This is a genomic window from Ruegeria sp. CL5 (genome assembly GCF_056536485.1).
Genome location: NZ_JBQFPS010000004.1, coordinates 111,676 through 168,382, shown reverse-complemented (window position 1 = coordinate 168,382; position 56,707 = coordinate 111,676). Strand labels below are relative to the sequence as shown.

Here is a 56,707-nt window from a genome sequence, read left to right as displayed (position 1 = left end):
GTTTTTCACGCAAGGAACGGGAGAAGTCTTAGAAGATGAGGCGCGCGAAACTCTTCTGATCACCCGCGATGTCTCCGAAAAACTATTCCGGTTTGCGTTTGATTTGGCCAAAAACCGGAAAGCATCCGGACGCGGGCCAGGACGGGTTACTTGCGTCGATAAAGCCAATGTATTCAGGGCCTTTGCGTTCTTCAGATCAATGTTTGACGCCGAAGCTGCCAACCATCCGGATTTGCAGGCAGACCATGCATACGTCGATGCTACCGCCCTCTGGATGGTTCAAAAGCCTTGGGAATTTGATGTCTTGGTGACCGAGAACATGTTCGGAGACATTCTCTCCGACCTTGGCGCGGGTCTCATGGGTGGTCTAGGACTGGCGCCATCAGCGGATATCGGGTTGAATCACGCTGTATTCCAACCCTGCCATGGTTCCGCTCCTGACATTGCGGGACAGGGTATTGCCAACCCTTTTGCGATGATCCTGTCCGCAGCAATGATGCTTGAATGGTTGGGGCTGACCCATGATCACCCAGACCTGTCCAACGACGGCGAACGATTGCGCGAAGCCGTGGAAAAGGTGACGACAAGCGGCAACAACCTGACGCGTGACCTTGGTGGCACCGCTGGAACGCAGGCCGCAGCCTCATCAGTAATGGAAGCATTGCAGGCATGAATACACAACAAGCCATCAGGGTCGCGTGTGTGGGAGCGGGGTATTTCAGTAGGTTCCACTACGAAAGCTGGTCCCGAATGCCCGGAGCGGTTCCGATTGCATCTTGCAACCGTGATATCAACAAGGCGAAGGAAACAGGACTGGCCGCTTACGATGATCTGTCAAAAATGCTGGAAGTGGAAAAACCAGATCTCTTGGACATCATCCTTCCACCTGTGGCGCAGGCCGATGCCATCCGAACGGCACTGCGCTCTGGAATAAAGTGGCTGATCTGCCAAAAACCTTTCTGCATGTCATTAGAAGAAGCTAAGAAGATCGTCTCCGAGGCTGAAGCAGTAGGCGCAACCATTGTCGTGCATGAGAATTTTCGCTTCCAGCCCTGGTATCGTGCGATCAAGGTAGCGATGACCGAGGGTCGAATTGGAACACCTCTACAAGCGACTTTCCGGCTTCGGCCTGGCGACGGACAGGGACCGCACGCCTACCTTGACCGGCAGCCGTACTTTCAGGACATGCCACGTTTTCTGGTGCATGAAACAGCGGTTCACTGGGTAGACACATTCCGATTTTTGTTCGATGCGCCCAGTGCAGTTTATGCGGACTTGCGCCAAGTTAACCCCGTTATCTCGGGCGAGGATGCAGGTTACATCCTGTTTGACCACCCCAACGGTTTGAAAGCTCTGTTCGATGGCAACAGATGCCTTGACCACAGTGCCGAAAACCTGCGCCAAACCATGGGCGAAGCTCTCATCGAAGGAACAGAAGGATCACTGGTTCTTTACGGCGACGGCTCAGTAGAACTCCGCGGTTTTGGAAAACAGGAGCGACAGCAGATTCTACCTCCAAGCGATCATGATGGATTTGGAGGAGACTGCGTCCACGCCTTGCAAAGTCACGTCATTTCGGGCCTTCTACGAGGCACGCCGTTAGAAAACACGGCCCGAGATTATTTGGATGTGATCCGCATCGAAGAGAATATCTATCTCTCGGCTGCGGAAGGACGAAAAATCAACCTGGAGACGCCGTGAAGGATCAGGACGCAAAAACTCTTTCCAATACACAACGCGCTGTAAGAGATTTGCGGCGGATGATCCTGTCCGGCGAACTTGCGGCCGGAACTGACCATCTGGAATCGGAACTCGCCGAAACCCTTGGTATGTCCCGCACCCCGATACGGGAAGCCGCGCTGATGCTGGAAAGTAAGGGGTTGCTGGAAATGCGACCCCGGAAGGGCGTTCGGATACTGCCTGTTTCATCAGATGATATGCGTGAAATCTACGACATATTGACGGAACTCGAGAGCCTCGCAGCACAGCGCGCTGCCGAAGCGGGTTATTCAGAAGATGAACTGGCGGACCTTGCTGGATCAATTGCAAAGATGGACCAAGCCATCGAAGCCGAAGACCTAGAAGCCTGGGCCGAGGCCGACGAGTGGTTTCATCAGGAACTCGTTCGGTTGGGCGGCAACAAACGAGTCGAAGCGATTGTCGCCATGATGAGCGACCAGGTGCGCCGCGCTCGCGCAACGACGTTGTTCATCAGGCCCGTGCCCGTCAAATCCAATGAAGATCATCGGGTTGTTTTCCAAGCGATTAGTGAAGGTCGACCGGATGTTGCCCGTGAACGTCATCGAGAACACAGGCTGCAAGCACAGGCTATGCTTTGCGGGATACTCGAAAAGCATCGGCTCAACAGCCTCTGATCTTCTCGTATCCGGTCGTTAGTCAACTAGAGTAACTGCCTGTTTTCGGCATTGAAGGCGCTCCGAGTTCTTGTCTACCACGGCAACCCGCAGTTGCCTCCGGCTGCGCTGATTTTCTTTTTTTAGTCGCTCAAACAATCACTACATCGATTGGGGTTGAAATGGTACGACTTCGTATTAATTTAGTACGATATCGTACTACTGGAGACTCAAGATGCCAAATCGAAGACGTTTTCTCAAGATTCTAGGCGGAGGCACAATTCTGACGGCAACGGGCGCGGTTGCGTTCCTCGCTACACGCACGCCGCATGACGCGCTGGCTCCGTGGACGCCAAAACCGTATGACGACCCACGCAAAGCTGCTTTGTCCTACGCAATTCTCGCCCCCAATCCACACAACTTGCAACCTTGGCTCGTTGAGTTGGTTGGGCAAGACAAGGTGCGCATCCATCGTGATCCTGATCGCGAGCTTCCAGAAACCGATCCTTACCACCGCCAGCTTTTTATTGGCCTCGGCGCATTTGTTGAGACTATGATCCTGGCGGCAGGTGCACAGGGATTTGATACCGAGGTCAAACTACTGCCAAATGGAGATGACGGACCTATCGCAGAAGCAGTGTTTGTTCCTGGCGGAGCGCCCGATCCACTCTCAGATCAAATCCTCAACCGACATTCCAACAAGGAACCGTACACTGAACAGCGCCTCTCAGCCGACCAAGTGTCTACGCTTGCCAACTATGCATCTTTGATTGCTGATGAGGATCTAGTGGGCCGTGTTCGAGACCTCACAAAACGCGCTTTCGAAATCGAAATGCGAACACCCCAGACCCTAAAAGAATCCGTCGACCTCATGCGGATCGGGAAAACAGAAATCAACGCCAACCCGGATGGGATTGAGTTACGCGATCCCATGCTGGAAACGCTGCGACTTACCGGCTTATTGGACAATGAGACCCTTATAAATGTTGACCACCCAGGCACTCAGTCTCACATGCGAGGCTACTTCGCTATGCTAGACGCGACGCCTCAATACGCAGTCCTCACGACAGCTACAAATACGCGAAGTGATCAACTCGAAGCCGGACGTCAATTGATGCGTTTCTATCTGAAGACAACCGAAATGGGGCTAGGCGTGCATCCGGTCAGTCAGGCCCTTCAGGAATATCCCGAGATGGCCGATGAATACGCTATTGCGCATGAGCTTCTTGCGTCACCGGGCCACACGGTGCAAATGTTGCTGCGTTTGGGGTATGGACCTGAGCCAATTGCCACACCCCGCTGGCCGCTGGAGACACGAATTCTGAATGAAGCCTGAAGATGAGACCAACGAAGTTTACCGGTTCTTCACCGAGGTCGGGATCATAAATCAACTGATCTCGACCAAGCTGGGAACGTTCTTACCTGGTCGAATGACGGCAACTCAATTTGGAATTTTAGGCCACCTGGTCCGGCGCCCCGAGGGAGAAACGCCACTACAGCTATCGAACGCATTTCAAGTGCCCAAGACGTCGATGACGCACATGCTCGCGAGCCTTGAAAATCTTACCCTGATTACCCTTGAAGCCAACCCCAATGACAAGCGTTCGAAAATCGCCAGGTCCACTCCGCAAGGCGCGGAGTTTTTGAAAGCTTGTACGAAGCGGATGTCGGAAGCCCTGGCTCCAGTATTGTCCGAACTCGGGTCAGGTCCGTTTCATGAGTCTTTGCCTAATCTGGCGCTCATTCGCGAAACTTTGGACAGTGAGCGCGACTAGCGGAAGCCAGCGTCGACCCAAGCAAATAGAAAAGCTCTCAGAACATCACGCAATCCGCGCCCGGCGGCAGCGGCGGCGATCCTTCTGGCAAGGTGGGCGTGTAGTCAAATGTCACAATCTTCGCGCCGCCATCGAATGCCACGAACAGTTGGTTGGATCCCGGCCTAATGGCGATGCCTTCTGGGTCGGTTCCGAACTCCAACAAGCTTTGCTGGGCGAGAAACTGGCCATCTGCCGTGAACTCATACAGGCTGTTTGACCCTTCCCAGTCGTCAACTATTAGCATGTGGCCGGTACGCGGATCAATCGCGATGCCCTGCGCCTCGCTCAAGGGCGGAGAGAGCTTCATGGTATCCAATCTCGCCGCCAGAGTGCCCTCGGTGGTGAACCAGGACAACCGTTCAGGGTCATCCTCGACAGTCACGATCTGTCCCGCGGCGTTGATTGCAATTCCTTCCGTATCCGCGAACCCACCTTCCAATTCGAAAGGCGCTCCCAGGGGTGATCCATCCTTGGTGACACGCTGAAGACTGCGGAGACCATCCCCCAGCAACAAGTGATCCCCTTCAACAGCAATTGCTTTGATCCGAAAGAGATCGCTGGATATTCGGCGCAACTCATCCCCTTGCAATGTAACGAGAATTGCTTCGGGCCCTTCGTTGGCAATCCACAAGCCACAAAACGTTGGTTCGTAGTCAAGGCTTGCGGGTTGGTTGAGCTCGTAGCGCCCAGTTTCGCGAAGCTCCAATGCCGTGGCCGGAGAAGCCCCAGCGCAGATCAGTAAGGCTATGGTTCTTGCAAACACTCCGGATGTTCCCGGAAAGGTATGTTGTTTTAAAAAACTATACCTAGATTATTGCGCCCCTTCAGTGAGAAAGAACAGCTCAATGGGTTGAGCAAGGCCACGTATTTCGTGATCCCCACAGCTAAAGAACATGTTCGGTGCAGCACTTGCAACGGCTGACGTCGCCAACACTCTCTGACCAATTGATTTTGTTAAGCTTTCAACTCGGCTTGCGACGTTCACCGCACCGCCCAGAACTGTAAAATCAAGCCTGCCGGGGCTGCCGATGTTACCGTAGCTGACCTGCCCAACGTTGATCCCAATTCCAATATCCAAGGGCGGTTTTTGGAACTCGTCTCGTCTAGTGTTGAGAGCTTTCAAACCACTCAGCACACTCTGCGCTGCAAGAGCCGCCATTCTGCAACGGTCGGCATGGTTTTTTTGAGCTTCAATAGTGAAGATCGACAGAATGCCATCACCCATGAACTTGAGGACGTCTCCACCGTTGTCTTCCACGGCGTTGACCAACAGATCAAAATAGTCGCTGAGCGTGTCGAAGACTTCTTCTTCCGTAGAGGTTTCGGAAAGTGCCGTAAAGCCTCGCAGATCAGAGAACATAACCACGGCATCCAGAGTTGTTCGCTCACCGCGCTTTATGTTGCCGCTCCAGACTGCCTCAGAAGGGCCATCTCCTAAATAGGTTCGAAGTAGACCTTTAGACGATTTTCGCATCGTCACAGGTTCCAAAGCGGAAGAAAGGGCCGGTAAGACCGCTTCAATCAGCCTTAAATGTTCCGGCGAGAATCCATCCGGCGCCTGTGTAACGAACGTACAACCATGCAGCGATCCATCACCGTAATAAAGCAATGTAGCGTAGTAGTCGGTGCCGCCTTGCTCTGCAAACTCCAAATAGGATGAATGCTCTGTTTCTGAGTCCAGTTGCTGGAGACTTTTGTGAAGCGGCTTTCTATTCGCCAGAATATACTCAAATGAGCTCCCAACATAACCATCGGTCAATGTCGTCTCATGGGTGACATCGTAGCTGTCGGTGCCGTTGGGAGTCCAAACCACACCCCAAGCAATAAGCAATGGATTGGCAAAGCGTTGGCCAATGTTTACTCGCCAAAGCGGAACTCCGGCTTCGACCAAGGAGGAACAAAACTGTGACACCACTTTTACAGGATCGCCAGAGCGACGACCTTCTGTGATCATCCATTCGGTTAGTCGAGTGACTTCTTCCATGGACCCAAGTTAGTCGCATGAAAACGATGAGCAAAGACTATTGGATTGGCAACGTCGCTTGCTTCTTTTGAGTCGCCTGATCTGGCTGGTTCAAAGAAGATTGGAGCGCTGCGCCCAGGCGACCTTCAGTAGAAACCAATCTCGCTGACATCTACGCTGGCCTCATGATCGCGCCCGAAGGCTACAACTCCAACTGAGGTAATTTCGTCAGCAACGGGAATAGCGCGCAATATGGCACCAGAAGCCTTGAAACCTGACAAAGGCAAGTGAACTTCGGTCCATTCGTCAGAAGTTGCGAAAGCGGCCTGATAGTATTGCCACGGAAGCACCGTGCCGCGTGTTCTGAGGTGAACGAAATACTGCTCACCGTTCCCCCGTACCAATAGCCTGACGCCTGATACACCCTCATCTGGTCGATCAGACAACTTGCGCCGGAACTGGATGAAGCCGCCGTTGTTTTCCGTACTGACGGTTCCGGTCAGCCGCGCGAATGCAACATCACCTTCCGAACGAAACTGCACTTGTCCTGAGGAAACTCCTCCCATGACGGTGTCGGCAACGTAGTCCCAACGCGTCTCTGGAGACTTGGAGAAGTCTTCGGTTAATTTTTCATCAGCCTGAGCCATTGTGCATCCGATGATAACAAGACCAGAAACAAGCCCAATGAAGTTGGCACCCATATTGTTCCTTCTCAGTTCAGTATCGCAATGGAAAGGTTCAGCGCCGTGGCAAATGCAACCCATACACAGTACAGCAGGAAAGAAAGTGCGGAGACGGGGTCTGAATTCCTAACCTGAGTGATGAACATCACGATGACAGCCAACAACGCGACAATGACCAAAAGGGCAACCCACGGCAGTTGCAGTACGAAAAAGGTCGGGGACCACAAAAGGTTCAGCCCCATCTGTGCCCACCACAGCTTCATGGCGGTCGCACTTCGGTCTGTTTCTAACTGGCGCCAACCCGCCATAGCGATCAAGACATAAAGCACCGTCCAAACCGGCCCAAAAATCCAATTTGGTGGATTGAAAGCAGGTTTAGAAAGCTGCGCATACCAATCCCCGGGCGCGGTCAATATCCCAATCAGGATGCCGCCTCCCAACACGAGCGCAAGAAATGCTATGCGGACCATCCAATTCGACATTGTGGGATAGCTTTCAGCAATCCTTGGTCGTCACGTTGACAAGCGCTTCGGAAGAGAAGGTCGCAGTACTGATCTCATCGGCATCGGTATATGACACCGTGGCACCTTCGATCTCCGACCCCGTTACAGTGATTTCGCGTTGCCCAATGGTGTCGTCTACATCGATGGTAAAAGCTAACCTGTCCCCGGCTGCGAGGGAGGCGATTTCAAGTTCAATTGTATCTTGCCCATCCACGACCGCTGGAATTTGACGCAGAGCATCCGCACCCTCAACAAATTCGAGAGGTTGGAAGACCTCTACACCCGCGCCTTTTTCGGTAACGTCGAAAATCAGACGCCCGGCAGATTGCGACAAGTCAATTTTGAGAGTCGAGGCTTGTACTTCGCAAGCTCCGACATTTGTCAAAACAAAACGGTCCTTGGGTGCGCCTTCTATAAAGCGAATTTGTACACCAGCTTGAAGCGAAGTAGCTGCAAATAATCCAAGGGTTGCCGCAAGAATACTCTTCGAGAACATATTTATCTCCTAACTAAACGGTTCTTGATAAATACGCGTCGGCGGGTTTCTTGGATCAGACTAATACACTTTGACTATAGTGGTTTAGCAGACAGGAGCTTTCGAAGTTCAATGACTCCGCAGTCAGAACGGCGAAGTCAAAACATGCCATTGCCATTCTCGCTGTTTGCTGGAACTTCCTGAAGAACGTCCCAGTGTTCGACAACCTTCCCGTCGACATCTAGGCGAAAAATATCGATCCCTGCGTACTCTAGACCATCGGGCCAGATTTGATGGCAATGCAGAATAACGTGATCGTCTTCAGCAAAGGCACGTTTGATGTCCACACGCTTTCCCGGGTATTCGGCGGCCATGCGCTCGAAGTACTCGACAAAGGCTTGCTTGCCGTCGCCAACATGCGGGTTGTGCTGCGTATAGGTATCACCAACAAAGGTTGCTATGGCCTCGGCAGGTCGACACTCGTTGAACATCATTTCGTAGAAAGCTATGACGTTTTTCTTGTTTGTTCCGAGGTCCGGCATGCTGATCTCCTAATCGACGTTTGTGCCGCCCAAAAACGTTGGTCCGCGTAATTCTTGGAAGCAACCTGGCAAAGATCTCAATCACTAATCGGCAAGAGGTTACGCGCGTGATTTTGCGTTCCGACTATTTCGAGGGTTTGTCCCTTACTCGACTTCTTCGAAGTCTATATGAATATGATTTCCATCAGGATCGGCAACATGGATTTGGACCATTCGAGCGCCCGGGACGTCAGTTTTGCGGTACTTGATCTGACTCGAGCTCAGTTTTTCTTCGAATGCGCTCAAGCCCGTGGCTGAGAGCGAAAAATGCTCGAGCTTGAGCTTCACTTCGGAGCCGACATTTGGCGTTCCCTCATGACCCACAAGGTGGACCACGGCGTCATCACCCGCGTATAACCAAGCTCCGGGGAACGGAAAATCAGGGCGGGGCCCAGGTATCAAACCCAGGACCTCTTCATACCAAGCAACCATCTCAGGCAACCTGGTCGTCACGATGTTCACATGATCCAGCCGCTCAATTCTCATCTAAAACCCCTCAAGCACGAGCTTTCCTTTGGCCTTGCCGCTTTCGAGGATAGCATGCGCTTTCATTAAGTTTGCAGCATTGATTGTACCAAGTGTATCGGTTGCTGTGGATCTGATCTTTCCGTCATCTATCAACCCGGCGACCTGATTCAGGATTTCGCTTTGACGGTTCATATCTCCAGTCCCAAAAAGCGACCGAGTGTACATGAACTCCCAATGCAATGAGATCGATTTGGGTTTGAACGGCGCGATGTCGAAGGTCTCAGGGTCATCGATCAACCCAAAGCGACCTTGAGGTGTCATCACCTCTCCAGCTTGGGAAGCATAAAGCTGGGAATGGTTTGTCGAATAAATGAAATCCACGCTGTCGATACCGAGAGCCTCGAGTTGTGAGCCAAAAGGTTCCGCATGGTTGATGACATGGTGTGCGCCAAGCTCTCGAACCCAGTCTTGTGTCTCGGGTCGGGACGCAGTGGCAATCACCGTCAAGTCAGTAAGAGCCCGCGCCAATTGAATGGTGATTGACCCGACACCGCCTGCGCCACCAATAACCAGCAACGTATTGGTCCCGCCGGAAACGGCATCTTGAACTCGCAAGCGGTCGAACAGCATCTCAAAGGCAGTAAGTGTCGTTAGCGGCATCGCCGCGGCTGCTTTTGCAGGTATGGATTTTGGCGCTGACCCTACGATACGTTCATCTACCAGATGAAACTCGGCATTGGTTCCCGGTCGGTTTATTGCCCCGGCATACCAAACTGTATCTCCCGGACTGAAAGTCTCAACCGTTTCGCCAACTGCTTCGACGATCCCTACTGCGTCCCACCCCAGAATATCAGGTGCTGGACCTACAGGAGCACGTTTTTGACGAATTTTCGTATCGACTGGGTTCACTGACACGGCCTGCACCTTCACCAACAAGTCGTGCCCTTTCGGCGTAGGTTTGTCGGCCTCGAAGTCGATTAAGGCGTCCGCCCGATCAATCGACCCTGTCTCAGGGTATCCCACGGCTTTCATAACGTGCTCCTTTGTCCGGTTCTCTATCAACCGATGACTGTCATCTCATTCAACGTGAATTCTGCAACGGCGCCCTCTGTTGCTTCCAGATAAGCCGCAAGGTGCTGAGCACCCATGTGGGTTTGCCAAAGCTCTCGGCTTTCCCAGTTTTCGTAGAACACGAAATGAGCCGGGTTGTCGTTGTCCTGGTGCAGGTCGTAGTTAATGCAACCCTCTTCGGATCGGGTTATGTCGATGAGCTTGGTCAGCTCGGCCTTTACGAGGTCAATCTTGTCGGGGTTGGCTTTGATGTTGGCGACGATTGTCAGCTTGGCCATTGGAATAGGTCCCTTGTGTTCTAGAGCGATGTGCCAGGTTTACGCCGCAGTCCTTTCGGGATAAACAGGGCGAGATCGAACATATAATCCGGAAATTCCGTTTAATGCTTTTAGACAATCTTCGCTTGTTTCTCACTATAGCCGAGAAAGGAAGCCTTGTGGCCGCGGCGCGGGAGACAGGGATGTCGAGCACGACAGTGTCCGAGCGGCTCGCGTCTCTCGAGGCACATTACGGAGTGGTTTTATTCAACCGAACCACCCGTTCCATCAGCCTGACTGAAGAAGGCCGGGTACTAGCCGACGGTGCAAAAAGCGTACTCGGTGAGGTTGCGGACTTGGACACACTTGTTCGGCATGGTGCCGAAACTCTATCTGGTCCAATTCGCATAAGCGCGCCTATCGATTTGGGGCGGAGCTTTGTCTCCGAAGTTATTGCCGAATTCACCGAAGAGAACCCAGCCGTCTCAATCGAACTGTCCCTCTCAGACGGCTACGTCGACCTCGTAGGCCAGGGTTTTGACCTCGCAGTTCGCTTCGGCAACATCACGGACAGCTCGCTCAGGTTGCGAAATCTAGGAAGCTACCTACGCTTCGTATGTGCGTCCCCAAGTTACCTGGCCTCATTCGGAACGCCCGAAAAACCAGAAGATCTGTTAAACCACAACTGCTTGGTCATGAGGTTTGGCGACATGATCGACAACGTTTGGGAGTTTGGATCAGGACCAAATGCCCAGCGGGTATCGGTAAAAGGAAACCGAATAGTCAATGATGGTTCACTCATCCGCGATTGGGCGATTGCAGGCCATGGGGTCGTACTGAAGTCCGAGCTGGATGTCGGCGACGATGTTCGATCTGGCAGACTTATTTCTGTCTTGCGCGATTTCCTTCCACCGCCGAAACCTTTGCAAATGATGTTTCCGCCGAGCCGAGCCCAACCACGTCGCATAACGGCCTTAGCTGAGCATTTGCGTCGCAAATTTGGTGTGAGTTAAAGCCGCAGGGGAAGTCACTAATCTGACAGCAGCTGTGTTTGCTCAATGAATTTCAAAGTCGCCTGTGCCAGCTCTGTGCCAGTATCTTCTTGAATGAAATGCCCCGCTTTAGGCACAACGGCATGGTTTTGACCAACTGCCCCAGGGATCGACTTTTGGAACAGTTTGTCTTCCCCCGCCATGACCCTGTCATCTTCTCCAAAAACAGTCAGAAACGGGGTGTTTAGGGTCTTGAGGGTTTCCCATGCGGCTCGGTTGGCTTCAGAAGCTGGATTATCAGCTGTATCGGGCACCAACATTGGAAACTCTCGAGCGCCTGTCAGGTAGCGCGCATCCGGAAACGGTGCGTTATAGGCTGCGACCTCTTCATCGGAAATCTTCGATGTTGTACCGCCGAATACAATACGGCCCGAATTAAATTCAGGCACGGATTGTGAATATTCCCGCCATGAAAGAAATGCTTCCCCCAAAGGCACGTCACCGGTGGGCAAGGCCGTGTTCGCCACAACTACACGAGAGAAACGCTCGGGCATACTCGCGACCAGCCGCAAGCCTATTAGACCGCCCCAGTCCTGGCAAACCAATGTGATGCCCGTTAGGTCAACTTTCCGCAACCACTCGGACATCCAGTCTACATGGCGTTGGTAGGTGTAATCGAACCGCTCGGTTGGCTTGTCCGACCGTCCAAACCCAATCAAATCAGGAGCCAGAACTCGATGGCCCGCATCTTTGAATAACGGAATCATGTGCCGATACAGGAAGCACCAGGTTGGCTCTCCATGCATCAACAATACGGGCGGTGCCTGTTCCGGTCCCTCGTCCAAATAGTGCATTCGGAGACGACCGCCTTCGGTATCATCCACATCAAGATAATTCGGGCCGAATGCGAAATCTGGCAACCCGTCAAACCGATGGTCAGGTGTTCGAAGGAACTTCATTGTGAACTCTCCAATATGCCGAAGGTATTGGCCAAGCAACAGTGATCGATAAAACAAAGACGGTCCAGTACCAGCGTATGTCGACGTCAGGTTTGCATTTGTTCGCCGCCCTTCTTCTGTTGCTCGCAGCGAAGGTCTATTTGTATAGATCTCGGATCTTCTGCTCCAACAAAAGGATTGGTCTCAAAGACCTCATCTTGCCAGTTCTCCTGAGCTGAAGCAGAGTTCATCAATGCGGATCGCCAAGAAGCGCATCAGAAGAAGAGCGCAAGTCCGCTCATTGAGACAACCAAGAAAAGTAGAGTCATGATTCCACCTGAGCGAACGAAATCGGCCACCCGGTAGCCTGCCGGGCCCATGATCAACGCGTTCACTTGGTGTGTTGGGATCAAAAATGAGTTGGACGTTGATATTGCCACCGTGAGAGCAAACACAGCCGGATTGCCACCCGCGGATACGGCAATAGAAACTGCTAGTGGCACCAGCAGGACAGTTGCGCCTACATTGGACATGACCAGCGTGAACGCCGTTGCCAAAACGGCGATCCCTGCTTGCAAAGACCAGATCGGCCACCCCTTCAGAAGGGCCAACACATGCGCTGCAATCCAATCCGCAGTGCCGGTGTTCTGAACCGCCTGACCTAGCGGGATCAGTGAAGCGAGTAGAAAAACAGTACTCCAACTTATCGACTCGTAGGCTTCGTCAATCGAGAGCACACGGCTCAACACCATCCCAATAGCGCCGATCAACAGGCACAATGACAAGCGCAGATCAGAGAATAGAATTAAGCTCAACGCTATTAGGAAGAAGGCGAGCGCCCATCCGACCTTGTGTGGCCGTAACTCTTCCTGGGGAAAATCTGAAGTTACGACGACAAAATCCCTGTCCGACTTCAGTCGTGTCAGACGGTTCCACTGCACATGAACCACACACGTATCACCGGCCTGCAAAGGGACTTGCCCGATATGCGTGGCTGAATGATCCTCGGTCTCAACGTGGCTTAGTGTTTCTTCGCCACGCTGAATGGCCAACAAAGACAAACCATGCGTTTGACGAAGACGCAAATCAATCGGAGTCTGGCCGATCATTGAAGAACCGGGAGGAATAACAACCTCGGCCACTCCCGATTGCGTCGCAGCGAAATCATCCGCAAAGACATCTAGTTGGGGCAGGATCTCCAAGCCGTAGGGCTCAGCGAATTGATGCTCAACCACCCGACGCAGGCCAAGCACTGCGAGCCGCGCCGGGGCTTCGATCTTGGTATCAGCCATCGGCGCGATGACCTTGTGGCCGCGATAGGATGTGCCAAGAATGTACATGTTATGGGCGACCATTAGATCTGCAAGCGTTTGCCCTATGATGATCGAGCCTTCAGGAACACGTATCTCGAACATATCGGCCCTAAGTCCGTATGTGTTTTCGACATAGGCCTGCATGGACCGAGCCGAGCTTGCGTCTTCTCCACGCTCCCGCTGCGCCGGAAGGACCCAACGACCAAAGAGCACAAAGTAAAGCACCCCTGTCAGCACGAGCATCACACCGATAGGCGTGACTGAAAACAACCCAAATGTCTCCATTTGTTGGTCAGCCGGAAGGGATGAGTTTGCTGAAACAATCAGGTCATTCAACAGGATCAGGGGCGATGACCCGACCAATGTAATCGTACCACCCAGTATCGCGCAAAACCCCATAGGCATCAGCAATCTACTCATCGGGATTTCTGTACGTGCTGAGATGCGGCTGACAACAGGCAGAAAAAGCGCAGCAGCTCCGACGTTCTGCATGAAGGAGCTGATGACGCCAACCGTTGTTGAAATGATTGGGATAATCCGGGCCTCAGTCGTGCCACCATTCTTGAGGATCAAGGCCGCAACCTTTGACATAAGTCCGGTCTTATCAAGCCCAGCCCCAATTACCATAACTGCGATGATGGACATCACAGCGTTCGAGGAAAAACCTTCAAAGAGCCTGGAGACATCGGCAAGATTACCTAGCCCCGGTAGATAGCTCAGTGCGCCAAGCAGCACCATTACAAGAATTGCTGCGACATCGATCCGTATAATCTCGGTAACAAAAAGTAAGACCGTAAAAGACAATAGACTCAATACGGCTATCATTTCGTACGTCAGTGCTGGTAATTCCATATCGCGCTCCCAACCTGACGTTACCTGACAACCTGCAAATACGAAGGACCAACTCTGCGCGGCAGATAAGGCCAAAATCCATCAGACCGCCTCAAGCGGCTCGGTTTCTTGTATATGGTATCTGCTGAATTCTGGAATCAGCCAACTCAAAGAGACGCTGATGACAAACCCATAGGCTTCACTTAGACACCGCAATCCGAAACGAACTTTCAGTATTGCAAGATTATAAACATATTAGTTTGCCGTGTCGTCTTCATTCATATTCAGTCAGTTTTGCTTGCCGAGTCGGGAAGGTTTTATGAAATCCGCAACTAACTGATTGTAGGTGCGCGCATAACGCTGCATACCTAACACTGATTTTATTCAGAAAATCTGGGGGCCTTCGCCCATAATTTTGCGCAGCATTTGCCCATAAGTTTGCACGGTTCACTATACGCGCTCAAACTTCGATTGTCGTAGCGCAATTCGATCAACTTTAACGCATCAAAACTCAATCAAACGTGCATTCTGAATGGTATAATTCAACCCAAAACCGAACAACACAACTCAATTGCGAGGTCGCGGCAGATCCCGTTCAATGTAGCGTGGCTCGGTCGGCCTTGCATGTACACTCACCGTGGCTCAACCAAACAACGGTTCAAAGTTGCATAGACATTTCGTGCCAGGTCATTCCTCCATGATCAGAGGTTGATGGACGAAGATAGTTGTACCCAAATCTCTGATAAAGCGGGACGTGATGCTCTTTGCACATAAGGTAGATCGCGGATTTACCCATTTTCCTCATGCGGCCGACGAATTCAGTCATCAATGCCCGCGATAGGCCTTTTCCTTGATGCTCCGGATCCACGACGACAGACATAATAACGACATTTGGCGCGTCGGGGTCATGCCCAGCAAGTTCTTTGAATTCCTCGTCAGACATTTCGACGTTGTATGCACATCCGCAATTCACAAAGCCGACGATCTCGCCTTCGACCTCAAAAACAAGGAAACCATCGGAATAGACCTCGATTCTCTTTGCTATCTTTTCGAGGGTAGCCGCTTCGTCGCCTTCATAGGCATCAGTCTCGATCTCAAAGCATCGAATTGCATCAGAGGGTTGGGCGTTTCGAATTCGGCTCATGCATTTACACTATGAACGATAGGTCAAGTTGTATAGCCGCCGTCGGTTTTGCTCGCACCATTGTTCAATCTGCGCTCGGCGCAGACTTTCTCTGCACATACCCCTCGCGGCAGCATTGCGGACAATGTTGCCCTAGGCGCGAACACATGCTTTTCATTACACAACGACGCCGCGCACCCTTGACCGTAATCACTTGCACATTTAGTCAAGTTTGATCTGCCCGCTGGGACGACCCGGCCAAGCAAGGGCGTTTTTTCAGGACGACCTGGCAAATTAGAGGTCGAACATGACAACTAAAACCAAACAAGCCAGGAAACTGATCGAGGGTAGACCTGCCCTAATCGTAATCGACATTCAAAAGAGCACGTTTATTGATGACAGCGAAGTACGCTCCATCGACAACATGCCGGGCTACAAAGAACGCATGATCGCTGCGCGTGATTTGGTTGATGCCGCACATGATTACAATGTTCCAGTCATTTTCATCCAAGAAGTCCATCGTCCCGATAGGATAGACTTCGGCCGTGAACTGGATGGTGACGAAGACATACACTGTCTCGAAGGTGATCCAAGAACGGAAGTTGCAAAAGATGAGATGGGATATCGCGAAGGTGACTACATCGTACCGAAGCGACGGTATTCTGCATTTTTTGGCACCGATTTCGAAATCCTGCTGCGCGGTTTAAAAGTAGACACACTTTTATTGTGCGGCGGTTTGACGGATGTTTGTGTGCACTGCACATTTGTCGATGGCCACCAATCAGACTACTTCTGCCGCGTTGTAGAGGACTGCGTTGGCGGGTCATCTGTCCAAGCCCATGAAGCTGCTCTCAAAGCAATGGAATATCTACAAACTGGCGCTGTTCAGAGCCGAGAAGTAGTAATCAGTGCGATTACGTCGCTCTAAGTTGCAATCGAAACGTTTGTGCCCGTTGGGGTGCACAGTTTTTTGGGTGCGAAAACGGGCAGAGGTTTTTGTCGCTTGAACGCCTTGGACTTGCCCATTTGATGCAGAAGGTATCGACACTTTCAATACAAACCTTTGAGTTTGCGACTAAAGCCCTTGAAAACCTCTATTGCATCGCAATCCAGCCGTCAGCGCGAATAATGCGAACAGGACTAGAGATATTGAAGCTAACGCTCAGACAGACGCTGATGCCCTGACTTCTGCCCAGCAGATTTCCAAACTGACTTCAGAGGCAGATCAGCTATCGCTCCAATCTGTTACTGCCAACGGATTAAAGAGCTAGCTGATCTGCGCAAGAGAACGCCGAAAAAGCCGTAGGCTCATTAGTAACAAAGCGACTCCTAACAACGTCATCCAAACGAATTCCGGCCAGACAGTCTCAATACCAGCGCCTTTGAAAACAATAGCCTGACTTGCTGACATGTAATGGCGTGACGGCAGAACCAAAGTACCCGCCTGCAACCACGCCGGTTGCCCTTCAATTGGGGTCTCTCCACCTGAAAGCATTAGCATTGGCAGCACAATCAACATGACCAGAAGCGCGAACTGCGCCATTGAGCGTGCAATGGTTGCCAGAAACACCCCAAGCGCCGTCGCAGTAAAAAGAAACAACGCCGTGCCAACCAAAAACAACATCTTGGATCCAGCGATACTAATACCCAGAGAACCCTGCATCACAAAGGTTAGTGAAAGACCAGCCGCGACCAAAACCACTGCTGCATTCGCCCAAATTTTGGCAAAGGCAATGTCAAATGGAGCAAGAGGCATGGCAAGGAGATGTTCAATAGTCCCGTGCTCTCGTTCTCTAATCATTGCCGCTCCGGTCAAAATAGTTGTGAGCCACATGATCTGGCCAATCAGAGCAACGATACCAGCAAAACGTACAGTATCTCTATTTGGGTTGAAGGCGCTTCTTAGAATGACACTGATTGAGGGAGCATCTACTAGATCGATACCAATTGCATAGCGATGTATTTCAGCGCTCAAGATACTGGTGATGTAGTTTGCACCAATACCGGCCTGTTCCATAGCGGTTGCGTCAATAAGAACTTGAATCTCCGGACTGCGCCCTGCGCGCAGGTCCTTCTCGAATCCGGGGGGCACAGCCACAACGAAAATAAAGCGCCCAGCGTCCATGTAGGCAGCTCCTTTTCCGGGTTCGATTTGGACGACCGGTTGGAACTCTGGTGGGAAAAACGCTGTGGCAAGTGCTCGAGAAAGTGGCGAGTCGTCTTCATCCGCAAACGCTATCGAGGCATTGTTTACAGAACTTGCCACTCCCGTTGCTTCCATGATCGGGGCCAGCGTGAAAGACCAAACCAACAATGCCATCATCACCCAATCACGGCGCAGGCTCATCACTTCCTTCAAGCCTAGCCAGAATATGCAGTAGAAGCGTTGCATTCACTTCTCCTGCGCTCGAAGACATAGGGCTGCGATCAGTGTCAGAACTGGTCCGAAGCAGGCGAGAGCCAGAATGTCTGGCGCAAGGGCCTCCCAACCCAAACCTTTAGTGAAGGCACCGACGTTTAGGTGTAGGAAATATGAGGAAGGCCAAAGTGAGCCCACCACTTGTGCGCCTCCTTCAAGCGTTGAAACAGGTTGCAACAGGCCTGAGAACTGGATTGTTGGGACAACTGAGGCGATGGCAGTTGCAAATGTCGCGGCCACCTGACTGGATGTCATTGTAGCGATCAACAGCCCGTAGGATGTCGTTGCCCAAACGTAAAGAAGGGCACCAACAGCCAAAGGGAAAGGATTTCCTTTTAGCGGCACCCCGAAAAGAAAAACGGTCATTCCGGCCAAAAGCAGAAAATTTGCGTAGGCGATCAAAATGCACGGAATTTGTTTGCCGACTAGAAATTCAAGCCGCGTGGTTGGTGTCACGTAGAAATTGACAACTGACCCCAGTTCTCGTTCCCTTGCTACGCTTACGGCAGTCAAAACAGCTGGCAACATAATCAGTAAGATAGCAGGCATTGCCGGAGCCATCGCGGCGATACTTTCAAAGCTCTGATTGTAGCGAAACCGAGGTTCGATCCTGGCGATATCTATCTGGCTTTTGCCATTGTTAAGGGCATATTCCGCGAAAAATGATTGGTGCAATCCGGAAACATAACCTTCAACCGTCTCACCCTTAAATGGGATAGCACCGTCTACAGTTGCAAGTATCTGGGTTGGTTCACCCGTACTCATCTTTCGGTCAAAGTCAGGTGGTAACTCAACAACCAGAGAGACCTCACCTGACACTAAACGGTCGCGCCCTTCGCTGGCGCTTTGCAGCGGCGATGTGGCTTTAAAGTAGGACGATCCGGCGAATTCAGCCGCATAAGCACGACTCTCCGGCCCCTGAGAAAGGTCAAGTACCGCGAATTCAAGCTCATCGATATCCAGCGTAATTCCAAAGCAAAAAACCAACATTAGAATAGCAGAACCCAGAAACGCGAAAGCCAGACGCACCGGGTCACGAGCTACTTCAACGGTCTCGCGCCGCGCATAAGCCAATACACGAGAAAACGCTCCTCCCCCGGCGTGGGATCTGGCCCTGAAACCGACCTCTGGCGCGACAACAGAGACTGGTTTTTCTGCTGCTTCCAATATCGAAATGAAGGCGTCTTCAAGGTTTTCCGCCCCTTCAACGGCGATCAGTTCAGCCGGAGTACCTTCCGCTAGAACTCTACCAGCATGCATAAACGAAACGCGATCACAGCGTTCCGCCTCACCCATGAAATGAGTGGACACAAAGATCGTTACCGACTCATTTCGCGACAGCTCAATCAACAAGTCCCAGAAGGAATCGCGCGCCTCTGGATCCACACCGGATGTTGGTTCGTCGAGTATTAGCACCCGCGGACGGTGGATCACTGCTACGGCTAGCGACAGTCGCTGTTTGATCCCTAGAGGCAGTGCCGTCGCCAACGTATGCCGGTGCTCTTCGAGCCCAAAGCGCTCAGTGAGTTCCGAAACACGTTGTTCTCGGTCGGCAATTGCAAATATCCGCGCATGCAATTGTAGGTTCTGGTGGACCGACAACTCGCCATACAAGGAAAAGGCCTGACTCATGTAGCCTATTTCACGCCTCATTTTTCGGTCATATGCATCGACAGGGTTGCCAAACAGCAGTGCTTCACCTGAGCTGGATGGTAACAAGCCAGTCAACATCTTCATTGTCGTGGACTTGCCGCAACCGTTTGATCCTAGAAACCCGAATATCTCTCCGCGATTGATTGTGAAGTCGACGTTGTCTACGGCCGTGAAATCACCAAAGCGTCGTGTCAGTCCACGCGCAACTATCACTGGGCTTGCTTCGATCTTCCCATTCGTTTTGTTTTTCCCCGCCGGTTCGACAGGCAACTCCCGTGCTCTCAGACGCCGATATGCAATTTCGAGGTCGTCATCACTCCCTTTCAATTCGGCGGGCTTCCCATGAAAGATGACTTGACCCGCGTCCATCGCGACAATCCGGTCAAAACCGTCGGCTTCTTCCATGTACGCCGTTGAAACCAATACCGACAGTTCGGGGCTTTTTGCTCGGATTGCATCAATCAAAGCCCAGAACTGCCGACGCGACAACGGGTCGACCCCGGTCGTTGGCTCGTCCAAAACCAAAAGTTTGGGGTCATGGATTAACGCACAGCAAAGACCTAGTTTTTGCTTCATCCCACCCGAGAGCTTGCCCATCAGACGGCCTTCAAACTGCGCAAGCCCTGTCGCAGCCAATAGCGCTGCGATACGGTCATCCCGCTCTGAATGCCCTTGAGCAAAGAGACCTGAGAAGAACTCAAGGTTCTCGCGTACAGACAGCTCCGGATACAGGTTTCGACCCAGCCCTTGCGGCATGAACGCGATGGCTGGGCAAATGCTGTGTCGATGACCAGAATCGCCAATCGGGCCGCCTAAAACGTCGATATTGCCGGATTGCAGTTTCTTTGCGCCGGTGATCAAACCAAGCAGTGTAGACTTTCCCACCCCATCCGGCCCGATAAAGCCAACAAGCTGGCCGCCTGGCAGTTCTAACGAAACAGAATCCAATGCGACATGCTTGCGATAACGGTGCGTAACACCTGAAATGTGAATATCGCAAGCGTCATCCTCTACTCTCATTCGAACAGCTCTTCTGGGATGCGTTGTTCAAGCGCCTCAGGCCAAGCAGCGGCTGGGTTCAGCCGGATCACCGCGATACCGCGCAGACCGGTTTTGACGTGCTCAAGCCGACTTTCAACCAAGTCTATTGGGATACGGACGCGAACGCGAAAAACCAGTTGCTCTCGCTCATCCAGGGTCTCGACCTGTTTGGGGGTGAATTGTGCCTCGGGAGAAACAAAGCTCACGTATGCAGGTATCGCATATTCCGGCAATGCGTCGAGCACGATGCGAGCCTCAGCTCCAATGGGCAAAAGTCCGGCTTCACGCGCCGGAAGAAAAACTTCCATGTAAACATTCTCAAGGCCAAGAATAGTCAGGATTGGTTCGCCTGCGCCAACGACCTCTCCGGGTTCTGCAAGCCGGTAAAGCACGCGGCCGGGCAAAGGTGCCACTAAAGCGCTGTCTTCAATCTGTGCTTCGATCCTGCGTACTTCCGCCTCAGCGGCAGCAATACGGCTTTCTGCGGTTGCAACTCGGGCTTTGGCGGCGCCCAATACTGCTGTAGCAACCTTATGAGTGGTATCGCGATCTTCAAAAATAGTTTTAGAGATATTTTGACCTGCCAGCAACGCCGTGGCACGATCAAGCTCTTGCTCGGCCCTGCGCTGTTCGCTTTCGCGTTGCACAACGAGCGCTTCTGCTTCGGCCCTTGTCTGATTTGCCAAGGCTACTTCGGCTTTAGCCCGGTCCAGGGCCGCAGATAGCTCGTCTATGTCCATTTCAGCCAGGATTTGACCGGCTGCAACCATACTGCCCTCTGTTGCCGTTACCGTCGCAACCCGACCTGCATTAGTTGGTGCTATTTCGACTTGTTCCGCTTCAACCCGCCCGTTCCCTTTCACAAATCCGACCGGTAATTCATTGCCATCCTCGGCAACAACGACATACAGCAACGCACCAGCAATTACTAAACCAGCCAAAATAAGAAAAACCGATAGGTTTTTGGTCATAGCGTTTCACCTGAAACAGGGTTTCTGGCGCAGAGTTTAGTGTCTCAAAAGACTCAAAGCCTTGTTTTGGATCAAAACCGATCCGGGCACCTCAGTTCCAAGCAATTGTTTGTATGAACACTGGTTTGGGTGTTGCAGGCTCTTTCGCGGTGGGTTGGAAGAAGTAGACGTGAAGCGCTTTTGTTATCAGTTTGGTATTGAAACGGGTTGTCTTTATGGCCGCCCCGGCTTGGCCTACACTGACAGGACCTCAGAAATCGAGATTTCGAGAAAGGTTCTGCCATGATACGCTTCTATAGAAACTGGACGTGCGAAGGTCATGTTTTTCGAGGCAGTTTTCTGGCTATCGACGCGACGGTTTTGGCATGAGAGATACGATCAGCCCCTCTTCGGAACTCGCCGCTATAGTGGCACGATGGATCAACGCCTACGGTCGGGGCGATGGGGAGACGGTGGCACATCTATTTTCTGACGACGCTGCCCTGTCATACTTTGGCTCAGCACACGGCGAGGCTTGGAAAGGCGATGCGCTGCGTCGCGGTATGGAGCAATACATCGGTGAGGTTCCACGGTTCAAGTGGCACCCAAAAGACCTGAGAGGATTTGAATGCGGATCACTCGGTTGGGTCGAATGGGAAGCAAGCATTGAGGGTATTGAAACAGGACAGATCGCGCACCTGCGTTCTACGGTCATTCTGAAACTCGACAAAGGGTCCTGGAAGATTGTGCACGTTCACAATTCCCTACCGGTCAACAACGTAGAGGGATTTGGGTATGAGGCCAGAGGCTTTGAGGAACTGCTTGATGCCGCCCTCTCTACACCCCACGAACTCGGCCAAAGTGGTATAGCGACCATCATGTTCACCGATATCGCGGACAGCACAAAAATCGCTGAGGCTATAGGCGATACGCTTTGGAGCGACGCCCTTGGAAGACATCTGCGACTTGTCGAAACGCAGATCGTCGGGAGTGGTGGACGTACGGTGAAATCACTGGGAGACGGGGTGATGTCGTCTTTTGCTTCTGCAAGGGCAGCATTGCTGGCAGCTCAAAATATTCAACAGGCGAACGCGGCGGAAACAAACGAGCCAAAGTTGCGGGTTCGCATCGGCTTGCATACCGGCGAAGTGATAACTTCTGATGCTGATCACTTCGGGACTGTTGTCAACAAAGCAGCACGTATAGCCGCCCTGGCAGCACCAAGTGACATCCGCGTCTCGGATGCCACACGGATCATGGTGGGCGGATCACAGGAGTTTCAGTTTGCCGAGCAAATGACTGTTCCGCTTAAAGGTCTCGAAGGAGAGCATACAATTTTCAAACTCAACTGGCTTGAGACAACTTGAGACCGTAAGCATGAAAACAGAAATCCCAGTGCAACGAATAATGTACTCGAGTGAAGTCCCAATCTAGACACCCAAAGCTTATGTTAACACGCAATTTGATAGCCTAATCGGGAAGCCGGGTTGTAAAATGGAGCGGCGCCAACATGACTTCTGAAAGCAAAATTACTTATCTTTCTGACAAAGACTTGGAAGGTTTAGGTATCCAACCTTCGGAAGTTGCTGACGCGATTGAATCTGCGCTGATAGCCAAGGCAAGTAAGCAGCTTCATACGTCCCCCAAGACAGCCATTTTGCCCGGGGATGGACGGTACGCAATGTCGACCTTGGCAGTAGGAGATGATGGGTTCATCGTGACCAAACAGGTAACGGTGTGTCCGAACAATCCGGCAAAGGGGCTCCCTGCAATTAACGGCGCTATCATGGTAATGGACGGGCAAACCGGGGTTCTCCGGGCAGTCTTAGGGGCAAATTGGGTAACGGCTGTTAGAACAGCGGCGCTGTCAGTCGTCGCCGCGCGTCGACTTGCTGATCCAAATGCTGAGACAGTGGCTTTTGTTGGGGCCGGCGTGCAAGCTCACTCCCATTTAGTTGCGTTTTCCGAGGTTTTCCCATTGAAAAGCATTCGTGTGTTCGGACGTGGCAAAGCGAATGTCGACAAGCTTTGTCGCCGGGCTCGGGATATGGGCCTCGAGGCCCAAACAGCCACCAGTGCCAAGGACGCCTTGCGGGATGCCGATCTGGTAGTGACATCAATAACTTTGGACTATTCCATCGAACCTTTTCTGGATGCCCGATGGCTAAAGCCGACTGCCTTCGCCGCCATTACAGATGCCTGCATTCCGTGGCTTCCAAAGGGTATGACCGCTTTCAAAACCGTTATTGTTGACGACCGAAAACAGGAATCTGAAAGCGACAAACCAATGCTGCCATATCAGCGAGTAACTGGAGATTTGACGGAAATTGTCTCGGGAGCAGTCGATACCACTTTAAGCGAGAAACCGGCTGCATTCGCTTTCAGAGGGATTTCTTTGGGAGATTACGCCACAGCGGTACTCGCAGTTCGACGGGCGGCCGAGGCACGAGCTCGGCAAGAATAGGATTCTTTCGGCTTTGGGCTCAGCGCTGCCATTTTCTGCGATGAGCATGATTGACCGCTCGCAGCCCCGAACGGTCTTTCAAAGTTGGAAATTAACACCTCAGCCACCGTGGCTCGCTCCGACCGATTTTATGCTAAAGTAAGCAGGCACCAATTGGAGATTTTTAGCTCGGAGCAACGGAGATGGAACGCAAATTAGCGGCCATTCTGGCCACCGATATAGTCGGTTTCGCAGGATTGGTATCACGCGATGAAAGCGGAACATTAGCTAAGTTGGTTCGACTAGAACGTGAAATCATCGGCATGCAGGTGGAAGCAAACCGGGGTCGTGTTTTTAAGTCTACTGGCGATGGGTTTTTGGCTGAGTTCTCGAGTGTCTTTGAGGCGGTCAATTGTGCAATCAACATTCAACGAGCGTGCGCGCGCGAAGCACGCCAATCGAACAGTGACGACCCACTCATTTTACGCGTCGGAGTTTCGCTCGGTGATGTCGTTGTACACGGCGACGATATTCTCGGAGACGGCGTAAATACTGCCGCACGGCTTGAGGCAATAGCGGAACCAGGTGGAATCGCGGTTTCAGGAGAAGTAATGGCGCAAATAGCGGGCAAGATAGATCTTCCGCTGGCGGATTGCGGTCACAAAAGACTCAAGAGCACTGATACTCCAATACATGTCTACATGACCGTTTCAGAACCCGGCGAAGAAGGGGGTTTTCTGGATTTTGATGAAGATGAATTGGCCAAAACCTTAGTGACAGGTGGCTGCATCTGTGGGTTGGTCCGGTATGAAATAAACGCACCCGCCATAAGCACAGGGTATTGCCATTGTAGTTGTTGCAGAAAATTTTCTGGTTCAGCAGTTAATGCATGGGCGGCCTTTCCCGCTTCTGCTGTTCGATTTCTCACCGAGGAACCTCGATACTTCGCAACTACGCCAATAGCAAATCGTGGCTTTTGTGCCAAATGCGGCGCAAGCCTAACTTATAAGCTCGTTAAGCCAAGAGAAACGGCCTATCTGGTCCTGCATACATCGAGCCTCGACCAACCAGAAAACTTTTCTCCTTCGGTCCACTCTGGAATAGAAAGCAAAATGCCATGGTTTGATATTTTGGATGACTTACCTCGCACAAGGTCTTCGGACTCTAAAGTTTTGCAAGAAGCATGGTCAAGTGTCGGTCTACCAGACCCTGAAACTTGGGGACCTTTGGCTAAGCCGCCTGAGGTTTTTTAGTGATCGAGCGATTTCTGCTTTATCCGCAAAGAGAACACTCCTAGCGTTTGAAAAATGACAACATCGAGCCCAATGCGGGCGCCCATCCGACGGCAGTGCGGCTGCACAAAGACTGAACGCTCGGAGACCAGATCGGTCGGTCGTTTTCCCCAGACTTCCAGTGTCCCCGGCTCACGATCTACTGATCGGTTCGATTTCCATTGAAGCCATGTCGCAGCGTTCAACATTTCTAACATGCGAGAGCACCTCCATCTCGAAACTTTCCTTGAAGGTAATGGTAGCTATGTACGCAGAGCAATCGTTCAAGCCGAGCGCCGCGAAGGTTCGATTGCCGTTCGCCGCTATTCACTTCTACGACTGTTCGCAGACAACATTGTGCATTCTTCCAGCGGCAAAAAATACGTTTCCACATGTTGCATGCTTGCTATGACTGGCCGCTGGTCTACAACTGGTGTCGTCAATCAGGAATGCATGCGGCTGCTAGCATTTTATAGTAGGCGTCATAGATTTCTGGTTTTGCGATAGATATACGAGCGCGCATATGCCGGAACATTGAAACGCTAAAATCGGGTTCCCGCGACATGTGAATACGTGCGAGTTCTCTAGCTCGGCTCTCATTGCCGAGAGCCATTTCCGCCACAAGTTCGTTCAGGCGAAAAACAGTCACAGTATTATGAAATGCACGCATTTTTTGGGCGGTTTCTCTTAGATCGCGCCAGTTCCCTTCCGCGATTTGCGACAGGCTGATACCCATGTGGACACGGTAGTTTAGTGGGTCATTCGGGTTAAGTCGGAGCGCCTCCCTGGCGTGTGCCTGTGCCGTTTGTGCTTGGCCCATCAGGCCATGCAGTACGCAACTGGATCCCCAGGCTGAAACGCAATTTGGGCTTCTCTCGACGACTTGATCCACAAGTGACAAACCGTACTCTGTATCCTCCGACAGAAACGCGAGTACGTAACCGGCATATGCTTGCGCCTCTAGGTCAAGATGTGATGCCGCCAGAGCCTCATGTGCCAGCTGAATTGCGTAATCAAATCGGGCCTCGTTTGGACGCGTATCCGGGTTCCATAGCAAAGTGCGGATCCAGCCTCGAAGAGCGCTTGCCAATGGGTACTCACTTGAGAGTGAAAGAGCTTTTGACAAATGGTCGTCTGCTTCAGTGAAATTGAACCTGTAGATCAAGGACTGCGCACGTAGGAAGTGATCATAGGCTCCAAGGGTGTCAGGGCGCTTGTGAGCAGCACGGTCTATTTCAGCTTGTCGGATACCTGGCGCAATCGAAGCAACGACAGCCTCGGTAATCTGGTCCTGAAGCTCAAAAACATCATCGAGCTTGCCATCGTATCGATCCGCCCAAACATGAGACCCGGTTTCCGCATCAATTAGCTGGCCCGTGACACGCAACCGGTCACCAGCGCCGCGAACGGACCCTTCCAATATATAGCGGACACCAAGCTCTCTGCCGATACGACGCACATCAACCGAAAGCCCTTTGTAAGAAAAAGAAGAGTTTCGGGCGACCACGAATATCCAGGGCACTCTGGATAAGCTGGTGATGATGTCTTCGGTAATACCTTCCGCAAAGTAATCCTGTTCAGCGTCAGGCGACAGATTGTCAAAAGCCAACACCGCCACTGAGGGCCTGTCAGGACGGGATTGAGTTAACGGGGATTCAGTAGCAAATGCTGTTTGTACCAAGTAAGCAGTTACAGGGCGTGTGATGTTCTTCAGATATTGCGGCCCCAATTCGGTGAACGATACATCCACCTTACCCACAAGGTCTTCGTAAACCCGACCTGAAACGATGATCCCTCCGGGAGGAGCAAGACCTTCCAGCCGGGCCGCGATGTTGACGCCGTCACCAAGAACATCACCGTCGTCATCAAAAACATCGCCCGCGTGAATTCCCATACGGAATTGCATTTCTGGACTTTGCCCGCGCGCCCCGTTCCGCTCAGCCATCTGACGTTGCATCGTTTCCGCACATGCCAGCGCATCTACAACCGAGGAAAACTCTGCAAGAAAACCGTCACCTGTTCTTTTGAATAGGCGTCCGCCATTCAGGCCGACATGCGGCTCCAGTGCCCTAAAGTGGCCCCTATATGTGTGCAGTGCGGCTTCCTCGTTAGCACTGACAAGCGCGCTATAGCCAACAACATCAGCCACGAGAATGGCAGCCAAGTACCGCTCCAAACAAAATCCTCCCGCGTATCCATTGTGAAGGAGTGTCAAAGGGATATTAGGGGTTTCGCGCATAAATCGCGATCATTATTCAATGAACATCCGTGACCGAATAACGACACGCAAGCTTTTTGCTTTTGGGTAAATTAGGCAGAAGCGGACCTCGAAAACCGAACTTTGTAATTTCGACTTTGCACCGCAGCACAGACACTGGAGCAAGGTGCCGCGTATGACTGCCTTGAGGGCAAAACGAGCTTCTAGCCGCGAATGCAAGGTTTTGGCTTGGCACTTTGAAAGGCCTTCCTACTCGGGTGCCATCAAAATTCTAGGTTCAGCGCCGCATGCTTGCTATCGTTTCATTAAGGGTCCATTGGCGGAAATCAGAATGACGACACGGGCGTCTTCAAGGAAGGCATTCGAGTACAGAACACGTCTCACCGACAATCGGATTTGGGACATGTTCGCGCTGCGCCAAGGAGATGTGATTGTTGCAACACCGCCAAAGTGCGGAACAACATGGACGCAAGCCCTTGTGCTGTCGCTCTTGTTTGAAAAGCCAGGTATGGACAAGGTCATGGATGACCTGTCGGTTTGGCTCGACCCTGCGTTTCGAGATCAACTCCCCATAGCTCGAATGTTCGAAGCTCAAAGCCACAGAAGATGCATCAAGACCCATACGCCTTTTGACGGCATTCCTTTCGATCCAGATTGCACCTACATCGCGGTGTTCAGACACCCAATCGACGCACATTTTTCGATGCGCCGACATGTGGCAAACCTGAAGGAAGACCTGATCCAAGACAGGTTCCCGGATGAGCCGACAGCTTCATTCGCCCTTTTTCTTGGTGAGACCGTTCGAGAGGAGATGGCCGATGGGATCACCCTTGAGGCCATCGTTCATCACTTCAAGTCCTTCAAGTCAAACATCCAACATCCCAACATACACATTTTCCATTACGCCGATATGCGGCGCGATTTGCTCTGTCATACTAGAAAGCTCGCTTCCGTACTTGGTTTGAAAATTGGCGATGAAATGCTGGCCGCAATTGCGGAAAGTATGCAGTTCGAGAACATGCAAGCCAATGCACGCGCGAGTGCTAAGGAAGAAACACAACGGTCCACAACCTTTAAAGACCCGTCAGCCTTCTTCGATAGCGCAAGCAGTCGCAAGTGGGAGGGCAAGCTTTCAGACGAAGACCTTCTTGCGTTTCACAAACGTCTTGCAGAGTTGCTTCCGGAAGCCGACGCGCAATGGCTTCAGTCTGGCGGAGAGCTTCCTGCTTAGGACCTCGCTTTCTTAGTAAAGATTGCCGCTTCGGGACCGTCTCGGCCATCTGAGACCTTTTGCCGGATGACCCGTAACCACGATGAGCGGTCATTCATGCCCGAAAACGCGGCCAGGGTTTGCCCTAACCAACAACAGCTGTTCGCCGCGGTTTCGCCAGATGACTCAAATGTGGACGAAGCGGACCTTGCAAAGTTTGGTGGTCGAGACCGACTTTGGGCATGGTTTATGGTAAGATCCATGCAAGTGCTGCGAGGGAGAGTACCATGATCGACGCTGAACAGCGATTGGTAGACCACAACATCATTTTACCTGCGCCGCTAAAATTGCCTGTTGGTATGGTGTTGCCATTTCCGTGGATTAACGTTCGGGGCGACCGGGCGTTCGTATCTGGTCATGGACCACAAGAAATAGACGGTACTCCGGCCGCGCCATTTGGAGCAGTCGGAGAAAATGTGTCTGTGGAAGAGGGCTACGCCTCAGCACGCAAAGTCGGGCTTTCTATTCTCGGCAGTCTAAAGCGCGAACTTGGCAGTCTGAACCGAATAACGGGGTGGTGCCGAGTTCATGGGATGATAAATTGCAAATCTGGCTTCAGCGATACGCCTGCGGTTCTCAACGGTTTCACGGATTTGATCATTGACGTCTTTGGAGAAGAGATTGGCCGCCATTCACGTACGGCGGTCGGGGTGGCAGGCCTACCAATCAACTTCCCAATTGAAATCGAAGCTGAGGTTATTGTCTCAACGGCCTAGAATACACGTGAATCCGGAACGACGTACCGGTCAAAAAGGAGCAGGAATGTCGCTGCACCGGGCAGAAGTACTGTATGGAAGAAGGCATTTTGGTGAGCCAGAAAGGAGACTTCATGATCAAGTTTATGCCTAAGTTTCTGATTGTAACGGCGCTCTGTACGATCCAATACTCTCAAGTAGCACTCGCGCAAAGTCACACTCACGACGCTGAAGTCACGCCATACGCCGGACTGCAATCCAGGACCATCAAAAGCTTATCTGACACCGATTTAGAAGAGCTGCGGCGCGGCGGAGGTTGGGGTTTTGCTTTACCAGCGGAGCTGAATGGCAAACCAGGCCCAGCACACTTGCTCGAATTGAAAGACGAACTTGGACTCTCGAAAGATCAGGTGAAAACAATTGAGACGATCCATTCTGAAATGCGCGAACAGGCAATCGTCGCAGGCGAACGGTTTATTGAGGCCGAAGCGGCGTTAAGTGAAGCGTTAGCCGGTGACCAGCTAGACTTAGCCGAGCTATACAAACTTGTTGAAGCGACCGAAGCTGTCAGGGCCAAATTGCGAATGGTTCCTCTGTCCCGGCACCTGCAAACAACACCACTGTTGAGCGCAGATCAAATCCAACAGTACAGCATTCTAAGAGGGTATGCGAACGACCCGTGCTCCACAGTGCCTGAAGGCCACGACCCAGCCATGTGGAAAAAACACAACGGTTGCAACTGAATCCTTTTGAGATCAGAGCAAACAAATGCTGGGCACGGATCTAGAAAGTCTGATTGTCCTTCATCCAATCGCTCAGCTGTGTCGAGCAAACACACTCGTCGTCCCATCCAGACCAACAAGCAAGGTTTCATAGGGCTCTCGCTCGTCTGAAAAATCCATGCCGGGTGAACCCATTGGCATGCCTGGAACTGTTAGGCCGAGGCCTTCAGGATGTTCGGACAAAAGTCGATAGATATCTTCTGCCGGGACATGACCTTCGACAAAATAGTCCCCAACAATTGCAGTGTGGCAACTGGAAAGCTCATCTGAGATTTTCATTTGTTCTTTAAGCGACCACAGCTGCTCCTGCCCTATGTCTAGCGTATCGGTACGAAATCCTGCGGAAATCAGGTGATCTACCCACGCGGCACAACAGCCGCAGGTTGGAGTCTTGTAGACTTTGATGAGTGGGGCTTCTTGTCCGACGGAAGGAGTAGCCAACACTGCTGCTGTACCCGCTAATAGAAATTCGCGTCGTTTCATTGGTCTCTTCTCCGCTTCCTCATGGGAGTACAAAGATATTGTGCCAAGGCCAAACTTTTCAATGTTACCGGACTGAGCATCAAACGGGCAGTTTCGATACAAGATCTGAATCTCAATCCAAATAACACTGGTTGCCAAACGTTTTGTGAGTTGCATCGCGTATGGCTCAAGTTCACTCGAGCGTTCGGCAATGGACCTCGCGATCAACGTCGTGGTGAGGTCCATAGCAACCTTCTAAGCCGTGGCCATGCCAATTGCCTTGGTGGTGCCTGCCCGTGCACCCTGACAATGCAATCACTATGACCAAGAATGCCGCTCTTCGCGGGTGCTTGATCCAACAGTTCTGTTCCATGTGCAAACCAACCTAGTAGCAATCCGGCTACCTTTGCTTTGACGCAGGTCAACACCCCATTGCGGCAGCTTCCAAATAGCGGCAGTTAGTCTATCGTGAACAGCTCCTGTCTTTCAGCAACACCGCGCAATCTGTATTGCCCCAGGGAAACAAGACTTGGAATGGAGCCCACCAAGTCGCCCGCCACCTTATCGGAAACCACAATGTTCTGATCAAGCGCGCTGCACATGCCTAAAATGCGCGAAGTTGTATTTACCGCTGGGCCGACCACTGTGAAATCCAAGCGAGACCTACCGCCAATATTACCGTAAAGAACATCGCCTGCGTGCAACGAGAGAGTGAAGCCGGTCGTTGGCAAACCATCAGCTTGCCGTCGTTGGTTGAGCTCCTCAAAGGTTTTTCGCAACTCCGCGGCCGCGTGAATTGCGACGCGGCGAGCGTCCGGAACTTGATTGATATCGAAGATGGCAAGCATTCCATCTCCCATGAATTTCAGAACGTTACCGTCATTGCGTTCGACTACGTCAACAGCTTCCGCGAAGTAGTCGTTCAGCAATTCTATGATTGAGTCCCCCGGAAGCGCCTCTGATAATTTGGTAAATCCTTGTAGATCAAAGTACCAAATCACGGCTGAAATGGTTTCGGATGAACCTCGGGTGATGTCCCCGGAAAGAACGCGCCTACTGGCGTCTTTGCCCAGATATGCGGCTGTAATATCTGCAGCCATCAATCGGTTCGCCCCACATTTCAGCGTCAGGCAAAGTGGAGATATCAGTTGACGCAAACCATCAATTTGCTCGCTTGTGAAGCCCCCACTCGCGTCGGTTGTCAACGAGATTATAGCACCTTCATAGGCCTGCATTGGATCGACTGGCGTAGTATTGTCCTGAATAAGGAAAAACCGTTTAACCGCGAAGTAGTCAGTTGCGCCGCGCGCGCGAAGTTCGTCGAAGATCGGAAAGTTGAGTGCGGGTTCTTCGACTGTCAGATCTTGTCTGATCTCTTCAACGTTGTTTGCCAAAAGATAATAAATTGGGCTTAGAACGTATTCCTCAGGCGCATCCGTTCTTCGGACAAAGTTCTCTCGCTCACGACCGCCATCCCTGTGCCAGCGAAAAGCGACAGTCCCAATCTCGGGATGATGAGCGCGAACAGTGATGTTTGCTCTTTGAAGCGGAATTCTTGCCGAAACAAGACGGTTGCAGAATGCTTCGAGCCAGAGCTCCACAGGCGCATTCTCTAAGCCCTGTTGAACCAGCCAATCTGCTATGTCCTGGATGGCGGCGGTCAGTTCCCAGTTTTGGACTAAAGGAGCTGCCATGATGTCCTCTTAATGAGCTATCTGAACAGTTGGCTCGTAGTCTAATTCACTTCAAGGACACATCAATTTCAATTCTCCCACTGCACTTGCAGCCCTAAGGTATATGCTGATCTTGTGGCGTATTGCACGCGCGACACCTGGGCGATGGTCGCAATTCATCGGGAATTACTGGCGATGTAAGGTGTGCTGCGAACCTCAAAACAACTGGCGGTGCTGCTCCCCTAGGAGACTAGGCGATTTGCCGGAGTTACGGCGCCCCCAACACTTAATCTTGCCAATCCAACCGATACAAGACGTGGTGACCGCGTAGACCTTTCAGGAGTCTGGGTTCTATTTCAAAAAACGAGAAATCAGTTCGTCCTCCGACCATGGCGCGAGTCGCATCTGAAACGAGTATCTCGCCCGCCGCACCAACCGTGGTTATGCGTGAAGCTTTGTTGACCACAGTACCAAAAAAAACTCCACGAGATTGCACGACATCACCAGTGTGAATTCCAATCCGGACACCGAAAGACGGCTCCTCGGAAGCCGATGCAATAGCCTTCTGAATCTTGACAGCAGCCGTTAGCGCTTCCTTCGCGGACAGAAAGACGGACAACGTTCCGTCTCCAAGGGATTTCACGAACTGGCCATGATACTTTTCAATGATCGCCGCCAAGACTTGGAAGTGGTTTTCGATCAGCACCGACCAACGCTGATCGCCCAACGCCTCCGCCAACGTTGTGCTGCCCTCCACATCAGTGAAAAGTACTGAAGCCAAACCTTCGGTTTGGATCAGCTCGGGTCCATCTTCGCGCGCAGCATCAACCAGTTTTTGGATGGCCAGCTGCTCTTCACCCACGAGTTCAATATTTGGAGTTGGCACTGAAGCGTGGCGATTGATGATCTTCCAGGCTGCTCCCTCCAGGACAAAAATCAGAACGGTGCGGTAAAAGACGGCTTCATCAAAGCCGACACTAGATGTAGGTGTTCTCATAACGCTGCATTGTCTTCATTGAAGACATTCAGGAAATTCGGCTGTGTTCGCCCATAATTCTGCGCGGTATTTGCGCATAAGCTTGCACGATTTGCCCATAAATTTGCGCGGTTCGAAAAACGCTCTCAATTGATGGCAGCTGTCGCGCTCCTTCTTCAGCTTTAAAGGGCTATCTCTCAATCATAGGCGCATTCTGGGCGGCAAAATTCAACCCTTATCTGAAGGACGATGCTCGTCAGCGCTTGTGGTAAATTGCGGAACTGGAATCCAGTTTCTGAAGCCCAAATTCTGCGGAAGGCCGTGACGTGCATTCTATTCGATTTAGCCGAACGAGCCAAAAGCCTTCGTTTTCCTCGGCAACGGTCCTATGGCCGAATTACGGATTTGAATAGTGCTTTGCCTATGACTGCTCAAGTTCTCGTGCGCGGTCAGGCGATCCACTCAAAAGCGTATCCCGCGGCGAGAGATCCCAAAATGGCAAGCAAAAGATAGAGCAAGAATGGCTTCAGTTTGAGAACCGGGGCGATGGCCATTGCGCCCCAGATACTGACCACACCACCTGAAACCAAAAAGGCCATGGCGGCACCTTCAGACATGCCGTTGTCAATCAGTCCGCGCGTTAGAGGGAGTGCGGCGTAGCCATCGATATAGGCTGGGGCGCCAACAAATACCGCAGCGGGTATGGACCACCATTGATCCTCGCCTACGTAAGCCGCAAGCATTCCTGGGGTCAGAGCAGCATTCAACGCGTATTCGGCCGCAAAGGCAGGGATCAGGCAGATTGAGATAAGTCGTGCCGTCGCCCAGAATTGTTTGCTGAATGAATGCCGACGCGCTTGAGTTCTCCAAACCCATGGATCGAAGGTTTGGTCATTGCCACATCGCGCAGCGCCCAATTGGCGTGCCAGACCATTGTTGCGAAGCGCATTCAATGCCCAAGGTGCTTTGGCAAACAAGCTAGTAACCGCCCCTCCGAACACACCCAATCCGAATGCTGCGAACGTTTTGCCAATTGCAAAGCTCAATCCCAAAGTGGCAGCCGTCGTTGCGAGCATTGCAGGGTCTGTGATCGGGGATGACAGCCAAAACGCCATGATCGGGGCAAGCGGCACGCCAGCAGCCAACAACCCTGCCATCAATGGCAGTACGGTGACACCACAAACTGGCGTAATGGCCCCGATCAAAGATGCGGCCACAACCGTCCGAAGAGTCTTGCCTTCGAACACGCCTGCAATGCGGGTGTCTGCTCCACTGGCGATAATCCAGGCCGCCAGAACGATGCCCGGGATAACTATCGGGGCAACGACAACGAGGCCCCAGAGAACAAATCTGGTGGCGTCCGCAATGTGTTCCGGCCAGACGAAACTGATGCTGATCAGCAGCAATAGGCACACGCCCCAGACCATGTAGGCCTTACCTGATTGCCGGCGGACAATTGTCTGATCGGTCATAGGATACTCCTTTGATCTTGAAAAATAGGAGATGAAAAGACATGTGTGAAACGAATAGTTTCAATCACTGATATTGGTGTTTCGAATGGAAAATCTGGATAGCGATTTGTTGCGCACCTTTGTTGCTGTTGCCGAAGCAGGCAGCGTCACGGATGGCGCCGCACGCATCTATAGGTCCCAATCCGCCACGAGCCTTCAAATCAAACGCCTCGAATCCATCCTCGGCCAACCCGTATTTGAGCGGCACGGGCGCGGAGTTACCCTAAGTGATGCGGGTCATCGGCTATTGCCTGTTGCTCAGGACGTGACCAACCGCCTCGACGTGGCATTGCGGGACATTTCCCAAACTGCCGTGACCGGAAAGCTGCGCGTGGGCATTCCCGATGATCATGGCCGAGCTAAGCTGGCGCAGATTATCGCCGCGTTTACGCGTCACCATCCACAAGTCGAACTGGAGGTAACCTGCGCTATCAGTGCGAGGTTTCCCGAAGCGCTCGACAAAGGATCTCTGGACCTCGCAATCTATGAGGTGGAACGCCTAGGGAAACATGAGGAACTGTTGTACGAAGATCCAACATGCTGGGTCTCATCCGCGCATCGGGATTTCCGCGTAGAAAAAGTTCTGCCCGTTGCCTTGTTCGATCACGCCTGCTGGTGGCGCGATGCGGCAATCGCTTCTCTGGAGCGCCGTTCGAAACCATATCGCGTCATCTATTCAAGCCAAAGTGTTTCTGGCGTAATCGCGGCAGTAGAAGCTGGGATCGCGGCTGGTCTGCTGGGGCGTTCTTCACTTCATGCCAATCTGTCGATAGTGGGCGAGACGCTTGGCTTCAGCAGAACGCCCGCCTCGAAGCTAGTGATGGCGGCATCCGGTTCACAGGAAACCGGGCCATTGGATGCCATGAAAACAGCTATCCGCTCTGCATTTCTAACTAAAATCTAGAAGACGTGCCTTTTGGCCAGCCGAGCGACCCACAAGCTCTTCTAAGTCTCACCGTGGCAAAACCAAATTTTATTGGAATTGATGGTGCGTCAGTTTTCCAGACTTTCAAACCAATCAAGCGCTATGGAGCTCCATCCTTTTGGGTAACCGTGCCCTCCATCGTGCAGAATGATTTCGAGACTACCGTATTCACAGTTCCAGCGTTTGCGCCACAGACCCTCGGTCATTTCGTGATGTGCAGCATTGGGTGGGCATTTGTTTTCTTGCCGCCACATCGACAGGCCTTGCCAGATATCTGCTTGCGTGATGGTAACGTCAAACTCCTCGCTGTGTATTGCGCGACCTTCAAGCGGAACAACTTTGTCGGCAAACCCGTGGGTATGGAGCAAGTGTACCGGCTTTAGACAATCTTCGGTCGCCGGGAGCCAGAAACCACCGGACGCCGGCGCGTAACCAAGAGCCAAATCCGGTGCATGACAAGCAACTTCCCAGGCCATTGATCCGCCTCTGGAAAACCCTGTCAGCAACACCCGGTCCACATTCACGTTTGCACGAAAGGCAGCGTCAGCCAAAACCTCACGGAGAAATCTTACGTCTGAGCGAGGGTAGGTGTTCCAACCGTCTCGAACAGACCAGTCGGTGGGTTTACCATCCAACCATGGGAGCGCGGTTGGCGCGATAAATGCGTATCCCCGCTTGGTGAATTCTTCAACGAACGCCGAGTTCCCTACAATCTTCTCACCTGTACCGCCATAACCGTGCAGGTGCATCACAGCAGGTCCACCCTGCCAATCGTTCGGAAGAACGATATGATATTCTCCGGTTTCAATCTTGCACGAGTTTGTTTTGTCACCACAATCGAGGGCGATTGCCTGCCCTGAACTCACGAGTAAAACTAAAACGGCCAATACTTTGTTGTGCATAATGTCCCCCTCGGGGATTGATGTTAGCACACTACAACACAGAATTTCCCGAGAGAGCTTACTCGGGCAGCCCCACCAAACGAAGTCCATCCAGGATTGCGTCCCAACGTGTTGGGTCCTGAAAATTGAACCTGCGCACGCCGCTAACTCGGAAGTCCGGATCTGACGCAATTAGGGCATCCCGCGCCCTTTCTCCTTCATCAGGTAGACCAGCCTGACCGGCTGCGCTGGCAAGGTACATTTGTGCGACCGGCAGCCCCGGCGAATTTTGTAGCGCTCGGTTGGCGTTGGCGATGGCATTCTCGAAGTCGCCCATAACCAGATAAGTCTGGGCCAACGCTTGTGGGACACGGTGATATATCCGGTTCTTGGCAAGAGAAAACGAGCCCTTTTTGATGGACTTCAGCGCTAACTCTGGTTGGCCCATCAGGTTCTGAATCCAGCCCAGTACCATATGCCCCTGGGCGAACTGCGGACTGATTTCGAACCCGCGTTCAACACACCGCACCGCCGCTTCCAAATCGCCGGTAATACCGTAGTGAAAAATCCCCCGGATCAGGTGCAAGTAGTCGCTTTGGTCATTCAACGATACCGCCTTGCTCAACCCGGCGTCGGCCGCTTCGATATCCTCCGTGCTTATCGGACGGTAACCCCAAACCAATTCGCCGATCAACGTGTTCGCCTTCATCCCAACGGCCATAAAATTGCGTGGCTGGACCGTCAGGATCCTGTCCAGCAGACGGCCCGCCGCGTCCCATTCTTCGGGCTGCGATCCCATCATGTAATGCCCTGCGAGGTTCAGCATTGCCTCGGGATCGTTTGTCTCTGTCTCAGCCGCGTGCTCAGCAATTCGTTGCAGAATTCCGTATCGGATCGTTGTTGCGATTTCACCTGACAACAGATCTTCCGCCAAGAAGGGGTCGGAAAGATCACCGTTCATCCGCTGGGTCAGATAGGTTGCTGACGTGCTCGTCTCGCGTAGCTTTAGGGTGGTACGGACCTGGTTGCCGGACGCCTGAAACACTGCGGTTGCAATATGATCCGGGCCCGCATCGAGAGCGATCAGATCCAATCCGGTCAGATTGGCAAGCGCCGCCTCTACCGTGTGATTGCAGGCCTCTGCCAGCATCTTGGCATCATCATTGCTGCCAAGGGCTTCGAATGCCGCGAGGGCTATGGTCGGTTTCCTGGATGTCCCAACGATGGGTGGTGTGCTGACACCGTTCTGCGCACCATCTTGGTCGGGGGACCAAACAAAGGCGCGGATCGGGCGCGAGATGTTTTTTAATGTCAATTCACCAACATCCGCAAATAGCACGTCCATTACGCCAACGATCTGGTCACGAACGGCAGCGGAGATGCAAATCCCGCCCGTCGGGGCTGCGCCCTCTAAGCGAGCTGCGAGATTCACACCGTCACCATAGATATCGCCGTCATCAACAACCACATCGCCTATGTGAAGGCCCATGCGGTAACTGATCTGCCGATCTTGAGGCACGGACTCTTCCTCTGCGCGAACCGCTTCTTGCGCCGCTATCGCGAACCGCACCGCTTCCACAACGCTTGAAAATTCAGCCAGAAATCCATCGCCTGTCGACTTGATGATCTTACCCCCAGCCTGCTTGATGCCGGGGTCGAACACGGACAGGCGCAGTTCTTTCTGACGCGCCAGCGTGGCTTCCTCGGAAGCTTCCACAAGCCGCGAGAAGCCGACAATGTCGGCAGCCAAGATCGAGGTAAGTTTGCGCTTCACCCTTGGGCTCGCGTGTTCAAGGAAATCCAACCGGTTTTGTCTGGTTCGGGCATAGCGACACCATCCCCTCCGAACGATGTCGGAACCGTCTTCCACTTTGGCAGGCCATCGGCCATGTCAAAAACACGCTCGCCGTAGAAGATGTGAAAAGTCGGCTCGAAGCTCAACCCAGATTCATCCAGCGACATTGCGTAGACCGCGACGATGTCCTTTCCGGGTTTGATATTTACCAACGCCCCCCCGCATTTACCACAGGAAACACGATGGCTTTCATCATTCTTGCCCGATTGAACCGTCGGCCCTGACAACGAGACATTGTCTGCCGACCAGAGACACCAGGCATTGACCGGCGCCGAATGCCATTTTCTGCAAGAGAGGCAATGACAATAAGCCATGACCATCGGCTCACCGGCAGTAGAAACACTACATGCGCCGCAATAACAGATTCCTCGGTAGGTTTCAGAATCGCCACTCATTTTCCCTCTACCCCCCAATCGAGCAATGGCTGTTAACGTTAGTTTTCCGCTACGCCTTCTTCTCCAATGCCCTGTCAGTTATACATTCCAATCGCCGGGTCCCAAAGTAGCTTAATTCCCTCTGAAACTGCACTTTCGAAGGTGCCGATTGTCCTTCCAACTTCGCACACCCATTCGCGTTGCGGATGTCTAAAGATGCAACGTAATCGCGAGATCGTGGAGTAAAATTTTCAAAATGTTGAGGCCCGTCTCGCCATATCGACCATTCGCTGTGTAAGTGCATTCAAAAGACGGCGCTAGTTGGAAAGTCAAAGGATAACTGCATCCAAGGACTTTGGATGTTCTGTTATTGCTTCCCAGCCATCTTCGGTGATTATGAAACTGTCGCCGACCTGCGCACGAAATGTATCGACTGATACTGAACCATCAACAGCGAAAACCATCCCTGGCTGCAATACTGTCGTGTCGCCGGTGACCAACTGTGGCTGTTCCAAAAAGCTATAGCCAGTCGCGCGGCCACACCGGAACGGGTATTCAAACCCCGCCCCCTGTATCACCTCGGCATAGGCCGCATGGACACTTTCGGCGGTCACACCTGGGCGCAGCTCAGCCAGAGCGGCGGCCTGACTTGCTACAGCAACCTCATAGATATGCTCTTGTTGTTTATCCGCCATCTCACCGATCCAAAAGGTGCGGTCAAAGCCAAGTTTGAAGCGGTGAAAATTGGTCATACCGCAAAAGCACAAAAACACCGGTTCGCCCCGTTTCATAATCCGGGTTGAGGCGCGATGATGGGTTTTGGTGATGGTATCGCCCGACGCCATTATTTGAAGAAAATGAGTGTTGGGCGACATATCCGCGTCATCGTAATGCGCCACTAAAAGCTCCGCGGCCTTTCGTGTTCCGGCCCGGGACGTGGCAAGCGCAACTTCGAACTCCGGCACTCCGTCTGCAATGGCGTTGCGTCCGGCGTCCATCATAGCGCTTGCAACTTGCCCGGCATGCCGGGCCAATTGAAGTTCCTGGGCGGATTTTATCATTCGCATTTCAGCCAATATCGGTGTGGCGCTGACCAGATTTTCCCCCGGGACCAACGTATCCAGATATGTCCGCACAACAGGCGGTATATGATCAGGCTCAATCCCGACGCGCTTTGCAGTCTTGACTGCTTTGGGTAACTCCAGCCGCCACTCTTCACCCATACCGTCATTCCAGGCCGCGATACGATCAACGTGTGCCGCTGAAAGTGCCGTATTCAGGTCTATTGTCGGCGTGATCAGCAGGCTTTCGCCAGACCTGTGCACAACCAGAATGGTTGGGCGTCCGAACTCCATATGGAGGTAGTCATAATAGCCTGTCAGATAATAAACGTTGTCATCATCGGTTATGAGAGCAACGTCGATACCGGCTTCTTGCATATGAGTGCGAAAGCTTTTCATCCTCGAGGCAAACATCGTCAGTCTCCATCCTGAAGGTATCAGTTGAGCTTCTCAAATTGAGTTGCGTGATCGAGACTGTAGAACACGTTTGGTCCACGGTCTATCAAAGCAAAATCAAGCACCTGTCTTGACGCTTCGCCTGCATTTTATCGGAATTACTTCTCTGATCACTGATTTTCCCGTTAAAGCCTATCATCAAGCTTCACGCCTACGGTGATACGCCGCCGTAAGTAAAATAGCAGCGCTATCTGCGGCCTACCTCCAAAGCCATTTCCCTCAGGTGTCGCATATCCGTACCGCAGCAACCGCCAAACACCCTGATAGACGGGTTTTCCCGCAGGACATCCGCAATTTCTTGGCCGAGCTGCGCGGGATCTCCTTCATCCAAGGTATCGGCCTCATCCAGTTCTGCGTGCGAGCAACTTGATGCATTGGCAACAACACCTTTGAGCCTTGGATGCGCGTTGAGCGCGTCGGCAAAGTGCGTCGGGTGTGCGCAGTTGACCATGTGGAACAGAGCTGCGCCGTCTGTTTCTGCTTCGATCTGGTCTATGGCATCAACAAGTTTTGTGCCGTCAGCCAAACAGCCATCGGTTTCGACGACCAATGACAAAATGATGGGTAAACCAATATCTCTTGCAGCCAGAACACAGCCAGCAGCCTCGCTTAGGCGGTTGAACGTGTACGCGGTCACCAGATCAACACTGGTTTCTTTCAGAACAGCGAGTTGCACACTGTGGTAACTGCGCGCCTGTTCAACTGTCATGGGTGGGATGTCAGCGTAAGGATCGTATCTTGGGCCAACGCAGGCGGAAACCAAAACGTCATCCCGGCCAGAAGCATTGCGCACCTCCTCCATCAGTGCGACACCATCCTTGTTTACCTCACGAAGACGTTCAGCTTCGTAGCCCAAAGGTGCAGCACGGTCGGCATTGGCCATCCATGTCGGTGCGTCGAGAATGCACCCAACACCCATATCGCCGGCCAATTGCACGAGCGCTTGCATTTGTCCGGCCAGAACAGCCCGGGTGTCAGGCTTCTCCAGCAAGGGAAACGACGCAAAACCCGGAAGCTCGATACCGTGATTAAAAATCAGGTCCGTACCTGTACCTGCATAAACCAAAAATTTCTTGTCACCCTCGCCTGGAAGTCTCCGCGCCATTTTGCACCCCTCGAACACCGGCATTACTCCGCATCCACAATAACAATGATCAGATCTTCTGCAAAACTGAGGTGTTTACTTGTCCGTTCGGACGCTTTCTGCATTTGCGGTATCGGCTAGGCATATCTAGGCGCGAACCACCGGAGATTCTGAACAAGCGTGGCTGTACCGTTCTAACCTTGAACATCGAGTGTCGAATCGCCTCACTATGTGAGACCTACAGCATGCTGACCAACCCTCCAAATAAGTTGCTTCCGTCATTTCGGCACACGTTTAGTTAGAAGGTTCCCGGAACTACGCGGTGAAATTCGAAGTGCAGCACACTCCGTCTTGACATGGCGATACGATCCGGTTCAGCTTCGGCTCATGACGTATACACGCATCCACTGCCAACGAATATCGGCCTGAGGTCGATATCCGCGAAAGATCGTTCTCGGCTTCGAAGCTTGCGACTAAAACTCTTGGTCGAAGGACAGGTTGGGTGAATGTCGCCTGTGGGTCGCTGTCGGAGATGTTGTTAGTGTCCGAGAATGGGCTGAGGCGGACACCAACGCGGTCGGCGCCCCAGACATCGACAAACACGTCCATGACCTCTTTCAGGAACCGTGCTCTATTCTCGACAGGACCGCCGTATTCGTCTTGTCCAATGCGTTGATGTTGATCACTCACAAACCAGAGATTGGTTCGGTAGATCCATGGCCAATGACCTCATTGCATGCTAAAGAGAACTCATCGAATAAACAGGCCGTCAGGCTTATCTGCGGTGCCCAAATGCAGCTTACTCCCAATCGCCAGCAGATGAGCGCCAAGTGTCGGCTTCGCCATCCCAAACACTGGCGCTGACGCATGGCGTTGGGTTTATTCCGTCGCAATTGGATCCATGAATATCCGCTACGACAACGCGTCGACGCCCAAAATCAACGACCGTCCAGCCTTGGTTGAGCAAGGAGTGCACCTCTTCGCTAACCCAAAAGTGCGACATGCATCCGCCAGTTCCGCAGTAAAGAGATGCGGCGCTCGAACACGCAAAACCAGACTCATTCAGAACCCAGTCGCGTTGCAAATCTCCGTCTAGATCGACCCTTTCAACCGCGCCCCAATCTAAGTCAAACTGACCGTCGTTGAACGACGCGCAGGCCTGTGTCGCCAGATCAACCTTTGTCCGCAAACCGATGGGAAGTTGCGAAACATCAGCCGCGACAGCTGGTGAGTTCCATACTAGGCCAGAGACCAGCACAATCCTGGAAACCAACCCTTTCAATTGACGCACTACTTGGGAAGCCGTTTGGAAGGTGGCATCAATTGCACTGATCATACCTGTAGTCCCCGTATTCCAGCCAGTTTGCCGAGCCTTCGCTAAAAATCAGAAACTCGGACCTGTCCTCCCCAAGGAGGGCGACGACAAATCCGGCGGGCGGCTCAGAGTTTCCGAAGTAACTGTAGGCCGTCATGGCTCTGATCGGCTCGCCGTTAACCGTTACTCGCGCGTCCCACTCTCCGTCCGGGTTGTCTAAAATTGCGGGTTCGATTACGCGTTTTATCGCTCCGCCACCACAATAGACGATGCCTTCGGGTGCTTCGTATGAGGCCTCTTGGCTAACATCCGAGTTGCACGCAGAACGAAGGGATCGAATTGCCGCGCCGGAACCTTTTAAGTCAAAGATTCCATAGCTGACATCTTGATCAATCATGGACAGATTGACCGATGCATTTGCTTCAAGCTGGTCCAGTACAAAATCATAATCCTGCTGACTGTTGAAACTGACCTCGACGGGATAGTTGTCGACGATCTGCACAGCAGCGTTTTCTGCGCCAACCTGAAATGCCCCAACTTCGGTGGTGCCGTTCTTCAAGAAACGAATGGAAAGCCCCTGCTTGTCCGCAATGTCCTGGCTGTCCTCGAATCCAGCCGGAGCAAAGCGAATACGGTCACACTGAAGTTCCAGCGTCATGTTTCCTGTCTGAATAAACGCATTGGGGTTGGGCCCGGAGCTGAAAGACCACTCCGCTGATGCTGTGGTCGCCACTGCCATCAGTAGCATTCCAATGGAAATGGTTTTGCAGCTCATTTTTTTCTCTCCATTGAGTTACGGTTCGCACTGTCGTTCAGCAGAAGTTCCATCCAATTGCCCGGACAGCCAGATCAGGAAACAGGTTCGCCGTATTCGTTTGCGCCTTCTTGGGAAGGTCGTGTCAGCCACCAGATCATCAGGATAGACAGAACCAATTGAAGAATTGAGACAACAACAATACCGGTCACGCCCAGGACGGCCGCGGGTCCTCGCAATGCATCGGGGTTTTCGGTCCCCTGCTCCAATACCGAAAAGAACGCCACCCCACCCAGCATAACAAATAGCGTTGTAATGCTGAGCGCCATCGGCAGCAGCAAATACCAGCCAGGTCGTCCTGTATCATGCAGCCTTCGCCAACCGGCGGCCAGCATAGGTATGAGAACAGCCAGCTGGAAAACAGAGGACAGGACCCGAGATCCTTGCCCAGTTTCTGGGTTGGTCCCGAATATGATCGTATCCAGCACAGCTAAACCAGCACTCACGAGAACCACAAACAAGAAGAACCACCAGTATTCTGAGCGTATAGCCCGACCGGAGAACTGGAAGTATTTCGAGAAACACGTCTTAACGGCTTCACCAAATCCCATCTTTCAATCCCTTCATTGTTTCTGTGCGGCCTCAAATCGCTTCGCCGCTCAGGGGAACACACTCGCAGCTCCCACTTACTTTTTTGTTTGAACGCAGAGGCCTATCGTACGAGAGCGTAGAGAAATTTACGCGCGGAAAAAATATTGATTTATTAAAAATTAGATTCAAACATGCGAATTCGACACAGCTTTATTTTACCTCCGTTGTTGTCGTTGCTGCTCGCTGTGCCGAGCCCTTCCGACTGCTGGAGTGAGTGCTAGCGGTCGGAAGGCACTTTATAATGATTGAGCGCTGGGAGGACGCGATGCTTAGACTTAACGAACTCGCCCTCTCTCCAGAGTTTGCTCTAGCATTTGCTAGTGGCGTCATTCAGCCTTCGCACGTTATTGGCGGCCCCGATAGTCAACAAAATATCGTCCCGCCGACCAAGCCCCCCACGGCAAGTTTTGGGAAAGGTAGTCACAGGATCAAGGTATGATCAATTGGCTGCACAGGCGCGAGAGCTTCAAACAAGCGCATCCAATTTCACTAATTTCAAGGGAACCAGAGGGAGAAGAAAATGTCTAACAAGATGGTGATGATTGCGGGCGCAACTTGTTTCACACTGCTTGCGGCCTGCGACGATACGAGTACATCAAGCGCGTCCGCCGAGCTCACGCCGGCTCAGCAGGCGTGTTTGCGAGATGTAGCCAATACGACAAACAATTCGCAAGTCGTGGTGCTCTCATCCGCGTTTAGCGAGGCGGGAACACAGGTCACCGTAGGCGTTGGCGAGGATCGTGCTCCTTGGAATTGCATTGCTTACAGTGATGGCGCGACAGCTGGTATCGAGTTCCTGGGCGACGAAGGCGCATTGTGACCTGTCTGCTGCGTAGCTGAAAACGGCTGCGCAGCACTGGCTTGATCTGCTGAGGCTCGACTTGGTTTGTAGAACCACCATCATCGTATTCGCGGTCCTGTACCAGTTGGCGTTGGTTGCATTCTTGACGGGCACATTTGGCTGGTTGGGACAGGAACGAGACCCTTTGTCCGGAGTGTTCCTACTACCGTTGGGACTACCTTGGATACTTGTAGCGGACTTAATTTCGGAGTCCGCCAAGCCGTGGTTTGCAGCGATTGCGCCGATGCTCAACATTTTGGCGCTGGTTTTCATTTGCAGATGGGCTCGCAGTTTACACCAGAAATGAAGGCGGAGCTCTGTCTCACCAAAAGGGAGGAACACATGGGAAAAGTGATCTTGGGAATTGTGATCGGGCTCGTCCTCGGCGTGGTTGGGGCGATGACCTTGGGTGGTGGGGCCGCGATGGGTGTCGGCGTTGCAACAGGCTTGTCCGCCGGTGTCTGCTCCACATTGAAAGGAGCACAGGCCGAGAACCTGATCACCGCTGACCAAGCGGACCAGATTCTCAACCGCGTTAATTCCGAGATGGCGTCACTGCAAGGAATTGAAACGACAGATGAGATCGTCGGCAGTGCACAGGCATGCGATGAATTTCTGTCAAAGTTACAAGAAGCGAAGTGACGTTCCGCTTTGTACGGAACAAGACTGTAAGTACAAGCCAACGGAGAACCATCTGATGAAACCCTTTTTAATCAAACTCTTCACACCCATGTTCGCAATCGCGGGCACTGCTGCTTTTGCAATGTCAGAAGCCGACGATGCGTGTATTGACCATTTGCGGCAGGTGGGAGGACCAGACGGTCAATCAGGTACGATTGAAAGTTCACAGTTCTCGGAAGCCGGTACGCTGGTCATGCTGCGAGATGCAGGTGGAACACTTTGGCGCTGCATCGCGTACAAGGATGGAAGCATCGGCGAGATGTCGGTTGTCGAAGCGATGGATGATGGCGGTGGAGCAGCGGCAGGCGCCTCCAGTTCTACCGGTAGCCAACGTGTCAAATTCGATGCTGGCTCTACCGGCGCTGAACTCGTTGGTGAACTCGCGCCCGGAGCGTCGCAGCAATATATTCTCGGTGCCAAAAACGAACAGTTCCTTTACGTCCGCGTTGCTCCGCGAAATGGCTCTTTGGACTACGTTATTCGTAACCCCGATGGTTCTGAACTGTTAGGATTGATGTCGGCGGACAAGGAGTATCGAGGACAGCTTTGGCAAACTGGTGACCATGTCGTTGAAGTTATTAACCGGGGAAATGCGCAAGTTGACTACAACGTCATATTTGGAATCGAGTAAGACCACGCGTGAGTTGCACTGGATTTTTGGATTGCTGGAGACCAGAAAAGGAGAGAAGAAATGAGAACCAATCTATCGCTGCTTGGAGGCGCAGTTTGTGCCCTTGCTTTGGCGGCATGTGACGATAACGGGGGATCAGTGGATACTGGGTCGCCAACCGTCGGCAGTTCAAGCAACCTTTCGTCTTTTGAAGGTGCGCGCGCCGGTCAGGCTGAAATGGGGATTCAGAATCTTGGCTTTGAGCTCATCCGCAGCGAAGGTCTCACCTCGTACTGGTTCAACCGGAATACAGGCGCTTGCGCGCGCATTACTACATCTGAGGGTCGGTATTCAGATGTCACCATGCTTCCTTCCTCCGACTGCTGAATTTTGTCCGGATTAGTTTATAAAAGTGAAGGAGGCTGAGAAATGCACTTCGATCTTGCACACGCTGTGGTGACTGTTGCAGCTTTGATAGTCACAAACCTGGCATTGAAATCTGCCGGGGTGATCAACGAAGAAAACAAACACCAATGGAACTGGAAAGTTGTTCTGGCCTACTTCGTAGCCGTCTTTCTCATCAATCTGGTGTGGCCAATTTGAAACTTCAGGACGAAAAGCCAACCGCCCACCTTACATGGTTACCGTGAACGAGCCTCTCCGCGGGACACCCGGCAAGAAAAGCGTGAGCATCGCTGGCTGAAAACAGAAAGGAATACGCATGCGGTTTTTGACGTCCCTCATATTCATTGGTGTTCTTGCAACCGCAGCGAATTCTGATGTGACCAGTCGAAACGGTGGCCCAAGCAACAGTCAAATGCTTTCAAAGGGTGGCGACGGAGGAGTTGATGGTGTCGCTTTTTTTCGCCCAGTCTTAAGCGGAGTATTGTATCGCTCTGGTTTCAAAGGCGGCGACAAGGACCGAACGGGCCTGAGTGAAGGACAACGCGAAACTTTGTGCAGTGAAGGGTTTTCCACCGGGTTTTACGCCGACTTTGGCAAAAACACTGAGTACGGTCGCACCAGTTGTGGAAACGAATCCTTTGACTATCAAAGTGCCAGATCCTCCCGACCCGGTGCCGTCATGGCTTCCATACACGAGGTGATTGAAAACCCTGGAAAAGGCCCTGTCCTGGTGCACTGCATGTGGGGCGTTCATTCCTCGGGTGCATTGTCGGCAATGGCGCTCGTTCAGTTTTGCGGTTGGACGGAGGAAAGGGCCAAGGAATATTGGAATGATGCCCGAAACGGGGCGCCTTGTTCAGGCGGATGCGACCAGTGGATTGACACAAAATTCTCCAACTTCAGTGTCGACCCAAAGTTGAAAATCTCCACCGAACAACAGGCAGCGATTTGCCCTAAATGATACCGGGAGGACTATCCAAATGAAGTTCAATCTTCTGGGGTCACTTGCTCTCATTGCACCCACTGTCTTGTGGGCGAACGACGATGTTCTCGGTGAAGCCACGACATTTGATAGTCCCAACGGCGTTACTGAACGCTGTATTCGGATCGAAAAAGTTCCAACGGGCGTGTACAAGAACAGCGATCTTGAGGAAGAAACTGCCTATTGCGAGATCGATTTCTATGCCTCCGAAATTGCTATTTGCCCAAAAACCTGGAGCACCAGCCCAGGAATGGCCGTCTACGATATCTCGGAAGGACCTTACGTGGGGAACCGTTCTGAATTCGAGAGAAACGCCTGCAAAGAGGGGAAGGCAGCAAAAGATCTGGCCAAGGACAGGGTGGCTAAATTCAAATCCACCATGAACCAAAAGGGCACCAGTGGAACCTTTTCCACCTCTTCGCTGCTTTACTATCATTTCTCCAGATATTTCGACACGACTGTAAAAGTTCCAGTCGCCGTTTGGCGAAGCATGGACGCCCAGGCGCATTTTTCCGAGGTTGCAGAGCCTGGCCTTGCGATTTCTGGTGGCTCTCATGGCGGGCGCATGAACCATGAAGGCTGGCGGGTCTTTGCAGCTGCGGACGCCGATCCGAACTCATACCAACCGACCGATGATCTATTCACCGCAGATCGAACGCAGATTTACGGCGTACTGCTTGATAGTCCTGGGCATCGATACGGTTCGGAAATCAACGGCACTCGCAAGTCTGGTTGGGGGAAAGGCCAAAACCGTGACTTTCAGGAAACCCCCGCTTTCTTGGCTTTGCGTTCTTCGAAACCCTTGTCAGAGGCCATTGCAGAGGGCGTCAGAGAAGGCAGAAAAGACCGGATGATCAACAAGGATCTCGGCCCCGATGTCAGCGACCAACAGATGGCATTTTGGATGCAAGAACTTACCGAGATTGTTCTCCTCGATTTCATCTTTAGCCAGCAGGACCGCGTAGGAAACATAGACTTTACACCCTATTGGTATTGGGTCGAAGACGGAAAGCTGAAGCATAAGAAAGCCAAGCACCATGAGCCAAACGATGGAGACGTTCCCGCCGACGCGTTATTGATCCGTCGCAGCAATCTAAACGACAACGATGCTGGTGGGCGTGTCGAGTATGCCAACTTCGCGAAATCTACCCAAATGCTGGAGAAAATTCGCCACTTCTCTCCAAGCACGTATCGGCGCTTGGTTGCTTTGAATAGTGATCTTCAATCTCAAGGTCTCGTCTACGGCTGGTTGTCGCGGAGCCTTGGGTTGTCAGATAGGCAGATTGCCCAAGTTGTGAAAAACACCGAGCTGGCAACGTCCATTCTCTGGGACAATTGTTCTAATGGTGATTTGATGTTCGACTTGGATCCTGTCGCATTCTTTTTGAGAAACGACACCGAGGTAGAGGCTGTGGACTGTAATGCCCCGTAAGCTTTCCACCCTTTTTGCGGCGTTCATTTGGACCGCTCTGCTCGCCAGCAAAGCGGCGGCATTGGATGTCATCGTCATATCGGATCTGAATGGAAGCTATGGTTCGGTAAGATACGATGCCCGCGTCGACAAAGCGATTGAGCGCATAATCGAGATTGATCCCGATTTGGTTATTTCGACCGGAGATATGGTTGCGGGACAGCGCATTCCCAACTTGTCCGACAAACAGGTCAGGGAGATGTGGAAGGCGTTTCACGAGGCCGTATCAGATCCTTTAGAGGCTGCCGGCATTCCATTTGCGGTCACGCCTGGAAACCACGATGCCTCCGCCTACCGTGGTTTCGAGCGTGAAAGAAAAATATACGCAGAGGAATGGGCACCAAGAAAACCAGACGTCGACTTCTTGGTTTCGGATGACTACCCGTTCTTCTACGCGTTTGAGATGCAGGGCGTAACGTTTGCATCTTTGGATGCTACGACCTTAGGGCCGCTATCCGGTGATCAACAGGACCGACTTGTGGAACTGGGTGCAAATGGAAATCCGGTTGTCACTTTCAGTCACCTCCCACTTTGGCCCTTCGCGATCCAGCGCGAACGCGAAATCATCGGTGACCCAACACTTGAAAAAATCTATTTGGAAAGCGGTGTCGTTCTGCATCTGTCAGGCCACCATCATGCCTTCTATCCCGGTTGGAAAGACGGTGTAGCTTACGTCTCTCAAGCTTGTTTGGGAGGTGGCCCACGACGGCTAATTGGCGATAACGCCAGATCGCCTCACAGCTTCACTCATGTTACATTCCAGCCAGACGGAGAGTTTGGGATAGCAGTATACCGAGGACCTGATTTCGAAAGGTCGGTAAACTTCAAGTCGCTCCCGCAAGAGATCAGATCCCCGAATGCGGTGTTGAAACGCTTAGACCTTGTGAAATGACTAGAGGTTGAGTTTCAGTTCAACTTTTTCAGGAACCAGATCGTTTATCATCTCTTCTATCCGGGCTTCTGAAAGTCCACCCGAAGTAATGAAAAGCAATGAAACGCGAGATTTTCCAGGAACGTGGTGTTTTCTGACCAGCTTCCAGCCAGCGTCTGCCGCCATAGCTTCAATGGCGCCGCTGACATTCAACGAGTGCTCTTCGTCTGAAGCTTTGAGCGAAACTTCCACGCCCTTGTTTCGCCCTCCCAGCCAAATGAAGCACCAACACACAATCGCCACCAAAGTGGCCATCAACGGCAAGCCCAGACCGACCGCAAGACCAAGAACAGTCACGATTATCATTTCGACAGTGTCCACCGGATCATCGAGATTGGAGCGGAACCTGAGCAACGCGCCGATGCCAAAGATAACGAAACCGATCATTGAACCGTGCTGAACTACCAGAAAACCAACCGCCATGCCGATAAGCGCATATAGAAAGAAAAGCCTTGGCATAACTATGTCGCGGACGCTTCTACGGGCTTTACGTCTCACCGGATGATAGACGATCAAACCAGCCAGAAGGATCGTGACGATCACATCGAGAGTGAAGAAATACAGTTCCTGTTTGCCACGAAACTGCGTCCACCGGCGTTCGATAACGATTTCCGACCCCGAAGCCCCGGCCAGCATCGTCGCAGGGTCGACTTGTGACACCGCAGCACCTGGCAACAGCAGCATCAACAACACGGTCACAAATGTGAGGGTCGTATTCAACTTGTCTTCCTTCCTGCTCACGCCAAAGGCTTACGCTTCACCAAAGGCACATCGTGCCCTATTCAATTCAATCGCAACAGGCGGGATCAGGTAAAGAGATTACAGTGCATTCTTCGGACATCGTATCCGGACTGTGATACGAACGCTGATACAGGAATGTGGTCCAAGCGCGAGAGAATCCAATGACAGAAAACAGATTGTTTTCGTCAAAAGCTGAAATTTCACGGTGTTTCTGCAAACTTAGACGACTCGCTGTTGCGGCCAGCTTGGTTGCGGCAGCCTTCTTGCCTTGGACCGATTTTGCCTGCGCCGAAAGTGCTGAATTGGTTCTGGTCGATAAATTCAAGGTGGCAGACAAATCAGAGGGATTTTCAGAGCCTTCCGGTTTAGCAATGTCTAACGCTGGAGGCTTCTTGTGGTCTGTAAGTGATGCCGAACCTAAACTGCACCTACTCGGTGTCGACGGGGTATTAGGAAACTCTTTCAAGTTGCCAGCATTGGCAGGATCAGATTTGGAGGGTGTTGCACCTCGAAAAGATGGGTCTGTTTTGGTGCTTCAAGAAACTGACCGATCAATCCTAGTCGTTCACCCAACTGACCCCATTCAACTGACTACAATACCTCTCGCATCTCTTAAAGGTTACCCGACCGCCGCTGCATTACTCATCGACAACCCTTTGAACAAGGGCCCCGAAGGCATCGCCGTTGACCCGGAATCTGGGCGGGTCTTCGTTGGCATTGAGGGACAACCAAGGTTGTTAATGGTGTTATCGCCAGAGCTAGACGAAATTATTGAGATCATTCCTCTAGCCCGCAATGCAGGTTTTATCTCCGAGCGTGTAGATGATGATGAACTGGATTTGAGTGGCCTGGCATGGTCCCGGTCCTCGCGTTCTCTTTGGATTGTGAGTGACAAAAGCCGTCAGATCTTCGTCTACAATCCAAAATCCAAATCAGTAAAGTCTATCAGTTTGACGTTCACAGAAGATGGAAAACAAAAAGAGGTTAAACATCCCGAAGGGATCGCTCTCGATGAGACCAGAGGGCTTCTCTATATCCTGACGGACGATGCCAAGAAATCGCGGCTTTATGTTTTTGAGCAACCGGAGTTGTGAGGACTGTCCTACTAGTTCTCTACTCTAACTGGTTGAGAAGCGGGGTTGTGTAATTGAGCGCCGCCGTATGTGCGGCGTACTAAGTAATTCTGCGCTCTGTTCGATATGTTTCTTAAAAACATCACCCATCAATGTATTCGAATAGCGTCAGGTTCACATATGCGAACCACGTAATAACATCGGGCTTCAACATGCTCAATCACGCTAAGGTTGTAGAAAATGCCCGTAACCAACTCGGTTGTAATTGCGATCATTTGCACTTTTGTGGCCATTGTTTCAGTGCCAAAATACAGCATTGCACAAACTTGGGACATAGCATCACACCACTCTGTCAGCGGCGTAACGGTGTATGATACTGATGAGCTGTTAACGTTTGCCGGTCAGTTGGCCTTTAATCGGGCAGGGCGCATCACAGCGGTGGAGGTCGCATCAACGATCACTCAGATCTACCGAGAAGACGGTTATTTCTTGGCTGAGGCCTGGCCCGGTCCTGATGGGCAGAGCATAATTGTTGATGAAGGGCGCATTCAAACCATCGAAATTGAAGGTGTAGATACGCGCACGTTCCAAACCCTAGAAAGGATTTTTCGCCCTCTCACAACCGCATATCCCATGACGCTAAAACGATTTGAGCGGGCGGTGATGCTGGCCGAGGACATACCTGACTTGGAATTGTCGACCGAACTTGACTACCCGGATCAGGCTGGTGCGCGGCTGAGAGTGTTGGGAGAACCACTGCGCAAACAAGCCGGCAGCGCGACACTCGACAACCCTCCGCGTGAGCTTGGAGAAGCGCTCAGCTTCTATGTCGTACAAGAGTTTTATTCGATGCTGACCGTCGGGGATTTGCTGCGATTTGAGGGGTCAGGTAACTACAATTGGGACAAAGACGACGAACACTCTTTATGGGGCGCTGTTACCTATCGCACACCGCTGCACAGCAATGGTCTGTATGGTGAGATCTTCTACGGGAACATAAATGCAAAACGTGACCTCTCGGGTGATTTTGCAAGAACAGATATTGATGGCGAGAACTTCACCGTCGCGTTGGGTTACCCCGTGATCCGAGATGTGGCCCGCTATGGCTATCTGCTGCTGGATTATCGCCTTTCCGAAGCGGACTCAGTCAGTGGCGGCGTTCCATTGTCTAGTGACGCGAGTGTCGTTGGCCTTACATATCTTTACGGGCAAAACTATCCAAAAGGACAAGCTCTGGAAGCAGGGTTAACGCTGTCTTTTGGCGATAATGAAAACGACACCACAGACGCAAGCTTTGACGACGGGGACTCTTCGTTCTGGCATCTTCGAGGCGGCGTCGGATACGAAAGCCCATTAACAGCCTTATCGCCCAACACTGCGTGGCGGACAGAAATATGGGGGCAGTACACGACGGACAGATTGCCATCTGTCGAAGAGTATTTCCTTGGTGATCGTTATGCTTTGCGCGGATATCGGTTTGACGAAGTGGACGGTGATTCCGGGATTTCCGCGACTTTCGAAGTGTCTCACTCCTACTTTCCGAGCTCGCAAAGCATTCATCGCTTAACGCCATTTGTCTTTTTCGACGTGGGTTACATCTCGAACAACGACCCTGCGAGTTTTGAAGTTGATAATGCTACACTAGCCTCAACAGGTCTGGGTTTGGACATTGAGTTTAAGCGAAACCTATTCCTGTCCGGATATGTCGGTGTCCCTTTGAGAGACGGCCCTTTGACCGAATCTGGCGATCCTGGCGCGTATCTTGCTCTGACAACAAGTTGGTGAGGATGTTATGAAACGGAACCGCATTGCTTTGCTTGCAGCAGCTTGTTTGTTTGCAGAACTGGCCGCTACGCAGGTCGTCGCGCAGGGAAATCATTTCGGGTGGTGCCGAGGCGTAGGGAACCCACACCAGTCGAGCCAAGGGTGCGGGCAGGCTGGTGGGCAAGGGGCAGGTAATCAAGTTACTGGCCCAACTCAGCCGGTGGCAAATCAGTTGCCGCCTAAGGGAACGCAGCAAACGCCCACGTCCGTTGCTGTTCCAGTCCTTGCGCCGGGCGCGGTCCCGAACGCAATTCCCGGTCAGGTTCCTATTGCGACACCGATAGCGGTTCCTGGTCAGGTTCCCACGCCGGTAGTAGCGCCGACCCTAACTCCGCCTCTGGCACCAAACGCGACACCAAACCGGGTTCCGACAGCTGTTCCAAATCAGGTTCCGCCATTGGCCACTGGTCCCACCGCGGTGCCGCCGCAAGTTCCGACTGCGACTCCTAGTCAAGTTCCGATAGCTATCCCTGGCCAGGTTCCGCCTCAACCTACCGGCCCAACAGCGGTGCCGCCACTTGTGCCCACCGCAACACCAAATCAAATACCAGTCGCAGTTCCTGGTCAGGTCCCACCTCAACCCACGGGTCAAACCGCTGTGCCACCGCTCGTCCCGACTGCAACACCAAACCAGATTCCGGTCGCAGTGCCCGGCCGCGTTCCGCAACCCAGCGGCACTACAGCGACACCACCGCTTGTCCCAACCGCAACCCCCAATCAGGTTCCCACGGCGGTTCCTGGTCAGGTTCCACAGTTGACACCGAAACCTACGGCAACTCACGTGGCAGTCCCAGGACATCCGAATCCACAAGGCGTCGTGACAATCATGCGTCCTAAGCCGAGGCCGACAACCGGTACTGTCCAGCAACCTGGCACAACACAAGTGACCCACCATTTAACCCACCAAAGAAATGCGAAGAAACACGATCACGTCGCAGCAACACCTGGACGACATGACCCGCACGATTTACCGAGATTCCGCAACGCGGCGGCCAAGGAAGACTGGGAATGCGTTGCCAGCGGATTTGGACAGCGCCGGTATGATGCTGGGCGAGGCGTGTTGCTGAACAACGGAGCGTTGCGGCACCTCGGAAACGTGGACGCAATGGCCCGGGATGTACCTGCTCGTCATCCAAAACACTCTGGATGCATTATTTCGGTTAAACGAAAGCGGCAGTAGCGCCAGTCTGGTAAAGGTACATCTAGAAACCTTAGAGGAATTCTTCCGAGTGGGAAGCTGGTTTCCAACCAAGGTTAAGTTGAAGAATAGACATCAACCGAAGGTGTCATCTCTCAGAAGGTTAATGAGGCATACAATATGCCTTTCTGATTGCTGTTTGGGCATCCGGCTCGGATCATCGGTTGCCTCAAAAAACCGATTGGGAAATTCGCAAAAGAGCGAAACCTCTACGAGAAGGAGTCCTCCATGAGTGCTAGATTGGTACTTTTGCTTGCTGCCGTCGGCCTCGTGCCAATTGCGTTATCATACGGTCTGATGCCCGGCAGTTCGATCCCAGTTTTGCTGGGATTTCCTGTGGAAGGGACGAACCAAACCCACGTGTTCCGAGCGATTATGGGTCTTTATCTGGCAAACGCTTTGTTTTGGTTAGCGGCTGTGGCGAAACCAGATTTACAACAACCGGCGCTTTGGGTTCTTTTTTTGTTTATGTCGGGACTGGCAGTTGGACGCATGCTAAGCATTCTTATCGATGGAGTTCCAAACGGGGTACTTCTATTTTTTCTTGCGGCCGAGATAGCTTTTGCAGCTCTGGCGGCGGTTTCCCTGAGAAAAGTACAATGAAACAGGAAGTGTTAAAGTGCTGAGGTTTTTCTTTGTTCTCTCGATGATTACAACCGCGTCGGTTTCGACCTCCGGTCTGGCACAATCGTCATCTGTTCAGACTGCGGTGGACAAAAACTTTTTAGAGCTTGAGACTGCCGTTGTCGAAGCCGGAACTACTCCAATCGCATCGATAGATCACGCGCGTTTGGCCAAAGCTGAAGGCGTAGAAATGCCAGCATCACGTGTACTCATTTTCTCTGATCCAGAGATAAACACGCCCATTCTGGAAGAGAACGTACGAGCAGGTCTGGACCTTCCTTTTCGCGTTCTCTCATTCGATCAGAATGATCGCCCGCAGATCGCCTATACAGACTCTCAGTTTCTCAAAGTGCGGCATGGTCTGAATGACACCCAAGCGTTAAATACGTTTGAGAGCAAGCTGCTCGAAGTTCTGAACGGCTTGGATGCAGCACCAGCGCCAACCAGCGAATTGTTTGCCGACTATGGGGTCATCGAACTGCGATCTCAGCTCAGCGTACCAGAGGCAGTCGAACGTCTCAGGACAGCCGTAATGGGGCAGGACGATACTGTCTGGTTTGGGGAAATCGATTTTGCGACCGAAGCTTCCCAACAGGAGGTGGCGCTGCCGGATACGGTTCTCTTGCTGTTCGGCGGACCAGCACCCGGTGGCGTGGCAATGGCGGGCTTTCCGGCAATTGGTTTGGATGCCTTTTGCCAAAAACTACTGGTTTATGCGAATGAAGAGGGCGGCTCCGTAGTCATTTTCAATGACATCGCTGCCTTGGCGGAGTTGCACTACGGTTCCTCTGCCGAGCCTCATCACGGTTTGAACAAACGACTTACCTCAACATTTCGCACTGCAATTGAGTAGCCGCTGGTTGGAAGTCACAATTTTTCTGAATTGCTATATTCCGTATTTAGCTGCCCATTCTGGGCTGGGTACACTGCTCAAATTGAATTCAAAAAATGCTCTATTTCCACTAGGGCTTTAGGCCAGGCAGGATCATACTCTGGCATCGTATTGTTTGCTGTCTCAAGGCCAATAAAGCGCGCATTCTCGATGCCGGAGGCGAATATCCTACCTTGTTCTACACTGTGCATCCTGTCTCGATTAGCGTGCATGACCAGAGCCGAACAGGTGATCCGCAGAAGTAAATCGGTTACGTCGACCCCTGCGACCAGTGGTCCAATCTTGAGCCAATCCTGATGGACCTCGCTTGCATCGCAATCCAGCCTTCGGCAGGTATAATGCGAA

56 protein-coding genes (1 of these 56 cut by a window edge) are annotated in these 56,707 nt (G+C 52.2%); 25 read left to right on the top strand and 31 right to left on the bottom strand.

The window, feature by feature from the left end; genetic code table 11:
* From ACR0IU_RS08750 to ACR0IU_RS08730, 5 genes are all read left to right on the top strand, one after another.
* On the top strand, positions 1–673 hold the 3' portion of the coding sequence (locus ACR0IU_RS08750) for an isocitrate/isopropylmalate dehydrogenase family protein (protein WP_480715970.1). The gene continues 416 nt to the left of window position 1, outside the view; only the last 673 of its 1,089 coding nucleotides appear in the window; the start codon falls outside the window, past its left edge; its stop codon occupies positions 671–673.
* Positions 670–1,701, top strand: coding sequence for a Gfo/Idh/MocA family protein (locus tag ACR0IU_RS08745; RefSeq protein ID WP_170547426.1), 1,032 nt, complete (start codon positions 670–672; stop codon positions 1,699–1,701). The genes ACR0IU_RS08750 and ACR0IU_RS08745 overlap by 4 nt, the downstream gene beginning before the upstream one ends.
* A complete protein-coding gene (locus ACR0IU_RS08740) occupies positions 1,698–2,375 on the top strand; it encodes a GntR family transcriptional regulator (RefSeq protein ID WP_170547424.1) in 678 nt (225 codons plus the stop codon). The genes ACR0IU_RS08745 and ACR0IU_RS08740 overlap by 4 nt, the downstream gene beginning before the upstream one ends.
* A 214-nt stretch (positions 2,376–2,589) precedes the next feature.
* Entirely contained in the window at positions 2,590–3,690 is a 1,101-nt protein-coding gene (locus tag ACR0IU_RS08735) for an Acg family FMN-binding oxidoreductase (protein WP_480715969.1), read from the top strand.
* A complete protein-coding gene (locus ACR0IU_RS08730; RefSeq protein WP_480715968.1) occupies positions 3,680–4,129 on the top strand; it encodes a MarR family winged helix-turn-helix transcriptional regulator in 450 nt (149 codons plus the stop codon). The genes ACR0IU_RS08735 and ACR0IU_RS08730 overlap by 11 nt, the downstream gene beginning before the upstream one ends.
* Before the next feature lie 37 nt (positions 4,130–4,166).
* On the opposite strand, the gene ACR0IU_RS08725 is transcribed toward ACR0IU_RS08730, so the two are convergent.
* The 9 genes from ACR0IU_RS08725 to ACR0IU_RS08685 form a co-directional block, all read right to left on the bottom strand.
* The gene (locus ACR0IU_RS08725) at positions 4,167–4,934 is read right to left on the bottom strand and encodes a hypothetical protein (protein WP_480715967.1); all 768 of its coding nucleotides are present in this window, start codon (positions 4,932–4,934) and stop codon (positions 4,167–4,169) included.
* A gap of 48 nt (positions 4,935–4,982) precedes the next feature.
* Positions 4,983–6,155: an adenylate/guanylate cyclase domain-containing protein gene (locus ACR0IU_RS08720; protein ID WP_170547418.1), complete on the bottom strand. Its 1,173-nt coding sequence runs from the start codon at positions 6,153–6,155 to the stop codon at positions 4,983–4,985.
* A 125-nt stretch (positions 6,156–6,280) separates the two neighbouring features.
* Positions 6,281–6,781: a CIA30 family protein gene (locus tag ACR0IU_RS08715; protein WP_480422596.1), complete on the bottom strand. Its 501-nt coding sequence runs from the start codon at positions 6,779–6,781 to the stop codon at positions 6,281–6,283.
* 65 nt (positions 6,782–6,846) lie between these two features.
* Positions 6,847–7,299: a TspO/MBR family protein gene (locus ACR0IU_RS08710; RefSeq protein WP_480715966.1), complete on the bottom strand. Its 453-nt coding sequence runs from the start codon at positions 7,297–7,299 to the stop codon at positions 6,847–6,849.
* Positions 7,300–7,312: 13 nt separating this feature from the next.
* On the bottom strand, positions 7,313–7,816 hold the full coding sequence (locus ACR0IU_RS08705) for an aggregation factor core (RefSeq protein WP_170547411.1): 504 nt from the start codon (positions 7,814–7,816) through the stop codon (positions 7,313–7,315).
* 137 nt (positions 7,817–7,953) lie between these two features.
* Positions 7,954–8,337, bottom strand: a complete 384-nt coding sequence (locus ACR0IU_RS08700) for a nuclear transport factor 2 family protein (protein WP_170547409.1) — start codon at positions 8,335–8,337, stop codon at positions 7,954–7,956.
* A 144-nt stretch (positions 8,338–8,481) separates the two neighbouring features.
* On the bottom strand, positions 8,482–8,862 hold the full coding sequence (locus ACR0IU_RS08695; RefSeq protein WP_480715965.1) for a VOC family protein: 381 nt from the start codon (positions 8,860–8,862) through the stop codon (positions 8,482–8,484).
* Positions 8,863–9,876, bottom strand: coding sequence for a zinc-binding alcohol dehydrogenase family protein (locus ACR0IU_RS08690; protein ID WP_170547407.1), 1,014 nt, complete (start codon positions 9,874–9,876; stop codon positions 8,863–8,865). It lies immediately after the preceding gene.
* Positions 9,877–9,902: 26 nt separating this feature from the next.
* A complete protein-coding gene (locus ACR0IU_RS08685; protein WP_170547405.1) occupies positions 9,903–10,193 on the bottom strand; it encodes a putative quinol monooxygenase in 291 nt (96 codons plus the stop codon).
* 104 nt (positions 10,194–10,297) lie between these two features.
* Here ACR0IU_RS08685 and ACR0IU_RS08680 point away from each other — a divergent pair, with 104 nt between their 5' ends.
* A complete protein-coding gene (locus tag ACR0IU_RS08680; RefSeq protein WP_480715964.1) occupies positions 10,298–11,185 on the top strand; it encodes a LysR family transcriptional regulator in 888 nt (295 codons plus the stop codon).
* Positions 11,186–11,202: 17 nt separating this feature from the next.
* On the opposite strand, the gene ACR0IU_RS08675 is transcribed toward ACR0IU_RS08680, so the two are convergent.
* The 3 genes from ACR0IU_RS08675 to ACR0IU_RS08665 all read right to left on the bottom strand — a co-directional run bounded on the left by ACR0IU_RS08675 (position 11,203) and on the right by ACR0IU_RS08665 (position 15,390).
* The gene (locus ACR0IU_RS08675; protein ID WP_170547401.1) at positions 11,203–12,123 is read right to left on the bottom strand and encodes a haloalkane dehalogenase; all 921 of its coding nucleotides are present in this window, start codon (positions 12,121–12,123) and stop codon (positions 11,203–11,205) included.
* A 254-nt stretch (positions 12,124–12,377) separates the two neighbouring features.
* Complete coding sequence (locus ACR0IU_RS08670) at positions 12,378–14,267, bottom strand: SLC13 family permease (protein WP_480715963.1); 1,890 nt, start codon at positions 14,265–14,267, stop codon at positions 12,378–12,380.
* Positions 14,268–14,904: 637 nt separating this feature from the next.
* Positions 14,905–15,390, bottom strand: coding sequence for a GNAT family N-acetyltransferase (locus ACR0IU_RS08665; RefSeq protein ID WP_170547397.1), 486 nt, complete (start codon positions 15,388–15,390; stop codon positions 14,905–14,907).
* A gap of 286 nt (positions 15,391–15,676) precedes the next feature.
* Between ACR0IU_RS08665 and ACR0IU_RS08660 the strand changes: the two genes are divergently transcribed.
* Entirely contained in the window at positions 15,677–16,297 is a 621-nt protein-coding gene (locus ACR0IU_RS08660; RefSeq protein WP_480456284.1) for a cysteine hydrolase family protein, read from the top strand.
* 339 nt (positions 16,298–16,636) lie between these two features.
* Here the strand turns inward: ACR0IU_RS08660 and ACR0IU_RS08655 are convergent, their stop codons facing one another.
* The 3 genes from ACR0IU_RS08655 to ACR0IU_RS08645 are packed head-to-tail and all read right to left on the bottom strand — an operon-like array spanning position 16,637 to position 21,453.
* Entirely contained in the window at positions 16,637–17,761 is a 1,125-nt protein-coding gene (locus ACR0IU_RS08655) for an ABC transporter permease (protein ID WP_480715962.1), read from the bottom strand.
* A complete protein-coding gene (gene rbbA / locus ACR0IU_RS08650) occupies positions 17,762–20,461 on the bottom strand; it encodes a ribosome-associated ATPase/putative transporter RbbA (protein ID WP_480715961.1) in 2,700 nt (899 codons plus the stop codon).
* Positions 20,458–21,453, bottom strand: coding sequence for an HlyD family secretion protein (locus ACR0IU_RS08645; protein WP_480715960.1), 996 nt, complete (start codon positions 21,451–21,453; stop codon positions 20,458–20,460). The genes rbbA and ACR0IU_RS08645 overlap by 4 nt, the downstream gene beginning before the upstream one ends.
* Before the next feature lie 365 nt (positions 21,454–21,818).
* Between ACR0IU_RS08645 and ACR0IU_RS08640 the strand changes: the two genes are divergently transcribed.
* From ACR0IU_RS08640 to ACR0IU_RS08630, 3 genes are all read left to right on the top strand, one after another.
* The gene (locus ACR0IU_RS08640; RefSeq protein WP_170473712.1) at positions 21,819–22,799 is read left to right on the top strand and encodes a nuclear transport factor 2 family protein; all 981 of its coding nucleotides are present in this window, start codon (positions 21,819–21,821) and stop codon (positions 22,797–22,799) included.
* Between the two features lie 143 nt (positions 22,800–22,942).
* Positions 22,943–23,896, top strand: a complete 954-nt coding sequence (locus tag ACR0IU_RS08635) for an ornithine cyclodeaminase family protein (protein ID WP_170804870.1) — start codon at positions 22,943–22,945, stop codon at positions 23,894–23,896.
* 182 nt (positions 23,897–24,078) lie between these two features.
* Positions 24,079–25,128, top strand: coding sequence for a GFA family protein (locus ACR0IU_RS08630; RefSeq protein WP_480715959.1), 1,050 nt, complete (start codon positions 24,079–24,081; stop codon positions 25,126–25,128).
* On the opposite strand, the gene ACR0IU_RS08625 is transcribed toward ACR0IU_RS08630, so the two are convergent.
* Together ACR0IU_RS08625 and ACR0IU_RS08620 are read right to left on the bottom strand one after the other, a co-directional pair.
* Entirely contained in the window at positions 25,125–25,364 is a 240-nt protein-coding gene (locus ACR0IU_RS08625) for a hypothetical protein (RefSeq protein WP_480715958.1), read from the bottom strand. The two genes, ACR0IU_RS08630 and ACR0IU_RS08625, sit on opposite strands and share 4 nt — an antisense overlap.
* 221 nt (positions 25,365–25,585) lie before the next feature.
* A complete protein-coding gene (locus tag ACR0IU_RS08620) occupies positions 25,586–27,310 on the bottom strand; it encodes an adenylate/guanylate cyclase domain-containing protein (protein ID WP_480715957.1) in 1,725 nt (574 codons plus the stop codon).
* A 229-nt stretch (positions 27,311–27,539) separates the two neighbouring features.
* Here ACR0IU_RS08620 and ACR0IU_RS08615 point away from each other — a divergent pair, with 229 nt between their 5' ends.
* From ACR0IU_RS08615 to ACR0IU_RS08605, 3 genes are all read left to right on the top strand, one after another.
* On the top strand, positions 27,540–28,595 hold the full coding sequence (locus ACR0IU_RS08615) for a sulfotransferase domain-containing protein (RefSeq protein WP_480715956.1): 1,056 nt from the start codon (positions 27,540–27,542) through the stop codon (positions 28,593–28,595).
* A 266-nt stretch (positions 28,596–28,861) separates the two neighbouring features.
* Positions 28,862–29,350, top strand: a complete 489-nt coding sequence (locus ACR0IU_RS08610) for a RidA family protein (protein WP_170816229.1) — start codon at positions 28,862–28,864, stop codon at positions 29,348–29,350.
* Between the two features lie 74 nt (positions 29,351–29,424).
* The gene (locus ACR0IU_RS08605) at positions 29,425–30,072 is read left to right on the top strand and encodes a Spy/CpxP family protein refolding chaperone (RefSeq protein WP_480715955.1); all 648 of its coding nucleotides are present in this window, start codon (positions 29,425–29,427) and stop codon (positions 30,070–30,072) included.
* A gap of 72 nt (positions 30,073–30,144) precedes the next feature.
* Here ACR0IU_RS08605 and ACR0IU_RS08600 read toward each other — a convergent pair whose 3' ends face one another.
* The 4 genes from ACR0IU_RS08600 to ACR0IU_RS08585 form a co-directional block, all read right to left on the bottom strand.
* A complete protein-coding gene (locus ACR0IU_RS08600) occupies positions 30,145–30,819 on the bottom strand; it encodes a DUF411 domain-containing protein (protein ID WP_480715954.1) in 675 nt (224 codons plus the stop codon).
* Between the two features lie 212 nt (positions 30,820–31,031).
* On the bottom strand, positions 31,032–32,267 hold the full coding sequence (locus tag ACR0IU_RS08595; RefSeq protein WP_480715953.1) for an adenylate/guanylate cyclase domain-containing protein: 1,236 nt from the start codon (positions 32,265–32,267) through the stop codon (positions 31,032–31,034).
* Positions 32,268–32,532: 265 nt separating this feature from the next.
* Positions 32,533–33,243: an adenylate/guanylate cyclase domain-containing protein gene (locus tag ACR0IU_RS08590; RefSeq protein ID WP_480715952.1), complete on the bottom strand. Its 711-nt coding sequence runs from the start codon at positions 33,241–33,243 to the stop codon at positions 32,533–32,535.
* A gap of 428 nt (positions 33,244–33,671) precedes the next feature.
* Positions 33,672–34,694, bottom strand: coding sequence for a permease (locus tag ACR0IU_RS08585; protein ID WP_480715951.1), 1,023 nt, complete (start codon positions 34,692–34,694; stop codon positions 33,672–33,674).
* An 85-nt stretch (positions 34,695–34,779) separates the two neighbouring features.
* Here ACR0IU_RS08585 and ACR0IU_RS08580 point away from each other — a divergent pair, with 85 nt between their 5' ends.
* Positions 34,780–35,637, top strand: coding sequence for a LysR substrate-binding domain-containing protein (locus tag ACR0IU_RS08580; RefSeq protein WP_480715950.1), 858 nt, complete (start codon positions 34,780–34,782; stop codon positions 35,635–35,637).
* Between the two features lie 89 nt (positions 35,638–35,726).
* Here ACR0IU_RS08580 and ACR0IU_RS08575 read toward each other — a convergent pair whose 3' ends face one another.
* From ACR0IU_RS08575 to ACR0IU_RS08535, 9 genes are all read right to left on the bottom strand, one after another.
* Complete coding sequence (locus ACR0IU_RS08575) at positions 35,727–36,560, bottom strand: CE1 family esterase (RefSeq protein WP_480715949.1); 834 nt, start codon at positions 36,558–36,560, stop codon at positions 35,727–35,729.
* A gap of 58 nt (positions 36,561–36,618) precedes the next feature.
* Positions 36,619–38,313, bottom strand: coding sequence for an adenylate/guanylate cyclase domain-containing protein (locus ACR0IU_RS08570; protein WP_480715948.1), 1,695 nt, complete (start codon positions 38,311–38,313; stop codon positions 36,619–36,621).
* Positions 38,310–38,789: a GFA family protein gene (locus ACR0IU_RS08565; protein ID WP_480715947.1), complete on the bottom strand. Its 480-nt coding sequence runs from the start codon at positions 38,787–38,789 to the stop codon at positions 38,310–38,312. The genes ACR0IU_RS08570 and ACR0IU_RS08565 overlap by 4 nt, the downstream gene beginning before the upstream one ends.
* Positions 38,790–39,097: 308 nt before the next feature.
* Positions 39,098–40,243, bottom strand: a complete 1,146-nt coding sequence (locus ACR0IU_RS08560) for a M24 family metallopeptidase (RefSeq protein WP_480715946.1) — start codon at positions 40,241–40,243, stop codon at positions 39,098–39,100.
* 229 nt (positions 40,244–40,472) lie between these two features.
* A complete protein-coding gene (locus tag ACR0IU_RS08555; RefSeq protein WP_480715945.1) occupies positions 40,473–41,390 on the bottom strand; it encodes a homocysteine S-methyltransferase family protein in 918 nt (305 codons plus the stop codon).
* 294 nt (positions 41,391–41,684) lie between these two features.
* Entirely contained in the window at positions 41,685–42,059 is a 375-nt protein-coding gene (locus ACR0IU_RS08550; protein ID WP_480715944.1) for an oxidoreductase, read from the bottom strand.
* A 109-nt stretch (positions 42,060–42,168) separates the two neighbouring features.
* Positions 42,169–42,705, bottom strand: a complete 537-nt coding sequence (locus tag ACR0IU_RS08545; RefSeq protein ID WP_480715943.1) for a hypothetical protein — start codon at positions 42,703–42,705, stop codon at positions 42,169–42,171.
* A complete protein-coding gene (locus tag ACR0IU_RS08540; protein ID WP_480715942.1) occupies positions 42,689–43,459 on the bottom strand; it encodes a hypothetical protein in 771 nt (256 codons plus the stop codon). Before ACR0IU_RS08540 ends, ACR0IU_RS08545 begins: the two co-directional genes overlap by 17 nt.
* Positions 43,460–43,533: 74 nt before the next feature.
* A complete protein-coding gene (locus ACR0IU_RS08535; protein ID WP_170734114.1) occupies positions 43,534–44,049 on the bottom strand; it encodes a DUF805 domain-containing protein in 516 nt (171 codons plus the stop codon).
* Positions 44,050–44,609: 560 nt separating this feature from the next.
* Between ACR0IU_RS08535 and ACR0IU_RS08530 the strand changes: the two genes are divergently transcribed.
* The 7 genes from ACR0IU_RS08530 (at position 44,610) to ACR0IU_RS08500 (ending at position 49,971) form a co-directional block, all read left to right on the top strand.
* A complete protein-coding gene (locus ACR0IU_RS08530; RefSeq protein ID WP_117870867.1) occupies positions 44,610–44,909 on the top strand; it encodes a hypothetical protein in 300 nt (99 codons plus the stop codon).
* A 363-nt stretch (positions 44,910–45,272) separates the two neighbouring features.
* A complete protein-coding gene (locus ACR0IU_RS08525; RefSeq protein WP_480458142.1) occupies positions 45,273–45,572 on the top strand; it encodes a hypothetical protein in 300 nt (99 codons plus the stop codon).
* A 55-nt stretch (positions 45,573–45,627) separates the two neighbouring features.
* On the top strand, positions 45,628–46,242 hold the full coding sequence (locus ACR0IU_RS08520) for a hypothetical protein (RefSeq protein ID WP_480715941.1): 615 nt from the start codon (positions 45,628–45,630) through the stop codon (positions 46,240–46,242).
* A 60-nt stretch (positions 46,243–46,302) separates the two neighbouring features.
* Positions 46,303–46,608 (top strand): hypothetical protein, encoded by a 306-nt coding sequence (locus ACR0IU_RS08515; RefSeq protein WP_480715940.1) that lies wholly within the window; start codon positions 46,303–46,305, stop codon positions 46,606–46,608.
* Positions 46,609–46,650: 42 nt separating this feature from the next.
* The gene (locus ACR0IU_RS08510) at positions 46,651–46,824 is read left to right on the top strand and encodes a hypothetical protein (protein WP_480715939.1); all 174 of its coding nucleotides are present in this window, start codon (positions 46,651–46,653) and stop codon (positions 46,822–46,824) included.
* Positions 46,825–47,606: 782 nt separating this feature from the next.
* Complete coding sequence (locus tag ACR0IU_RS08505) at positions 47,607–49,040, top strand: hypothetical protein (RefSeq protein ID WP_425082520.1); 1,434 nt, start codon at positions 47,607–47,609, stop codon at positions 49,038–49,040.
* Positions 49,030–49,971, top strand: a complete 942-nt coding sequence (locus tag ACR0IU_RS08500; RefSeq protein ID WP_480715938.1) for a metallophosphoesterase family protein — start codon at positions 49,030–49,032, stop codon at positions 49,969–49,971. The genes ACR0IU_RS08505 and ACR0IU_RS08500 overlap by 11 nt, the downstream gene beginning before the upstream one ends.
* On the opposite strand, the gene ACR0IU_RS08495 is transcribed toward ACR0IU_RS08500, so the two are convergent.
* On the bottom strand, positions 49,972–50,730 hold the full coding sequence (locus ACR0IU_RS08495) for a hypothetical protein (protein WP_170399836.1): 759 nt from the start codon (positions 50,728–50,730) through the stop codon (positions 49,972–49,974).
* Positions 50,731–50,912: 182 nt separating this feature from the next.
* On the opposite strand from ACR0IU_RS08495, the gene ACR0IU_RS08490 reads away from it, so the two are divergent.
* From ACR0IU_RS08490 to ACR0IU_RS08475, 4 genes are all read left to right on the top strand, one after another.
* The gene (locus tag ACR0IU_RS08490; protein WP_170399833.1) at positions 50,913–51,845 is read left to right on the top strand and encodes an SdiA-regulated domain-containing protein; all 933 of its coding nucleotides are present in this window, start codon (positions 50,913–50,915) and stop codon (positions 51,843–51,845) included.
* A 219-nt stretch (positions 51,846–52,064) separates the two neighbouring features.
* Complete coding sequence (locus tag ACR0IU_RS08485) at positions 52,065–53,609, top strand: ShlB/FhaC/HecB family hemolysin secretion/activation protein (RefSeq protein WP_480715937.1); 1,545 nt, start codon at positions 52,065–52,067, stop codon at positions 53,607–53,609.
* Positions 53,610–55,074: 1,465 nt separating this feature from the next.
* Positions 55,075–55,449 (top strand): DUF4345 domain-containing protein, encoded by a 375-nt coding sequence (locus ACR0IU_RS08480; RefSeq protein WP_010443491.1) that lies wholly within the window; start codon positions 55,075–55,077, stop codon positions 55,447–55,449.
* A 16-nt stretch (positions 55,450–55,465) separates the two neighbouring features.
* Entirely contained in the window at positions 55,466–56,323 is an 858-nt protein-coding gene (locus ACR0IU_RS08475) for a DUF302 domain-containing protein (RefSeq protein WP_480715936.1), read from the top strand.
* Positions 56,324–56,707 lie beyond the last annotated feature (384 nt).

Excerpts from the sequence above, each read along its gene's own strand:
- ACR0IU_RS08645 (WP_480715960.1), bottom strand. The coding sequence starts at position 21,453 with ATGACCAAAAACCTATCGGTTTTTCTTATTTTGGCTGGTTTAGTAATT.
- ACR0IU_RS08715 (WP_480422596.1), bottom strand. The coding sequence starts at position 6,781 with ATGGCTCAGGCTGATGAAAAATTAACCGAAGACTTCTCCAAGTCTCCA.
- ACR0IU_RS08590 (WP_480715952.1), bottom strand. The coding sequence starts at position 33,243 with ATGAGAACACCTACATCTAGTGTCGGCTTTGATGAAGCCGTCTTTTAC.
- ACR0IU_RS08525 (WP_480458142.1), top strand. The coding sequence starts at position 45,273 with ATGGGAAAAGTGATCTTGGGAATTGTGATCGGGCTCGTCCTCGGCGTG.
- ACR0IU_RS08640 (WP_170473712.1), top strand. The coding sequence starts at position 21,819 with ATGAGAGATACGATCAGCCCCTCTTCGGAACTCGCCGCTATAGTGGCA.
- ACR0IU_RS08745 (WP_170547426.1), top strand. The coding sequence starts at position 670 with ATGAATACACAACAAGCCATCAGGGTCGCGTGTGTGGGAGCGGGGTAT.
- ACR0IU_RS08565 (WP_480715947.1), bottom strand. The coding sequence starts at position 38,789 with ATGAGTGGCGATTCTGAAACCTACCGAGGAATCTGTTATTGCGGCGCA.
- ACR0IU_RS08540 (WP_480715942.1), bottom strand. The coding sequence starts at position 43,459 with ATGAGCTGCAAAACCATTTCCATTGGAATGCTACTGATGGCAGTGGCG.
- ACR0IU_RS08490 (WP_170399833.1), top strand. The coding sequence starts at position 50,913 with ATGACAGAAAACAGATTGTTTTCGTCAAAAGCTGAAATTTCACGGTGT.
- ACR0IU_RS08695 (WP_480715965.1), bottom strand. The coding sequence starts at position 8,862 with ATGAGAATTGAGCGGCTGGATCATGTGAACATCGTGACGACCAGGTTG.
- ACR0IU_RS08675 (WP_170547401.1), bottom strand. The coding sequence starts at position 12,123 with ATGAAGTTCCTTCGAACACCTGACCATCGGTTTGACGGGTTGCCAGAT.
- ACR0IU_RS08505 (WP_425082520.1), top strand. The coding sequence starts at position 47,607 with ATGAAGTTCAATCTTCTGGGGTCACTTGCTCTCATTGCACCCACTGTC.
- ACR0IU_RS08705 (WP_170547411.1), bottom strand. The coding sequence starts at position 7,816 with ATGTTCTCGAAGAGTATTCTTGCGGCAACCCTTGGATTATTTGCAGCT.
- ACR0IU_RS08615 (WP_480715956.1), top strand. The coding sequence starts at position 27,540 with ATGACTGCCTTGAGGGCAAAACGAGCTTCTAGCCGCGAATGCAAGGTT.
- ACR0IU_RS08595 (WP_480715953.1), bottom strand. The coding sequence starts at position 32,267 with ATGGCAGCTCCTTTAGTCCAAAACTGGGAACTGACCGCCGCCATCCAG.
- ACR0IU_RS08630 (WP_480715959.1), top strand. The coding sequence starts at position 24,079 with ATGGAACGCAAATTAGCGGCCATTCTGGCCACCGATATAGTCGGTTTC.
- ACR0IU_RS08585 (WP_480715951.1), bottom strand. The coding sequence starts at position 34,694 with ATGACCGATCAGACAATTGTCCGCCGGCAATCAGGTAAGGCCTACATG.
- ACR0IU_RS08670 (WP_480715963.1), bottom strand. The coding sequence starts at position 14,267 with ATGGAATTACCAGCACTGACGTACGAAATGATAGCCGTATTGAGTCTA.
- ACR0IU_RS08635 (WP_170804870.1), top strand. The coding sequence starts at position 22,943 with ATGACTTCTGAAAGCAAAATTACTTATCTTTCTGACAAAGACTTGGAA.
- ACR0IU_RS08520 (WP_480715941.1), top strand. The coding sequence starts at position 45,628 with ATGAAACCCTTTTTAATCAAACTCTTCACACCCATGTTCGCAATCGCG.
- ACR0IU_RS08510 (WP_480715939.1), top strand. The coding sequence starts at position 46,651 with ATGCACTTCGATCTTGCACACGCTGTGGTGACTGTTGCAGCTTTGATA.
- ACR0IU_RS08730 (WP_480715968.1), top strand. The coding sequence starts at position 3,680 with ATGAAGCCTGAAGATGAGACCAACGAAGTTTACCGGTTCTTCACCGAG.
- ACR0IU_RS08530 (WP_117870867.1), top strand. The coding sequence starts at position 44,610 with ATGTCTAACAAGATGGTGATGATTGCGGGCGCAACTTGTTTCACACTG.
- ACR0IU_RS08560 (WP_480715946.1), bottom strand. The coding sequence starts at position 40,243 with ATGTTTGCCTCGAGGATGAAAAGCTTTCGCACTCATATGCAAGAAGCC.
- ACR0IU_RS08580 (WP_480715950.1), top strand. The coding sequence starts at position 34,780 with ATGGAAAATCTGGATAGCGATTTGTTGCGCACCTTTGTTGCTGTTGCC.
- ACR0IU_RS08680 (WP_480715964.1), top strand. The coding sequence starts at position 10,298 with ATGCTTTTAGACAATCTTCGCTTGTTTCTCACTATAGCCGAGAAAGGA.
- ACR0IU_RS08700 (WP_170547409.1), bottom strand. The coding sequence starts at position 8,337 with ATGCCGGACCTCGGAACAAACAAGAAAAACGTCATAGCTTTCTACGAA.
- ACR0IU_RS08720 (WP_170547418.1), bottom strand. The coding sequence starts at position 6,155 with ATGGAAGAAGTCACTCGACTAACCGAATGGATGATCACAGAAGGTCGT.
- rbbA (WP_480715961.1), bottom strand. The coding sequence starts at position 20,461 with ATGAGAGTAGAGGATGACGCTTGCGATATTCACATTTCAGGTGTTACG.
- ACR0IU_RS08665 (WP_170547397.1), bottom strand. The coding sequence starts at position 15,390 with ATGAGCCGAATTCGAAACGCCCAACCCTCTGATGCAATTCGATGCTTT.
- ACR0IU_RS08555 (WP_480715945.1), bottom strand. The coding sequence starts at position 41,390 with ATGGCGCGGAGACTTCCAGGCGAGGGTGACAAGAAATTTTTGGTTTAT.
- ACR0IU_RS08655 (WP_480715962.1), bottom strand. The coding sequence starts at position 17,761 with ATGCAACGCTTCTACTGCATATTCTGGCTAGGCTTGAAGGAAGTGATG.
- ACR0IU_RS08485 (WP_480715937.1), top strand. The coding sequence starts at position 52,065 with ATGCCCGTAACCAACTCGGTTGTAATTGCGATCATTTGCACTTTTGTG.
- ACR0IU_RS08500 (WP_480715938.1), top strand. The coding sequence starts at position 49,030 with ATGCCCCGTAAGCTTTCCACCCTTTTTGCGGCGTTCATTTGGACCGCT.
- ACR0IU_RS08685 (WP_170547405.1), bottom strand. The coding sequence starts at position 10,193 with ATGGCCAAGCTGACAATCGTCGCCAACATCAAAGCCAACCCCGACAAG.
- ACR0IU_RS08625 (WP_480715958.1), bottom strand. The coding sequence starts at position 25,364 with ATGTTAGAAATGTTGAACGCTGCGACATGGCTTCAATGGAAATCGAAC.
- ACR0IU_RS08535 (WP_170734114.1), bottom strand. The coding sequence starts at position 44,049 with ATGGGATTTGGTGAAGCCGTTAAGACGTGTTTCTCGAAATACTTCCAG.
- ACR0IU_RS08660 (WP_480456284.1), top strand. The coding sequence starts at position 15,677 with ATGACAACTAAAACCAAACAAGCCAGGAAACTGATCGAGGGTAGACCT.
- ACR0IU_RS08690 (WP_170547407.1), bottom strand. The coding sequence starts at position 9,876 with ATGAAAGCCGTGGGATACCCTGAGACAGGGTCGATTGATCGGGCGGAC.
- ACR0IU_RS08735 (WP_480715969.1), top strand. The coding sequence starts at position 2,590 with ATGCCAAATCGAAGACGTTTTCTCAAGATTCTAGGCGGAGGCACAATT.
- ACR0IU_RS08545 (WP_480715943.1), bottom strand. The coding sequence starts at position 42,705 with ATGATCAGTGCAATTGATGCCACCTTCCAAACGGCTTCCCAAGTAGTG.
- ACR0IU_RS08605 (WP_480715955.1), top strand. The coding sequence starts at position 29,425 with ATGGAAGAAGGCATTTTGGTGAGCCAGAAAGGAGACTTCATGATCAAG.
- ACR0IU_RS08575 (WP_480715949.1), bottom strand. The coding sequence starts at position 36,560 with ATGCACAACAAAGTATTGGCCGTTTTAGTTTTACTCGTGAGTTCAGGG.
- ACR0IU_RS08515 (WP_480715940.1), top strand. The coding sequence starts at position 46,303 with ATGAGAACCAATCTATCGCTGCTTGGAGGCGCAGTTTGTGCCCTTGCT.
- ACR0IU_RS08600 (WP_480715954.1), bottom strand. The coding sequence starts at position 30,819 with ATGGACCTCACCACGACGTTGATCGCGAGGTCCATTGCCGAACGCTCG.
- ACR0IU_RS08710 (WP_480715966.1), bottom strand. The coding sequence starts at position 7,299 with ATGTCGAATTGGATGGTCCGCATAGCATTTCTTGCGCTCGTGTTGGGA.
- ACR0IU_RS08610 (WP_170816229.1), top strand. The coding sequence starts at position 28,862 with ATGATCGACGCTGAACAGCGATTGGTAGACCACAACATCATTTTACCT.
- ACR0IU_RS08480 (WP_010443491.1), top strand. The coding sequence starts at position 55,075 with ATGAGTGCTAGATTGGTACTTTTGCTTGCTGCCGTCGGCCTCGTGCCA.